Source organism: Streptomyces sp. SA15 (assembly GCF_002291145.1).
Classification (GTDB): Bacteria; Actinomycetota; Actinomycetes; order Streptomycetales; family Streptomycetaceae; genus Streptomyces.
The window spans coordinates 1-56,849 of the sequence record NZ_NTGE01000097.1; the positions used below are offsets into that span (position 1 = coordinate 1).

48 protein-coding genes, 1 rRNA gene, 4 pseudogenes and 1 riboswitch (1 of these 54 running past the window's edge) are annotated in these 56,849 nt (G+C 70.8%); of the genes and pseudogenes, 27 read left to right on the forward strand and 26 right to left on the reverse strand.

Annotated features, from left to right (window positions below; translation table 11 throughout):
- The first annotated feature begins 10 nt into the window (after positions 1-10).
- The 11 genes from rrf (at position 11) to CLM62_RS19695 (ending at position 10,354) form a co-directional block, all read left to right on the forward strand.
- Positions 11-127 (forward strand): 5S ribosomal RNA (rrf, locus tag CLM62_RS19645).
- 109 nt (positions 128-236) lie between these two features.
- Positions 237-845, forward strand: coding sequence for a CDP-alcohol phosphatidyltransferase family protein (locus CLM62_RS19650; RefSeq protein WP_095751205.1), 609 nt, complete (start codon positions 237-239; stop codon positions 843-845).
- A gap of 116 nt (positions 846-961) precedes the next feature.
- A complete protein-coding gene (locus tag CLM62_RS19655; RefSeq protein WP_095751206.1) occupies positions 962-3,457 on the forward strand; it encodes a mannose-1-phosphate guanyltransferase in 2,496 nt (831 codons plus the stop codon).
- Positions 3,458-3,553: 96 nt separating this feature from the next.
- Positions 3,554-4,459, forward strand: a complete 906-nt coding sequence (locus CLM62_RS19660; protein ID WP_095751207.1) for a DUF881 domain-containing protein — start codon at positions 3,554-3,556, stop codon at positions 4,457-4,459.
- The gene (locus CLM62_RS19665; RefSeq protein ID WP_019708255.1) at positions 4,456-4,788 is read left to right on the forward strand and encodes a small basic family protein; all 333 of its coding nucleotides are present in this window, start codon (positions 4,456-4,458) and stop codon (positions 4,786-4,788) included. The genes CLM62_RS19660 and CLM62_RS19665 overlap by 4 nt, the downstream gene beginning before the upstream one ends.
- Before the next feature lie 5 nt (positions 4,789-4,793).
- On the forward strand, positions 4,794-5,627 hold the full coding sequence (locus tag CLM62_RS19670; RefSeq protein WP_095751208.1) for a DUF881 domain-containing protein: 834 nt from the start codon (positions 4,794-4,796) through the stop codon (positions 5,625-5,627).
- A 61-nt stretch (positions 5,628-5,688) separates the two neighbouring features.
- Positions 5,689-6,648, forward strand: a complete 960-nt coding sequence (locus CLM62_RS19675) for an FHA domain-containing protein (RefSeq protein WP_095751209.1) — start codon at positions 5,689-5,691, stop codon at positions 6,646-6,648.
- 43 nt (positions 6,649-6,691) lie between these two features.
- Positions 6,692-7,429: a MerR family transcriptional regulator gene (locus CLM62_RS19680; RefSeq protein WP_095751210.1), complete on the forward strand. Its 738-nt coding sequence runs from the start codon at positions 6,692-6,694 to the stop codon at positions 7,427-7,429.
- Positions 7,430-7,514: 85 nt separating this feature from the next.
- A complete protein-coding gene (locus CLM62_RS19685) occupies positions 7,515-7,988 on the forward strand; it encodes a bifunctional nuclease family protein (RefSeq protein WP_004002801.1) in 474 nt (157 codons plus the stop codon).
- A gap of 256 nt (positions 7,989-8,244) precedes the next feature.
- Complete coding sequence (locus tag CLM62_RS19690; RefSeq protein ID WP_095751211.1) at positions 8,245-8,889, forward strand: MerR family transcriptional regulator; 645 nt, start codon at positions 8,245-8,247, stop codon at positions 8,887-8,889.
- 82 nt (positions 8,890-8,971) lie between these two features.
- Complete coding sequence (locus CLM62_RS19695; RefSeq protein ID WP_095751212.1) at positions 8,972-10,354, forward strand: DNA polymerase IV; 1,383 nt, start codon at positions 8,972-8,974, stop codon at positions 10,352-10,354.
- A 1,098-nt stretch (positions 10,355-11,452) separates the two neighbouring features.
- On the opposite strand, the gene CLM62_RS19700 is transcribed toward CLM62_RS19695, so the two are convergent.
- The gene (locus tag CLM62_RS19700) at positions 11,453-11,824 is read right to left on the reverse strand and encodes a PRC-barrel domain-containing protein (protein WP_179382152.1); all 372 of its coding nucleotides are present in this window, start codon (positions 11,822-11,824) and stop codon (positions 11,453-11,455) included.
- Positions 11,825-11,937: 113 nt separating this feature from the next.
- Positions 11,938-12,033: riboswitch (glycine riboswitch) on the forward strand.
- A 177-nt stretch (positions 12,034-12,210) separates the two neighbouring features.
- Between CLM62_RS19700 and gcvP the strand changes: the two genes are divergently transcribed.
- Positions 12,211-15,096, forward strand: a complete 2,886-nt coding sequence (gene gcvP / locus CLM62_RS19705; RefSeq protein WP_095751214.1) for an aminomethyl-transferring glycine dehydrogenase — start codon at positions 12,211-12,213, stop codon at positions 15,094-15,096.
- Between the two features lie 17 nt (positions 15,097-15,113).
- Here gcvP and CLM62_RS19710 read toward each other — a convergent pair whose 3' ends face one another.
- From CLM62_RS19710 to CLM62_RS19730, 5 genes are all read right to left on the reverse strand, one after another.
- The gene (locus CLM62_RS19710; protein ID WP_095751215.1) at positions 15,114-15,533 is read right to left on the reverse strand and encodes a molybdopterin-binding protein; all 420 of its coding nucleotides are present in this window, start codon (positions 15,531-15,533) and stop codon (positions 15,114-15,116) included.
- A gap of 65 nt (positions 15,534-15,598) precedes the next feature.
- Positions 15,599-16,687, reverse strand: a complete 1,089-nt coding sequence (locus tag CLM62_RS19715) for an ABC transporter ATP-binding protein (RefSeq protein WP_095751216.1) — start codon at positions 16,685-16,687, stop codon at positions 15,599-15,601.
- Between the two features lie 482 nt (positions 16,688-17,169).
- Entirely contained in the window at positions 17,170-18,021 is an 852-nt protein-coding gene (gene modB / locus CLM62_RS19720) for a molybdate ABC transporter permease subunit (protein ID WP_095751217.1), read from the reverse strand.
- Entirely contained in the window at positions 18,018-18,848 is an 831-nt protein-coding gene (modA, locus tag CLM62_RS19725) for a molybdate ABC transporter substrate-binding protein (RefSeq protein ID WP_095751218.1), read from the reverse strand. Before modA ends, modB begins: the two co-directional genes overlap by 4 nt.
- A 160-nt stretch (positions 18,849-19,008) precedes the next feature.
- Positions 19,009-19,404, reverse strand: coding sequence for a molybdopterin-binding protein (locus CLM62_RS19730; protein ID WP_095751264.1), 396 nt, complete (start codon positions 19,402-19,404; stop codon positions 19,009-19,011).
- A 132-nt stretch (positions 19,405-19,536) separates the two neighbouring features.
- Here CLM62_RS19730 and CLM62_RS19735 point away from each other — a divergent pair, with 132 nt between their 5' ends.
- Positions 19,537-20,145, forward strand: coding sequence for a DUF1707 domain-containing protein (locus tag CLM62_RS19735; RefSeq protein ID WP_095751219.1), 609 nt, complete (start codon positions 19,537-19,539; stop codon positions 20,143-20,145).
- Between the two features lie 41 nt (positions 20,146-20,186).
- Here CLM62_RS19735 and CLM62_RS19740 read toward each other — a convergent pair whose 3' ends face one another.
- Positions 20,187-22,139 (reverse strand): APC family permease, encoded by a 1,953-nt coding sequence (locus tag CLM62_RS19740; RefSeq protein ID WP_095751220.1) that lies wholly within the window; start codon positions 22,137-22,139, stop codon positions 20,187-20,189.
- A 480-nt stretch (positions 22,140-22,619) separates the two neighbouring features.
- Here CLM62_RS19740 and CLM62_RS19745 point away from each other — a divergent pair, with 480 nt between their 5' ends.
- The 4 genes from CLM62_RS19745 (at position 22,620) to CLM62_RS19760 (ending at position 26,900) form a co-directional block, all read left to right on the forward strand.
- Entirely contained in the window at positions 22,620-23,912 is a 1,293-nt protein-coding gene (locus tag CLM62_RS19745) for an extracellular solute-binding protein (protein WP_095751221.1), read from the forward strand.
- 110 nt (positions 23,913-24,022) lie between these two features.
- Positions 24,023-24,925 carry a carbohydrate ABC transporter permease gene (locus CLM62_RS19750; protein WP_257003942.1) on the forward strand — a complete coding sequence of 301 codons (903 nt, stop codon included), beginning with the start codon at positions 24,023-24,025 and terminating at the stop codon, positions 24,923-24,925.
- A 74-nt stretch (positions 24,926-24,999) separates the two neighbouring features.
- Positions 25,000-25,764, forward strand: coding sequence for a carbohydrate ABC transporter permease (locus tag CLM62_RS19755; protein ID WP_257003943.1), 765 nt, complete (start codon positions 25,000-25,002; stop codon positions 25,762-25,764).
- A 56-nt stretch (positions 25,765-25,820) separates the two neighbouring features.
- Positions 25,821-26,900: an endo-1,4-beta-xylanase gene (locus CLM62_RS19760; protein WP_095751224.1), complete on the forward strand. Its 1,080-nt coding sequence runs from the start codon at positions 25,821-25,823 to the stop codon at positions 26,898-26,900.
- A gap of 77 nt (positions 26,901-26,977) precedes the next feature.
- Here CLM62_RS19760 and CLM62_RS19765 read toward each other — a convergent pair whose 3' ends face one another.
- The 3 genes from CLM62_RS19765 to CLM62_RS19775 form a co-directional block, all read right to left on the reverse strand.
- Positions 26,978-28,027, reverse strand: a complete 1,050-nt coding sequence (locus tag CLM62_RS19765) for a LacI family DNA-binding transcriptional regulator (protein ID WP_095751225.1) — start codon at positions 28,025-28,027, stop codon at positions 26,978-26,980.
- A gap of 211 nt (positions 28,028-28,238) precedes the next feature.
- Positions 28,239-28,436, reverse strand: coding sequence for a DUF5999 family protein (locus tag CLM62_RS19770; protein ID WP_095751226.1), 198 nt, complete (start codon positions 28,434-28,436; stop codon positions 28,239-28,241).
- A gap of 417 nt (positions 28,437-28,853) precedes the next feature.
- Positions 28,854-29,438 (reverse strand): hypothetical protein, encoded by a 585-nt coding sequence (locus tag CLM62_RS19775; RefSeq protein ID WP_095751227.1) that lies wholly within the window; start codon positions 29,436-29,438, stop codon positions 28,854-28,856.
- A gap of 559 nt (positions 29,439-29,997) precedes the next feature.
- On the opposite strand from CLM62_RS19775, the gene CLM62_RS19780 reads away from it, so the two are divergent.
- Positions 29,998-31,515 (forward strand): glutamate-cysteine ligase family protein, encoded by a 1,518-nt coding sequence (locus CLM62_RS19780; RefSeq protein WP_095751228.1) that lies wholly within the window; start codon positions 29,998-30,000, stop codon positions 31,513-31,515.
- Positions 31,516-31,667: 152 nt separating this feature from the next.
- Positions 31,668-32,447, forward strand: coding sequence for a CPBP family intramembrane glutamic endopeptidase (locus tag CLM62_RS19785; RefSeq protein ID WP_095751229.1), 780 nt, complete (start codon positions 31,668-31,670; stop codon positions 32,445-32,447).
- 76 nt (positions 32,448-32,523) lie between these two features.
- On the opposite strand, the gene CLM62_RS19790 is transcribed toward CLM62_RS19785, so the two are convergent.
- Together CLM62_RS19790 and CLM62_RS19795 are read right to left on the reverse strand one after the other, a co-directional pair.
- Positions 32,524-33,333, reverse strand: a complete 810-nt coding sequence (locus CLM62_RS19790) for a PhzF family phenazine biosynthesis protein (protein WP_095751230.1) — start codon at positions 33,331-33,333, stop codon at positions 32,524-32,526.
- Between the two features lie 241 nt (positions 33,334-33,574).
- Positions 33,575-34,317: pseudogene (locus CLM62_RS19795) on the reverse strand (VOC family protein).
- A gap of 165 nt (positions 34,318-34,482) precedes the next feature.
- Between CLM62_RS19795 and CLM62_RS19800 the strand changes: the two are divergent.
- Complete coding sequence (locus CLM62_RS19800; RefSeq protein ID WP_095751231.1) at positions 34,483-35,097, forward strand: PadR family transcriptional regulator; 615 nt, start codon at positions 34,483-34,485, stop codon at positions 35,095-35,097.
- Positions 35,098-35,204: 107 nt separating this feature from the next.
- Here the strand turns inward: CLM62_RS19800 and CLM62_RS19805 are convergent, their stop codons facing one another.
- Positions 35,205-35,633, reverse strand: a complete 429-nt coding sequence (locus tag CLM62_RS19805; RefSeq protein WP_095751232.1) for an SRPBCC family protein — start codon at positions 35,631-35,633, stop codon at positions 35,205-35,207.
- 271 nt (positions 35,634-35,904) lie between these two features.
- Here CLM62_RS19805 and CLM62_RS19810 point away from each other — a divergent pair, with 271 nt between their 5' ends.
- The 3 genes from CLM62_RS19810 to CLM62_RS19820 all read left to right on the forward strand — a co-directional run bounded on the left by CLM62_RS19810 (position 35,905) and on the right by CLM62_RS19820 (position 38,697).
- On the forward strand, positions 35,905-36,447 hold the full coding sequence (locus CLM62_RS19810) for a Clp protease N-terminal domain-containing protein (protein ID WP_095751233.1): 543 nt from the start codon (positions 35,905-35,907) through the stop codon (positions 36,445-36,447).
- Between the two features lie 81 nt (positions 36,448-36,528).
- Positions 36,529-37,533 carry a DMT family transporter gene (locus CLM62_RS19815; RefSeq protein WP_095751234.1) on the forward strand — a complete coding sequence of 335 codons (1,005 nt, stop codon included), beginning with the start codon at positions 36,529-36,531 and terminating at the stop codon, positions 37,531-37,533.
- 210 nt (positions 37,534-37,743) lie between these two features.
- Positions 37,744-38,697 carry a DMT family transporter gene (locus CLM62_RS19820; protein ID WP_095751235.1) on the forward strand — a complete coding sequence of 318 codons (954 nt, stop codon included), beginning with the start codon at positions 37,744-37,746 and terminating at the stop codon, positions 38,695-38,697.
- Positions 38,698-38,746: 49 nt separating this feature from the next.
- Here the strand turns inward: CLM62_RS19820 and CLM62_RS19825 are convergent.
- A pseudogene (locus tag CLM62_RS19825) lies at positions 38,747-39,169 on the reverse strand (FMN-binding negative transcriptional regulator); the annotation flags it as partial.
- A 23-nt stretch (positions 39,170-39,192) separates the two neighbouring features.
- Positions 39,193-39,873: a pyridoxamine 5'-phosphate oxidase family protein gene (locus tag CLM62_RS19830; RefSeq protein ID WP_095751236.1), complete on the reverse strand. Its 681-nt coding sequence runs from the start codon at positions 39,871-39,873 to the stop codon at positions 39,193-39,195.
- 35 nt (positions 39,874-39,908) lie between these two features.
- Here CLM62_RS19830 and CLM62_RS19835 point away from each other — a divergent pair, with 35 nt between their 5' ends.
- Complete coding sequence (locus CLM62_RS19835) at positions 39,909-41,240, forward strand: aminotransferase class I/II-fold pyridoxal phosphate-dependent enzyme (protein ID WP_095751237.1); 1,332 nt, start codon at positions 39,909-39,911, stop codon at positions 41,238-41,240.
- A 337-nt stretch (positions 41,241-41,577) separates the two neighbouring features.
- Here CLM62_RS19835 and CLM62_RS19840 read toward each other — a convergent pair.
- The 3 genes and pseudogenes from CLM62_RS19840 to CLM62_RS19845 all read right to left on the reverse strand — a co-directional run.
- Positions 41,578-41,700: pseudogene (locus CLM62_RS19840) on the reverse strand (IS481 family transposase); the annotation flags it as partial.
- Positions 41,696-41,963 (reverse strand): annotated as a pseudogene (locus tag CLM62_RS51605) (IS5/IS1182 family transposase); the annotation flags it as partial. The pseudogenes CLM62_RS19840 and CLM62_RS51605, both read right to left, overlap by 5 nt.
- 95 nt (positions 41,964-42,058) lie before the next feature.
- Positions 42,059-43,411, reverse strand: a complete 1,353-nt coding sequence (locus CLM62_RS19845) for a class II 3-deoxy-7-phosphoheptulonate synthase (protein WP_095751238.1) — start codon at positions 43,409-43,411, stop codon at positions 42,059-42,061.
- 268 nt (positions 43,412-43,679) lie between these two features.
- On the opposite strand from CLM62_RS19845, the gene CLM62_RS19850 reads away from it, so the two are divergent.
- Positions 43,680-45,215 (forward strand): anthranilate synthase component I family protein, encoded by a 1,536-nt coding sequence (locus CLM62_RS19850; RefSeq protein WP_095751239.1) that lies wholly within the window; start codon positions 43,680-43,682, stop codon positions 45,213-45,215.
- Positions 45,212-45,799, forward strand: a complete 588-nt coding sequence (locus CLM62_RS19855; protein WP_095751240.1) for an aminodeoxychorismate/anthranilate synthase component II — start codon at positions 45,212-45,214, stop codon at positions 45,797-45,799. The genes CLM62_RS19850 and CLM62_RS19855 overlap by 4 nt, the downstream gene beginning before the upstream one ends.
- A 139-nt stretch (positions 45,800-45,938) precedes the next feature.
- On the opposite strand, the gene CLM62_RS19860 is transcribed toward CLM62_RS19855, so the two are convergent.
- Positions 45,939-47,333, reverse strand: a complete 1,395-nt coding sequence (locus CLM62_RS19860) for a PLP-dependent aminotransferase family protein (protein WP_095751241.1) — start codon at positions 47,331-47,333, stop codon at positions 45,939-45,941.
- A 146-nt stretch (positions 47,334-47,479) separates the two neighbouring features.
- Here CLM62_RS19860 and trpD point away from each other — a divergent pair, with 146 nt between their 5' ends.
- Positions 47,480-48,538, forward strand: a complete 1,059-nt coding sequence (gene trpD, locus CLM62_RS19865) for an anthranilate phosphoribosyltransferase (protein WP_095751242.1) — start codon at positions 47,480-47,482, stop codon at positions 48,536-48,538.
- A 239-nt stretch (positions 48,539-48,777) separates the two neighbouring features.
- Here trpD and trpC read toward each other — a convergent pair whose 3' ends face one another.
- From trpC to CLM62_RS19900, 7 genes are all read right to left on the reverse strand, one after another.
- The gene (trpC, locus tag CLM62_RS19870) at positions 48,778-49,617 is read right to left on the reverse strand and encodes an indole-3-glycerol phosphate synthase TrpC (protein ID WP_179382153.1); all 840 of its coding nucleotides are present in this window, start codon (positions 49,615-49,617) and stop codon (positions 48,778-48,780) included.
- Positions 49,614-51,242, reverse strand: coding sequence for an FAD-binding oxidoreductase (locus CLM62_RS19875; RefSeq protein WP_095751243.1), 1,629 nt, complete (start codon positions 51,240-51,242; stop codon positions 49,614-49,616). The genes trpC and CLM62_RS19875 overlap by 4 nt, the downstream gene beginning before the upstream one ends.
- Positions 51,239-51,898, reverse strand: coding sequence for a DsbA family oxidoreductase (locus tag CLM62_RS19880; protein ID WP_095751244.1), 660 nt, complete (start codon positions 51,896-51,898; stop codon positions 51,239-51,241). The genes CLM62_RS19875 and CLM62_RS19880 overlap by 4 nt, the downstream gene beginning before the upstream one ends.
- Positions 51,895-53,178: a flavin-dependent oxidoreductase gene (locus tag CLM62_RS19885; protein WP_095751245.1), complete on the reverse strand. Its 1,284-nt coding sequence runs from the start codon at positions 53,176-53,178 to the stop codon at positions 51,895-51,897. Before CLM62_RS19885 ends, CLM62_RS19880 begins: the two co-directional genes overlap by 4 nt.
- Complete coding sequence (locus tag CLM62_RS19890) at positions 53,175-54,296, reverse strand: monodechloroaminopyrrolnitrin synthase PrnB family protein (protein WP_257003939.1); 1,122 nt, start codon at positions 54,294-54,296, stop codon at positions 53,175-53,177. The genes CLM62_RS19885 and CLM62_RS19890 overlap by 4 nt, the downstream gene beginning before the upstream one ends.
- Positions 54,297-54,468: 172 nt before the next feature.
- Positions 54,469-55,905, reverse strand: a complete 1,437-nt coding sequence (locus CLM62_RS19895) for a polyketide synthase (protein ID WP_095751246.1) — start codon at positions 55,903-55,905, stop codon at positions 54,469-54,471.
- 88 nt (positions 55,906-55,993) lie between these two features.
- A protein-coding gene (locus tag CLM62_RS19900) for an SDR family oxidoreductase (protein WP_095751247.1) crosses the window boundary here: on the reverse strand, positions 55,994-56,849 show its 3' portion. 65 nt of this gene lie beyond the right edge of the window; the window shows 856 of its 921 coding nt (coding positions 66-921); the start codon falls outside the window, past its right edge; its stop codon occupies positions 55,994-55,996.

Genomic DNA, 56,849 nt, shown 5'->3' on the forward strand with positions numbered 1-56,849 from the left:
TTCATAGTGTTTCGGTGGTTATAGCGTGAGGGAAACGCCCGGTTACATTCCGAACCCGGAAGCTAAGCCTTACAGCGCCGATGGTACTGCAGGGGGGACCCTGTGGGAGAGTAGGACGCCGCCGAACTCCTTTTAGAGCTCTGGCTCTTGGGCACATAGCCCGAGAGCCAGAGCTTTTTTGCGTTGAGGTAAGGTCAGGGAGCATCGTTGGCACGTTTCCCACAGGAGGCTCCCGGGTGGAGGTCCAGGAGACCCGCGTCCAGACGGACCGGGTCCTCACCATCCCCAACATCCTCAGCATGGCGCGGCTCGTCGGCGTGCCGCTCTTCCTGTGGCTCATCCTCCGGCCCGAGTTCGGCGGTCCCAAGAGCGATGGTTGGGCGCTGCTGGTACTGGCTCTGAGCGGGATCAGTGACTACCTGGACGGCAAGCTGGCTCGGCGTTGGAACCAGATCAGCAGCCTCGGCCGGCTCTTGGATCCCGCAGCCGACCGCCTCTACATTCTCTCGACTTTGGTCGGTCTCACTTGGCGCGAGATTCTGCCAATCTGGTTGACTGCTGTACTTTTGGCGCGAGAGCTGGTTCTGCTGGTGATGGTGGGCATCCTCAGACGTCACGGCTATCCGCCGCCGCAGGTGAACTTCCTGGGCAAGGCAGCGACGTTCAACCTGATGTATGCCTTCCCGTTGCTGTTGCTCAGTGACGGAAGTGGATGGATCTCGTCACTCGCTGCTATTTTCGGATGGGCGTTCGCCGGATGGGGTACAACGCTGTACTGGTGGGCAGGAGTTCTCTACGTGGTACAAGTCCGCCGCCTGGTTCGTGCGGACGCCATGACCGACTGAACCCCGCCGGTTGAAGCAGCTGTAGCGGCGCGATGGCCCGCGGCGGAAAAGTGCGGGACAATCTGGACGGGTGAAGTCGGCTAGACCGTCGTCTCTTAGAGGAGGACGCTTCCGACATGAAGGCCGTCGTGATGGCCGGAGGCGAAGGCACGCGCCTTCGCCCCATGACCTCAAGCATGCCCAAGCCGCTCCTGCCGGTGGCCAACCGGCCGATCATGGAGCACGTTCTGCGGCTGCTCAAAAGGCATGGGCTCAACGAGACCGTCGTTACTGTCCAGTTCCTGGCGTCACTGGTCAAGAACTACTTCGGTGACGGGGAAGAGCTCGGCATGGAGCTCACCTATGCCAATGAGGAGAAGCCACTCGGTACCGCCGGAAGCGTCAAGAACGCCGAGGAGGCGTTGAAGGACGATGCCTTCCTTGTCATCTCCGGTGATGCCCTGACCGACTTCGATCTCACCGAGCTCATCAATTTCCACAAGGAAAAGGGTGCGCTGGTCACTGTCTGTCTGACGCGTGTGCCCAATCCGTTGGAGTTCGGTATCACGATCGTCGACGAGGAGGGCAAGGTCGAGCGTTTCCTGGAGAAGCCGACCTGGGGCCAGGTTTTCTCGGACACCGTGAACACGGGTATCTACGTGATGGAGCCCGAGGTCTTCGACTATGTCGAACCCGATGTGCCCGTGGACTGGTCCGGCGATGTCTTTCCGCAGTTGATGAAGGAGGGCAAGCCGGTTTACGGCTATGTGGCGGAGGGTTACTGGGAGGACGTCGGGACACATGAGAGCTATGTGAAGGCGCAGGCCGACGTCCTGGAGGGCAAGGTAGACGTCGATATCGACGGGTTCGAGATCTCCCCGGGCGTGTGGGTGGCCGAAGGCGCCGAGGTGCACCCTGATGCCGTTCTTCGTGGGCCCCTCTACATCGGGGACTACGCCAAGGTCGAGGCCGGCGCCGAAATCCGGGAGCACACGGTCGTCGGCTCGAACGTGGTAGTGAAGACCGGGGCCTTTCTACACAAGGCCGTTGTGCACGACAACGTGTACGTCGGCCAGCACAGCAATCTCCGGGGCTGTGTCGTCGGAAAGAACACCGACATCATGCGCGCGGCCCGGATCGAGGACGGCGCTGTCATCGGGGACGAGTGCTTGATCGGTGAAGAATCGATCGTCCAGGGAAACGTGCGGGTCTACCCGTTCAAGACCATCGAAGCGGGCGCGTTCGTCAACACGTCGGTCATCTGGGAATCAAGGGGTCAGGCGCATCTCTTCGGCGCCCGTGGCGTCTCCGGAATCCTGAACGTGGAGATCACCCCCGAACTCGCCGTGCGTCTCGCCGGCGCCTACGCGACGACTCTCAAGAAGGGCTCGACCGTCACGACGGCCCGTGACCACTCCCGTGGTGCCCGTGCGCTGAAGCGGGCGGTCATCTCCGCGCTGCAGGCCAGCGCCATCGACGTACGCGACCTGGAGAACGTACCGCTGCCCGTGGCCCGGCAGCAGACCGGTCGGGGCAGCGCCGGCGGGATCATGATCCGGACGACGCCAGGTGTGCCGGATTCCGTGGACATCATGTTCTTCGACGGCCGGGGTGCCGACCTCTCGCAGGCGAGTCAGCGGAAGCTGGACCGGGTGTTCGCGCGGCAGGAGTACCGGCGGGCGTTCCCGGGCGAGATCGGGGATCTGCACTTCCCGGCCAGCGTCTTCGATTCGTACACCGGCTCGTTGTTGAGGAACGTCGATACGACGGGGATCGCCGAGTCGGGGCTCAAGGTCGTCGTCGACGCCTCGAACGGCAGCGCCGGGCTCGTGCTTCCCAGCCTGCTCGGCAAGCTGGGGGTGGACTCGCTCACGATCAATCCCGGTCTGAACGAGTCCCGGCCGACGGAGACGGCCGACATGCGGCGGTCGGGGCTGGTGCGGCTCGGTGAGATCGTGGCGTCCTCGGGCGCCGCGTTCGGAGTGCGTTTCGACCCCGTCGGCGAGCGGCTGTCGCTGGTCGACGAGAAGGGCCGCATCATCGAGGACGACCGGGCGCTGCTCGTGATGCTCGACCTGGTCGCCGCGGAGCGGCGCAGCGGCCGGGTGGCTCTGCCGGTGACCACTACGAGGATCGCGGAGCAGGTGGCGGCGTATCACGGCACGCAGGTGGAATGGACGACGACGTCTCCCGACGATCTGACCCGGGTCGGGCGCGACGACACGACGATCTTCGGCGGTGACGGCAAGGGTGGCTTCATCGTCCCCGAGTTCAGCAGTGTCTTCGACGGTGCGGCGGCCTTCGTACGGCTGATCGGGCTGGTGGCGCGGACGCAGTTGACGCTCAGCCAGATCGATGCGCGGATTCCGCGGGCGCACGTCCTCAAGCGTGATCTGGCGACTCCCTGGGCCGTCAAGGGACTTGTGATGCGGCGGGTCGTGGAGGCGGCCGGAGACCGCTTCGTGGACACCACCGACGGCGTGCGGGTGGTGGAGACCGACGGGCGCTGGGTGATGGTGCTGCCCGACCCGGCCGAGGCGGTCACCCACCTGTGGGCGGAGGGGCCGGACGACGCCTCCGCGCAGGCGCTGCTCGACGAGTGGTCGGCGGTCGTGGACAGCGCCGGGCGCTGAATCACAGCACGCGCGCGTGCCGGACAAGTGTCCTCCAGGGGGCCTGTCCGGCACGTTGCCGGGGCCATTCGGAGGTAGTGGGCGCGACGTGCGACGATGTGCGGCATGCCGCAGCAGCCCCCCGTTCGGAGCACACCCACGCGCGCGTCGCGTCCGGACGCGTCCATGTCGCTGCTCACCAACGTCATGGACCACAGTCTCGACGACGGATACGCCGAGGCGGCCGCGCGGAAGAAGGCCAGTGGCGACGGCGGTATGCCCAAGACCCTCAGGGCGAAGCTCGGTCTCGCCGCCGGTCTGGTGCTCGCGGCTCTGGTGGTGACCGTCGGTGCGGCACAGGCGCGGGTCGCGGCGCCCGCCGTGGCCAAGGAGCGCGAGGAACTGATCGACCGCATCGACCGGGAGACCGAGAGCGCGGACAAACTCGAGGACTCCGTCGACGAGCTGCGCGACGACGTGGGCGCGCGGCAGCGTGAGGCCCTCAGGAAGACCGGCCACAGTGACCAGACGGCGCTCTTGGGGCTTCTGGCGGGTTCGACTGAGGTGCGCGGTCCCGGCGTGAAACTGGTCGTGGACGATGCCAAGGAAGCCACCACGGAAGGCGAAGGCGACCCGCGTGAGACCTCCGGGTTCTCCGACACCGGCAGGGTGCGCGACCGCGACATGCAGCGCGTGGTCAACGGTCTGTGGGAATCGGGCGCGGAGGCCGTCTCGATCAATGGGCAGCGGCTGACCACGCTGTCGGCGATCAGGGCCGCGGGTGACGCGATACTGGTCGACAACAAGCCGCTGGTTCCGCCGTATACGGTGCTTGCCGTGGGGGACGGCGACGGCATGAGCACCAGGTTCCAGAACAGCGCCGACGGGCTGTATCTGCACGCCCTGCAGGAGAACTTCGGCATCCGGACCGCCATCTCCGTGGAGGACGACCTCCGGCTGCCCGCCGCACCGAGTGTGACCGTACGTACAGCACAGCCGAAAACCGAGAAGGGCACATCGTGATCGCCGTACTGGGCCTCGTCGTGGGAGTCGTGGTCGGCCTGTTGGTCCGGCCTGAGGTTCCGGCGGTCGTCGAGCCTTATCTGCCGATCGCCGTCGTGGCGGCACTCGACGCCGTCTTCGGAGGTCTGCGGGCCATGCTCGACGGCATCTTCGACGACAAGGTCTTCGTCGTGTCATTCCTGTCCAACGTGGTCGTGGCCGCGCTGATCGTGTTCCTGGGCGACAAGCTGGGCGTGGGAGCCCAGCTGTCCACCGGTGTCGTCGTCGTCCTCGGGATCCGGATCTTCTCGAACGCCGCGGCGATCCGCCGGCACGTGTTCCGGGCGTGAGGCCGATGAGCAACCAGGACGAGACGCCCGACAACAGGCTGCGCAAGGAACTGCCCGAGGAGGTACCCGCGGCGGCCTCTCCTCCGGCCGAGAACGCCTCCGAGCGGGAGCCGCAGCTGACCGGTCGGCAACGTCTGGTGAAGGGGTTGTGGCCGCCGCGTGTCACGCGTGCCCAACTCATCGTCGCCGTGCTGTTGTTCGGCCTGGGATTCGGTCTCGCCATTCAGGTGGCGTCGAACAGTGACAGCGACAGTGCTCTACGGGGTGCGCGTCAGGAAGATCTTGTTCGCATCCTCGACGAACTGGACGACCGTACTCAGCGTCTTGAAGACGAGAAGCAGGGTCTCGAGAAGCAGCGGGACGAGCTGGAGAACAGCTCGGACCAGGCCGAGGAGGCCCGTAAGCAGACGGTCGAGAAGGAGAGGCAGCTCGGCATCCTCGCGGGCACGGTGGCCGCGCAGGGGCCCGGCATCACCATGACCATCGACGACACGAAGGGGACGGTCGAGGCGGACATGCTGCTCGACGCGGTCCAGGAGCTGCGCGCGGCCGGCGCGGAGGCGATCCAGGTGAACGGCGTGCGGGTCGTCGCGGGGACGTACCTGACCGACTCCGGCAAGAGCGTGAGCGTCGATGGGAACAAGATCAACGCTCCCTATCGTTTCAAGGTCATCGGCAGGCCGCAGGACCTCGAACCGGCGCTCAACATCCCTGGAGGCGTGGTGCAGACTCTTGAGAAGGAGCAGGCCACCGTGACCGTCGAGCGGTCGGACAAGATCGTCGTGGACGCCTTGCGAGCAGCGAAGCGGCCTGACTACGCTCGGTCGTCCTCCCAGTGAACCGGGGGTGCATGGGGGGCGTCCGGCCAGGGCATGAGGTTGCGGGGGGTCGGCGCACCGAATGGGTGGTGCGTGGTGGAAACTGTCTGGTGGATACGGACGTTGTGAGGATGTCCGGGTCGACCGGTGTGTTCAATCAGGGTTCGTCCTGCCCCACGGGCGGGTCTGTTTCGGTCAAGGGGAATCGCCCGTGAAGTTGTTTGCGAAGTTGTTCGGCAAGAGCGCGCGAGAGGGCAGCGACAACGCGACCGCTCGTCATCGCGCACAGCCTGACGCAGAAGGTCAGCGCCCGCTGTTCCGGGACCAGGTCGGTGGTCCGGGCGCTGACGTTTCCGGAGGTCAGGGCGCGCCGTCTGTTGACCCTGCCCAGTCCGGAGGCATAGGTTTCGGACAACCGTCAACCTCAAGTACGGGTGGAGGGTTTTCCGCCGACCCGTACGCGTCCAATGCCCCTGGGGGGCAGCCGCGGCAGGAGGATCCGTCCATGTCGGCCCTGGTGTGTACGAGGTGCGGTAACCGCAACGCGGAGAACAGCCGCTTCTGCTCCAATTGCGGCGCGCCGCTGCGGGCCGGAGCCGCGGCAGAGCGTCCGTCCGAGACGACGTCCACGATCTCCATCTCCGGACTCGAGGCCTACGACGCCGAGGCCACGGGCCAGACGCCGATTCCCATGCTCTCCCCGGAGGCGCAGGCGGCCGTCGACGCACTGCCGCTCGGTTCGGCGCTGCTGGTGGTGCGCCGTGGTCCGAACTCGGGCAGCCGCTTCCTGCTGGACGGCGACCTGACCACGGCAGGGCGTCATCCGCAGAGCGACATCTTCCTGGACGACGTGACGGTCTCCCGTCGGCATGTGGAGTTCCGCCGCGGTCCGGACGGCTCGTTCACGGTGGCCGACGTGGGCAGTCTGAACGGCACCTATGTCAACCGTGAGCGGATCGACCAGGTCGCCCTGAACAATGGTGACGAGGTGCAGATCGGCAAGTACCGGCTGGTCTTCTACGCGAGCCAGCGGGGCTACTGACCCTCCCCCGGACGCCGTCCGGGGGGACCCCCAGGGAAGGTCCATGGTTCAAACATCGAGCGGCGGTGCCGGGCACGGCATCGCCGCCGCGGACAGTGGGCTGATGAGCATCGGCACGGTGCTGAACGCGCTGCGTGAGGAGTTCCCCGAAGTCACCATCTCCAAGATCCGTTTCCTGGAGTCGGAGGGCCTCATCGAGCCGCAGCGGACCCCCTCGGGGTATCGCAAGTTCAGCGCCCAGGACGTCGAGCGCCTCGGCCATGTCCTGAGGATGCAGAGGGACCATTATCTGCCGCTCAAGGTGATCCGTGAGCACCTGGACGCCATGGAGCGCGGCGAGGCCGTACAACTGCCGGCACTGGGCCGTCAGCGGGACGGCGAGGCCGTTGCGGAGGCCGTCGAAGGGCCCACGGCGGTTCGGATCGGACGGGACGAGCTGATGGCCGCCGCCGAGATCGATGAGCAGGAACTTCAGGAATGGGAGTCGTACGGGCTCATCACCGCGCTGCCGGATGGGGCGTACGACGCGGAGGCGGCCACCGTGGCCTCGCTCGTCGCCGAGCTGGGGCGGTTCGGGATCGAACCGCGGCACCTGCGGGTGATGAAGGCCGCGGCCGACCGCGAGGCGGGGCTCGTGGACCAAGTGGTGGCCCCGCTCAAGCGCCACCGCAACCCGCAGACCAGGGCGCATGCCGAGGCACGTACGAAGGAACTCGCCGGGCTCACGGTGAAACTGCACGCCGCGCTGGTGCAGACCGCTCTCGGGGTGCGGCTGCCCTGAAGTGGGCGGGCGAACGGCGGCCGGAACGGCCACCCGTTTCCTGCTCGACTACCCAAACGTCCCGAGCACGGCCTAGGGTTGCTGTGTGAACGAGCTCGATGTCGTAGGTGTCCGGGTCGAAATGCCCTCCAACCAACCGATCGTGCTCCTGCGTGAAGTGGGAGGCGACCGCTACCTCCCCATCTGGATCGGGCCTGGGGAGGCCACGGCGATCGCTTTCGCCCAGCAGGGCATGGCTCCCGCCCGACCGCTGACCCACGACCTGTTCAAGGACGTGCTGGAGGCCGTCGGCCAGGAACTCACCGAAGTGCGCATCACGGACCTGCGTGAGGGCGTCTTCTACGCGGAGCTGGTGTTCGCCAGCGGGGTCGAGGTGAGCGCCCGGCCGTCCGACGCCATAGCGCTGGCGCTGCGCACCGGGACGCCGATCTACGGCAGTGACGGTGTGCTCGACGACGCGGGCATCGCGATTCCGGACGAGCAGGAGGACGAGGTGGAGAAGTTCCGCGAGTTCCTCGACCAGATCTCCCCGGAGGACTTCGGCACCAGCAGCCAGTGAGTCATGGGCCCGGCGGGCGCACGGAGCGTGTCGGGCCTGTCCTCGTCCGGTGACGCCTCAATTGACGGCATTTGCCAACGGCGCGTGAGAGCGTCTGCGGCCCCGTCCGAGCGCATTCGGCTAGCCTTTCCCCGCGGTGGGGCACGTGAAACCACTCTTAGGGTGATTATCACTCGGCGTGCCGAGTGTGGCGATCGTTGACGCACCCCTGGTGACTGCCTACCGTCGAGAAGGCAGGTCAAGGACGGAGGTCGGCGTGAGAAGCAGCGGCGACGGTACGGCTGGGGGTGTTCCCGGACGCAGTCTGGGGGAGAGCGGTCCGTACCCGCTTCATGGCAGCGCGGCCGATCACGCTCCGCAGCGACCGACGGCCGTGCCGAGCGGCGGAGGGGCGACGTCCATGGCGTCCGAGGAGATCGGCTACCGCGGTCCGACGGCCTGTGCGGCCGCCGGTATCACCTACCGGCAACTGGACTACTGGGCCCGCACCGGGCTCGTCGAACCGAGCGTACGGCCCGCCTACGGGTCCGGGACGCAGCGTCTGTACAGCTTCCGGGACGTCGTCGTCCTGAAGATCGTCAAGCGGTTCCTGGACACCGGTGTGTCGCTGCAGAACATCCGCACCACCGTGCAGCACCTCAGAGAGCGCGGCTTCCGTGACCTGGAGCGCATGACGCTGATGAGCGACGGCGCCACGGTCTACGAGTGCACCTCGCCCGACGAGGTCCACGCACTGCTCCAGGGCGGCCAGGGCATCTTCGGAATCGCCGTCGGGGTGGTGTGGCGGGACGTCGAGAGCGCTCTCTCGCAGCTGCACGGGGAGCGGGTCGACACCGGGGAGACCCTCGTCGGGCACAACCCCGCGGACGAGCTGGCGCGGCGGCGCAACCGGGCGGTCTGACAGCCAGGAGACGAGGGCGGCGGGTCGCACTCCCGCTCTTCGGACGGGGCCATTGTCAGTGGCGTAGGGCAGCATCGGAGATGTGAGAAGTGCGCCCACGATCCTGCATCTCGACATGGATGCCTTTTTCGCCTCGGCGGAGCAGGCGTCCAAGCCGAGCCTGCGCGGGAAGGCCGTCATCGTGGGAGGGCTGGGGCCGCGTGGGGTGGTGGCCACGGCTTCGTACGAGGCGCGAGTCTTTGGAGTCCACTCGGCGATGCCAATGGCTCAGGCACGCCGGCTCGCGCCGAACGCGGCGTATCTCGTGCCGCGCTTCGGCTTCTACCGGACGATCAGCGAGCAGGTTATGGGGCTGCTGCGGGCGCTGTCGCCGCTGGTCGAGCCGTTGAGCCTGGATGAGGCGTTCGTGGATCTGGAGGCCGGGGGAGCGGCCTGGGACGAGGAGTCGGCGCGGCTGGTGGGGGTGAAGTTGCGCGCCGACATACGGGCGGTCACCAGGCTGACCGGGTCGGTGGGGCTCGCCGCGTCCAAGATGCTCGCGAAGATCGCCTCGGAGCAGGCCAAGCCCGACGGGCTCGTGGTGATCGAGCCGGGGACCGAGCGGGCGCTGCTCGGGCCCATGTCCGTGCGGATCCTGCCGGGGGTGGGACCGGCGACGGGGGACCATCTGCGGCGGGCCGGGATCACCACGATCGAGGAGATCGTGGAGGCGGGCGAGGACGAGCTCGTACGGCTGCTGGGGAAGGCCCATGGGCACGGGCTGTACGCCATGGCGCTGGCGCGCGACGAGCGGGCCGTGGTGGCCGAGCGTGAGACGAAGTCGGTGTCCGTGGAGGACACGTACGACATCGACATCCACGACCGGGTCCGGGTGGGGCTGGAGGTGCAGCGGCTGGCCGACCGGTGCGTGCGGCGGCTGCGGGGTGCGGGGCTGTCCGGGCGGACGATCGTGCTGAAGGTGCGGAGGTACGACTTCTCCACGCTGACCCGGTCCGAGACGTTGCGTGGGCCCACGGACGATCCGGCGGTGGTGCGGGAGGCTGCCGCCAGGTTGCTGGACTCCGTGGACACGACGGGTGGCGTACGGCTGCTGGGGGTCGGGGTCAGTGGGCTCGCCGACTACACGCAGGAGGATCTGTTCGCGCAGGCGGCGGGGGAGCGGGCGGACGCGGCGGTGGAGGAGGCCGAGGATGCGCCTGCCGAGGAGCCGGAGGCGCCTGTCGAGCGACGGTGGTCTGCGGGACACGATGTGCGGCATGCCGAGTACGGGCATGGGTGGGTGCAGGGGAGTGGGCTCGGGCGGGTGACCGTGCGGTTCGAGACGCCGGAGTCGGAGCCGGGGCGGGTGCGGACGTTTCGTGTCGACGACCCTGATCTGGAGCCGGCGGAGCCGTTGCCGTTGGTGCGGGGGAGATCCGGGGAGGGTGGAGTTGTGGTGGACGGGGGTGGGGTGCGTGCGGGTTAGGCGGGGCGGGGTGGGTCGCGCAACCCGGCGCTGCGGGGTGCCGTCCGCGCCCACCCGTGCCGCCCCAGCGGCACGACTGCCCGCGGGCTCACGGCGTGGGCTGTGCGCGGACTGGGCGCGCGTTGGATGGGCCGGGGGAAGAGAGGACGGGCGTGGACTGCTTGGGCTGGCGGCGTGGGGCTGGGCGTGGAGGGAGGGGCGTAGAAGCTCCGCGCGGCCGCCGGGGGCGAGGGCGATCCTGCGGTGCGCTTCGCGTGGAGTGGCGGCGTGGGTTGGGAGCGGAGGGACGGCGTTGGCTGAGCGCGGCATGGAGGGATTGGGCTTGGCTGGGCACGGATGGGCGGGCGCTGGCGACTTGGGCTGGGAGCGAAGGGAAGGGCTTGGCTGCGCGCGGAGGGACGGGCGTGGGTCGCGCGTGAGCTGGCGACGTGGCTGAGAACTGCAGGGAGGGCGTTGGCTGGGCGTGGATGGGCGTGCGTGGGTCACGCCGGGCTGGCGGCGGGGCTGGGAGCGAAGGGACGGCGTTGGCGGGGCGGAGGGACGGGCGTGGGCCCGCGTGTGCTGGCTGCGATGCCTCTGGCGTCGGCCGCGTGGGGTGGCGGCATTGGCTGGGCACGGTCGGCTGAGTTGGAGGGCGCGGAGGGTCGGTCGGGCTATGCGCGCTTGGAGGACGGGGCGCGGCCTGGCAGTGTCGCTGGGTGCGCTACGGGGGGCGGGTGGGGTAGCTGGATCTGCAGCGAGCGTGTGGCCTGTGTGGCAATGGCTGGACAGGAGAACGTGTGTGGCCTGTGTGGCAATGGCTGGACAGGAGCGCCGGGCGGGTGGCAGTGGCTGGGCGATGGCTCGGGCCTGGCTGAGGGGGAAACGGGTTGGGCGGAGGCGCAGGGTGTCGCTGAGAGGGAGGGGTTGATCCAACAGCGCGGATGTGGCTGAGCCGGGTGCGCGGAGCTGGCGGGGAGAGGTGGGTGGGCCGGGTGCGCGGGGCTGGCGGGGAGGACGTGGCGGCTGGGCCGGGGTGCTGGGCTGGCGGGGAGGACGTGGCTGAGGCGGGGCGGGGTGGTGGAGGGGCTGCGGGCGGTTCACGGGTGGGGGTAGGTGTCAGGGCTCGTCCGTGCCTGCCAGGTTGCCGAAGTCGTGGTCCGGGAGTGCGGGGGGAGCGGCCACGTCGAGGCCGTAGTGGTGGTAGAGCTGGAGTTCCTGTTCCGGGGAGAGGTGGCGTCCGACGCCGAAGTCGGGGGCGTCCTTGATCAGGGCGCGGTCGAAGGGGACACGCAGGGTGCCCTCCCTCAGCTCGCTGGGCTCCAAGGGGACGAAGGCGTCCCTGCTGAACAGTCCGGTGCGTATGGCCGCCCACTCGGGTACGCCGGTCGCGTCGTCGAGGTAGACCTCGTCGATCGTGCCGATCTTGGTGCCATTGCGGTCGAACACCTTGCGGCCTATCAGGTTGCGCGGATCGAAGTCGGTCTGCACGGGCCCTCCTCTCGGTCGCAACTCATCCGTAAGCACTACGAAAGAGCACATTGAGGACAGCGGCCACTCGAGGACCGGACGTTGACCTCGCTGGTACGCTGGCTAGCGGCTGCTGACCCCGTGCGGGAGAGTCCTCCAGACACCATCGGAGGCGCCGAAGGAGCAAATCCTCCCCGGAATCTCTCAGGCCCACGTACCGCATGGACGAGGTCACTCTGGAAAGCAGGGCGGGTGTCGACGGCTTCCGCTCTCACCGACGGTGCAAGCCGGTCGCCCTCGCGGTGATCCGGTGAAGCTCTCAGGTTGAGATGACAGAGGGGGAGGCCGTCCGGGCACCCGCGCCGTGGTGCCCCTCGAAGGTCGCGTCAGACCAGGAGGCCTCCGCAATGACCGCCCACCGCATTCCGCTCTCCGAGCTCGAGCAGGGAATCCCCTTCGAACAGCGCCACATCGGGCCTGACCAGGAAGCACGGGCGAAGATGCTCGCCCAGGTCGGTTACGCCTCGCTCGACGAGCTCACCGCCGCCGCGGTGCCGGACGTGATCAAGAACGCCGATGCCCTGGACCTGCCGGGCGCGCGCACCGAGGCCGAGGTGCTGGCTGAGCTGCGCTCGCTGGCGGACCGGAATCAGGTCCTCGATTCCATGATCGGCCTCGGGTACTACGGGACCTTCACCCCGCCCGTCATCCTGCGCAATGTGATGGAGAATCCGGCCTGGTACACGGCTTACACGCCGTATCAGCCCGAGATTTCGCAGGGGCGGCTCGAAGCGCTGCTGAACTTCCAGACCATGGTCGCCGACCTCACCGGACTGCCGACCTCCGGTGCCTCGCTGCTCGACGAGGGGACAGCGGCGGCTGAGGCCATGGCCTTGTCCCGGCGCATGGGCAAGAACAAGCGGGGGCTCTTCCTGATCGACGCGGACGCACTGCCGCAGACCATCGCCGTGATCGAGACGCGTGCCGAGCCGACCGGAGTCGAGGTCGTCGTAGCCGACCTGAGCGAGGGCATTCCGGCCGAGATCGCCGGCCGTGAGATCAATGGCGTGCTGATCCAGTACCCGGGCGCCTCCGGTGCCGTACGCGACATCAAGCCCGTCATCGAGCAGGCCCATGAGCTCGGTGCCCTCGTCACCGTCGCCGCCGATCTGCTCGCGCTCACGCTGCTGAAGTCCCCGGGTGAGCTCGGTGCGGACATCGCCGTCGGGACGACCCAGCGGTTCGGCGTGCCGATGGGATTCGGCGGGCCGCACGCCGGATACATGGCCGTGCGGGAGAAGTTCGCGCGCAGCCTGCCCGGACGGCTCGTGGGCGTGTCCGTGGACGCCGACGGGCACAAGGCGTACCGACTCGCCCTGCAGACGCGTGAGCAGCACATCCGCCGGGAGAAGGCGACCAGCAACATCTGCACCGCGCAGGTGCTGCTCGCCGTGATGGCCGGCATGTACGCCGTCTACCACGGACCCGAGGGCCTGAAGACCATCGCGCGGCGCACCCACCGGTACGCCACGCTCCTCGCGGCGGGGCTGAGGGCCGGCGGGGTCGAGGTCGTGCACGGTTCCTACTTCGACACGCTGACCGTTCGGGTGCCTTCAAAGGCCGCCCAGATCGTCGCCGCCGCGCGCGAGAACGGCGTCAACGTGCGTCTCGTGGACGCCGATCACGTGTCCCTCGCCTGCGACGAGACCACCACGCGGGCCCAGCTGGGCGCCGTATGGACCGCGTTCGGGGTCGAGGGCGACATCGAGGCGCTCGACGAGGGGACGGAGGAGGCTCTTCCGGGCGCGCTGCTGCGCGCCGACGAGTACCTCGCGCACCCCGTGTTCCACCAGCACCGCTCCGAGACCGCGATGCTGCGCTACCTGCGTCGCCTCGCCGACCGCGACTACGCGCTCGACCGCGGCATGATCCCGCTGGGCTCCTGCACCATGAAGCTCAACGCGACCACGGAGATGGAGCCGGTCACCTGGCCCGAGTTCGGGCAGCTGCACCCCTTCGCCCCCGCCGAGCAGGCGCAGGGCTACCTCACGCTCATCCGCGAGCTGGAGGAACGTCTCGCCGAGGTCACCGGATACGACAAGGTCTCGCTGCAGCCCAACGCCGGGTCGCAGGGTGAGCTGGCCGGGCTGCTCGCCGTACGCGGATATCACCGTGCCAACGGGGACGAGCAGCGGACCGTGTGTCTGATTCCGTCCTCCGCGCACGGCACCAACGCCGCCAGCGCCGTGATGGCCGGGATGAAGGTCGTCGTCGTGAAGACCGCCGAGGACGGCGAGATCGACGTCGAGGATCTGCGGGCGAAGATCGAGCAGTACCGCGACGAGCTGTCGGTGCTGATGATCACGTACCCGTCGACGCACGGGGTGTTCGAGGAGCATGTCGCCGACATCTGCGCCCAGGTGCACGAGGCGGGCGGGCAGGTGTACGTCGACGGGGCCAACCTCAACGCCCTGGTGGGGCTGGCCAAGCCGGGGCACTTCGGCGGTGACGTCTCGCACCTGAACCTGCACAAGACCTTCTGCATCCCGCACGGCGGCGGCGGTCCGGGCGTCGGCCCGGTCGGGGTGCGCGCGCACCTGGCGCCGTATCTGCCGAACCACCCGTTGCAGCCCGCCGCCGGTCCCGAGACGGGGGTCGGGCCGATCTCGGCCGCGCCGTGGGGTTCCGCCGGGATCCTGCCGATCTCGTGGGCGTATATGCGGCTCATGGGCGGCGAGGGGCTCGAGCGGGCCACGCAGGTGGCGGTGCTCAGCGCGAACTACATCGCCAAGCGGCTGGAGCCGCACTACCCGGTGCTCTACACCGGTCCGGGCGGGCTGGTCGCACACGAGTGCATCATCGACCTGCGGCCGCTGACCAAGGCGACCGGCGTGAGCGTCGACGACGTCGCCAAGCGGCTCATCGACTACGGGTTCCACGCGCCGACGATGTCCTTCCCTGTGGCCGGCACGCTGATGATCGAGCCGACCGAGTCCGAGGACCTGACCGAGCTGGACCGGTTCTGCGAGGCGATGATCGCCATCCGAGCGGAGATCGAGAAGGTCGGCTCCGGCGCATGGCCCGCGGACGACAACCCGCTGCGGGGCGCCCCGCACACCGCCGCCGCGCTGGGCGGCGAGTGGGAGCACGCGTACACGCGCGAGGAGGCCGTCTTCCCGGCCGGTGTCTCGGCCGCGGACAAGTACTGGCCGCCGGTGCGCCGTATAGACCAGGCCTTCGGTGACCGGAACCTGGTCTGCTCCTGCCCGCCGCTGGACGCGTACGAGGACTGACGGACGACTGTTGGCCGTCAGGTGGTCGCCAGTGCGACCTCGGTCGACTTGATCAGGGCGACCACCGGGACGCCCGTCGAGAGGCCGAGGTCGGTGACCGCGTCGTTGGTGATCGCGGCGGTCAGTTCGCTGTCGTAGATGCCGATCCTGACGGTCGCCATGGCGCCGCCGGTGGCGATGTCGGTGACCGTGCCCGGAAGTTGGTTGCGGATCGACAGGCCCTCGACCGGGGCGGTGGCGAGGGAGACCTCCGTCGACTTCACCAGGGCGCGTACGACCGACCCCGTGCCGAGGCCGAGGTCCTCGGCGGCCTCCCGGGTGATGGCCGCGGTGAGGTCCTGGCCGCCGGTGAGGCGGACCTTGACCGTTGCCATGACCTCGCCCGGGGTGATGGCGGTGACGGTGCCGGGAAGTTGATTGCGGATGCTCAGGCTCATGGGGGCCTCGCTGAGGATGGGGGTGGTCCGGGGTTCCGGGGCCCCACCGTAGCCGTCGTCAGGGCTTATGCCGGGTATGCGTGTGTCTGCGTCGCCTTGACCGTCGCCCAGACCGGTGCGCCCGGACGCAGGTCGAGTTCGGCCGCGGCGACCGTGGTGAGGTCGGCGGCGAGGGGTAGTTCGCCGGCGAGGTCCGCGCGGATCTGGTCGCCGTGGGTCTGCAGGCCGGCGACCTCGCAGCGCCAGAGGTTGCGGGCGCTGGAGCCGGTCGGCCTGTCGCGGTAGAGGGTCACGGCTCCCGGGGGGAACGCGACGAAGACCGGGCCGGCGAGGTCCTCCGTGGTGGTGATGGCGGGGCCGGCGTCGAGCCGGACGGTGTGGCCGTCGGCCTGGCCCTTGTAGAGGTTCAGGCCGACCAGTTGCGCGATGTAGTCCGTGCGGGGGTGGCGGGCGATGTCGGCGGGCGTGCCCTCCTGGACGACCCGGCCGTTTTCGACGACCACCAGCCGGTCGGCCAGCACCATGGCGTCCAGCGGGTCGTGCGTGACCAGGACGGCGACGGCCTCGAACTCGGCCAGGTGGCGGCGGAGTTGGGCCCGTACCTCCAGGCGGGTGCGGGCGTCCAGGGCGGCGAGCGGTTCGTCGAGGAGGAGCAGGCGGGGGCGGGTGGCCAGGGCTCGGGCGAGGGCCACGCGCTGGGCCTGGCCGCCGGAGAGCCTGCGGGGCTTGGCGCCGGCGTGTTCGGCGAGGCCCATACGGTCCAGCCACTCGGCGGACTGGGCACGGGCCTCGGACTTGGTCGCGCCGTGACAGCGCGGGCCGAAGGCCACGTTGTCGAGGGCGGTGAGGTGGGGGAAGAGCAGGTAGTCCTGGAAGACCACGCCGACGGGGCGGGATTCGGGTGGCGTACGGTCCAATGCGGTGCCGTCGAGGCGCAGATGGCCGCCGGTGAGTGGGACCAGACCGGCGAGCGCGCGCAGGGCGGTCGTCTTGCCGGCGCCGTTCGGGCCGAGGAGGGCTACGACGTCGCCGGGGGCGGCGGCGAGACCGACGTCCAGACGGAAGGATCCGCGGTCTACGACGAGGCGGGCGTCGAGGCCTTCGCGGGTGTGCTCGCAGGGGGCGTTGGCTGCGGTGTCGTCGAGGTCGGTCATGGGGTGCGGGTCCTGGAGTGGAGTTGGTTGTGGCGGGGCGGGGTGCCGGGAGCGGGGGGGCTGGGAGGCGCCTCGTACGTGCGTTGCGTGGACGGTGTTGGTGCCGGGGGTTTCGGTGGGCCGTGTTCGTGCGTGAGTGGGGTGGGTGTGAGCCGGGAGTGGGTCGCGCGGCCCGGCGCCGGCGGGGTGCCGCCTGCGCCCACCCGTGACGGCCCAGCGGCACGACTGCCCGCAGCCTGGTGGGGGTTGTGCTGGGCGCAGCGTGGCGGGGTGGCTGGGCGTTGCGATTGGGCGGAGTCTGGCGGGGGTGGCTGGGGGGCGTGGCTGGGCGGAGCCTGATGGGGTCGCTGGTCGTTGGGGCTGGGCGCAGCCTGACGGCGTGGCTGGGCGGCACGGCTTCGCGTCGCCTGACGGCGTGTCGGGTGCGCGTGGGTGGCGGTGGCTTGCGGTGTCGGTTGTCGGTGGGGTCGTACGGCCGGCCCTCATGACGCTGTGACCCAGCGGTCCCGTAGCCCCGCCAGGACCGCGATCGACACGGCGAGCAGCACGAGGCTGAGGGCGATCGCGGCCGCCGGGTCGTTCTGCAGGGCCAGGTAGACCGCGAGGGGCATGGTCTGCGTACGGCCGGGGAAGTTGCCCGCGAAGGTGATCGTCGCCCCGAACTCGCCCAGCGCCCGCGCCCAGGCCAGTACCGAGCCCGCTGCGATACCCGGAGCGATCAGCGGCAGCGTGACACGTCGGAACGCGGTGAAGCGGGAGGCGCCCAGCGTGGTGGCGGCCTCCTCGTAGCGCGGGTCGGCGGCGCGCAGGGTGCCCTCCACGCTGATGATGAGGAATGGCATCGCCACGAAGGTCTCCGCCAGGACGACGCCCGTCGTGGTGAAGGGGAGCGTGATTCCGAACCAGGAGTCCAGCCACTGTCCGACGACGCCATTGCGGCCGAGGGCGAGGAGCAGGGCCACGCCGCCGACCACGGGCGGCAGGACGAGGGGCAGGGTCACCAGGGCGCGGACCAGACCGCGGCCGGGGAAGTCGGTGCGCGCCAGGATCCAGGCCAGCGGGACGCCGATGACCAGGCTCAGTGCGGTCGCCGCCGTGGCGCACACCAGGGACAGGCGCAGCGCCTCCCAGACCTCGGCGCTGGTCAGCTGCTCGGGGAGGCTGCGCCAGGGGGCCCGTACGAGCAGGGCGATCAGCGGCAGGAGGAGGAAGGCCAGGCCTGCGAGGGCGGGGACCAGGAGGGGCAACGGCACCCCTCGGCCACCGCCCGCCCGGAGACGCCGACGCGGCCCACCCTCCAGGGCGACGGTGTCGGTCTTGCCGGATCCGGTCACGGCTTGAGGAACCCCGCCTCGGTCAGGACCTTCTGGCCCTCGGCGGACTTCACCAACTCGATGAAGGCCTTCGCCGTGGTGGGGTTGGGGGCGTTCTTGAGGAGGGCGATCGGGTAGTCGTTGATGGCCTCGGCCGATTCGGGGAAGTCCACGCCCTCCACCTTGTCACCCGCCGCCTTCACGTCGGTCTTGTAGACGACGGCGGCGTCGGCCTCCTTCAGCTCGACCTTCGTCAGGGCGCTCTTGACGTCCTGCTCGTACGAGACCGGCGTGAGCTCGAGGCCACTGGCCTTCAGGGCCGTCTGGGCGGCGGAGCCGCACGGCACGGTCTTGTCGCACAGGACGACCTTCAAGCCCGACTTGGTGAGGTCCTTGAGCGAGGAGACCTTGTCGGGGTTGCCCGGCAGGGTGGCGATCTCCAGCTGGTTGCGGACGAAGGTGGCCGGCGTCTCGACCGTGTCCTTCTGGTCCGTCACGATCGCCATGGTCTTGGTGCTGGCCGCGGCGAAGACGTCGGCAGGGGCGCCGCCGGTGATGCTCGCGGCGAGCGTGTCGCTGCCGCCGAAGTTGAAGACCAGCTTCGTGCCCGGGTGCTTCTTCTCGAACTCCTTGCCCAGCTTGCTGAAGCTCTCCTGGAGCGAGGCGGCGGCGAAGACGGTCACCGTGCCGGACAGCTTCGCCGAGGAGCCGGCGGCGCCGGACCCCGCGTCGGGAGAGTCGGACGAATCGGTCGAGGAGGAGCAGGCGCTCAGGGCCAGGAGCGCGGCGGCTCCCGCACAGGCCGCCCGCAGGGTCCGGCGGGTCCGGTGCGCGGAACGGGTCGTCACGGGGCCACTCCCTTGGTCGGTGGGGGAGGAGGCCGTCGGACCCCTCCGGTGCACCGATCATACTTCCGCATATGCGAGGCGTAAGTCTGCTGTGGCATCGCATGAGCAGGTGTGAGCGGCAGTGGCGGTATGCATGTGCGTTTCTATGGAGGGCTGCTGTTCAGGCGCGGTCGATGTGCACGTTCGTCGACTTCACGCGCGCGGTGGCCTCCATGCCGACCTCCAGGCCGAGTTCCTCGACGGCCTCCCGCGTCAGGAGGGAGACCAGCCGGTGGGGGCCGGCCTGGATCTCGACCTGGGCGGCCACGTCGCCCAGCTTGATCGCCGTGACGATGCCGGGGAATGCGTTGCGGGCGGAGGTGTACGGCGTGTCCTCGTCGGAGCTCTGCGCCTTGGCGAGTTCCACCGAGAAGGCGGCCAGGTCCCGCCCGTCGATGAGCCGCCGCCCGCTGTCGTCGCGGTGGGTCACCACCCGGCCGGCGTCCGCCCAGCGGCGCGCGGTGTCGGGGCTCACGCCGAGCAGCCGTGCCGCCTGGCCGATTGTGTAGGACTGCATGCCGGTCACCATAGGCGCGCCGGAGGGGAACGGTCATGAGGGGGTGGCCGTTGTTGAGTATGACGCGATATAGCGTTAGTTTGTCGAGAGGAGGGGTGTCCGTACAGACGCCCGGGAGATCGGGGTGAAGCCATGGCCGGAGAATCCTTGAGCATCGGTGTTTCGCCGGAACCGGGCCTGCGGGCCTCGCATGCGGACCGCGACCGGGTCGTGGACGTGCTGCGTATTGCCGCGGGCGACGGCCGGCTGACCGCCGAGGAGCTCGACGAACGTCTGGAGGGCGCGCTGTCCGCGCGCACGATGGGTGAACTGGCCGCTCTGACGGTGGACCTGCCGTCGGTGGCGGACGGGGGTGCCGTCGAGGCCAAGGACGTCGTCCGGATCGAACAGAAGGGCGCTTCGGCGCGGCGCGGCGAGGGCTGGGTGGTGCCGCGGCGGATGGAGATCCACTCCGACTGGGGCGAGGTCACGCTGGACTTCACCGAGGCCGTGATCACGTACGACACCCTGCGCATCGACCTCGACATGCGCGGCGGCGCCCTGATGTTGGTGACCCGGCCGGGCGTCGTGGTGGACACCGATGCGCTGGTGACGAACTACGCCAAGATCAAGACGCGTCGAGCGGCCCTGTCCGATGCCCCTGTCGTGTTGCGTGTCGAGGTCACCGGGGAGCTGAGTTTCGGGCAGGTCCTGGTGCGTCCGCCGCGGCGCGGGTTCGGCAGGAGGGCGGTGCGTGGCTGAAAGGCTCGCCCCCGGCTCAAGGGCTTGGCGGGGTGCGTCGCTCAGCCCGTGTGGACGCGCGGGCGGCGGACCCGGTCCGATTCCGCCTCGCGGAGGACCTCTCGGGTGACCGGGGCGACCTCGCCCTGGCCGAAGAGGAAGAAGCGCAGGAAGTTGGCGAAGGGGTTGCCCTCGGTCCACTCGAAGTAGATGTGCGGGGTGCAGCCGGTCGTGTCGCGGACGTGCAGGAGCAGGGCGGCCAGGGCGTTCGGGATGGAGGAGGACTCCAGGGTCAGGACGCGGTAGCGGTTGTGCAGGACCTCGCCGCGCACGGTCAGGCCCGCCTCGAACTCGGAGGGGTCGAGGACCGTGACCTCGACGAAGACGAAGTCCTCCCCGGGGATGTCGTTGTCCTGCCGGATCTGCTCGATCTTGTCGCGGTACTCGGCCTTGTCCCGCTGGTCGGGTTCGTTGGCGATGAACCGTATCTTGCGGCTGGCCATGTCCCTGACGAAACGTTCCGCCATGTCATCCAGCGTCACGCTGGTCACGCGCAGCTCGAAGGCGCGGGCCAGCCGGGACAGCAGAGAGAGCAGGATGATGCCGGCGATGAAGCAGGCGCCGATCTTCACGCCGTCGGGGCGCTCGATGACGTTCACCACCGTCGTGTAGAGGAACACCGCCGAGATCACCGCGAACGCGATGGTCCAGTTCCGCTGGCCGGCCTTGCGGGCGGCGATGGTCACCGCGATCGCGGCGGAGCTGATCAGCACCAGGACGCCGGTGGCGTAGGCGCCGCCCTGGGCATCGACGTCAGCGTCGAAGATCCAGGTGACCAGGAAGGCGACGAGGGTGAAGACGATGACCATGGGGCGCACGGCGCGGGCCCAGTGCGGGGCCATGCCGTAGCGGGGCAGGTAGCGGGGCATCAGGTTGAGCAGCCCGGCCATCGCGGAGGCGCCGGCGAACCAGAGGATGGCGATCGTCGAGATGTCGTAGACCGTGCCGAAGGCGTTGCCGAGATAGTCGTGCGCCAGGTAGGCCAGCGCGCGGCCGTTGGCGTTGCCGCCCGGTTCGAACTCCTTCTCCGGTATCAGGAGGGTGGTGATGAAGCTGGTGGCGATCAGGAACACGCTCATGATCAGGGCAGCCGCGGTCAGCAGCTTCTTCGTGTCCCGGATACGGCCGAGCGGTCGCTCCTCCGTGTCGCCCGCGTCGCCCTTGACGTGCGGCATCACGGCGACGCCGGTCTCGAAGCCGGAGAGGCCGAGCGCCAGCTTGGGGAAGACGATCAGAGCCACGCCGATCATGACGAAGACGTTGCCGTGTTCGGCGGTCAGGGCGCTGGACCAGTCGGTGACGACATGGCCCGCGGTGACGATGTGCCACAGGCCGACGATCACGACGACGACGTTCAGCATGAGGTAGACGCCCACGAGCGCGACGGCGACGCCGATCGCCTCCAGGAAGCCCTTGAGGAACACCGCGCCGAGCAGCGCCACGAGGACGAGGGTGATCAGCAGCTTCTGGTCGTGCAGGACGCTGGTCAGATGCGGGTTCTCGACGAGGTGGGTCGAGGCGTCCGCCGCCGACAGCGTGATGGTGATCAGGAAGTCGGTCGCGGCGAAGCCGAGCAGGGTGAGGACGAACAGCTTGCCCTTCCAGAAGGACAGCAGCCGTTCCAGCATGGCGATCGAGCCCTCGCCGCGGGGGCTCTCCTCGGCCACGCGCCGGTACACGGGCAGGGCGCCCGCCAGGGTGACGATCACGAGGACGATGGTCGCGATGGGTGACAGCAGGCCGGCCGCGAGGGCCGCGATGCCCGGCTGGTAGCCGAGGGTGGAGAAGTAGTCGACGCCGGTCAGACACATGACCCGCCACCAGGGCTGGCCCTCGTGCGCGGGTTCCGGTGTGGCGTGCGGTCCCTGGTGGCCGCCGCCTTTGCCCATGTCGGACAGGCCCTCCAGCATCCAGGAGCGCAGGCGACTGGTCTCGGTTTGTTCGGTGGTGGCCATCGGGCGTGCTCCTGGGGTGCGGCTCAGCGTGTGGCTGCGGTCCCCACGCGTACGGCGCGACCAGCGTAAGCGGAGAGTGACACTCGGGCCTGTGGATGAAGGGGGTGAGCGCGTCAAGCTTGCGTTAAGACTGGCCGAGGGGTCCGGTTGTTCTCGGCGCAGCCGGCCTACGTGACTCCGTCGCGTCCAAGGTCCATCGGCGGGTGCAGTGTCGCTTCGTAACGTTCGCCCTGTCAGACGAAAGTTTCGCCAACCGCTCGCGTATGCATCGTCGGGTCCGTGAAGCAGGAACCGTCAAGCCGGGGCTCGCCGGAACAAGTTGGCGACGGACTCCCTCAACATTCCCCGCGTACAAGGGGTTGCCACCGTTTGGCAGCTGTCTCTAGGGTGCGGCAACAACGAACCTTTCTGGATCAATCCCGAAACTTTCGGTCCAGCGGACGGCCGCAGACGCGCCGTCCCGTACCCAAGGAGCGCAACATGGGCGACCCGGCACTGTCCCGCCGCGGCTTCCTGGCGGCGTCCGCCGCGGCCGGTCTGAGCATGACGGCATTGAGCGGCTGCGGCGGCGACTCGGACGGAGGGTCGTCGGGGACGACCACCGTCGAGTGGTGGAACATCTCCACCACCGAGCCCACGAAGGGCGTCTGGGCCGCACTGGCCAAGAAGTTCGAGGCTCAGAACCCCAAGGTGAAGATAAAGATCGTCCAGCTGGAGAACGACGCCTACAAGTCGAAGATGACAGCGCTGACCGCCTCCGGGAAGCTGCCGGACATCTTCCACACCTGGGGCGGCGGCGTCCTGAAGCAGCAGGTCGACGCAGGGCTCGTCGAGGACCTCACGGACCGGACGAAGGACTGGGCCGAGGGGCTGCTGCCGGTCGCGAGGGAGCCGTACCTGCTCGACGACAAGGTGTACGGCATCCCGTTCGACATCGGCATGATCGGCTTCTGGTACAACAAGGCGCTCTTCCAGCAGGCGGGCGTCAGCACGCCCCCGACCACCTGGAGCGGCTTCCTCGACGCCGTGAACAAGCTGAAGGCCAAGGGCATCACCCCCCTCGCCCTTGCGGGCAAGGAGAAGTGGCCCGGCATGTACTACTGGGCCTACCTCGCGATGCGCACGGCGGGTGCCGAGGCCCTGCAGAAGGCCAACGACGACAAGGACTTCACCGGCGACGACTTCGTCCAGGCCGGACAGCACCTGCAGGAACTCGTCGACCTCCAGCCGTTCCAGAAGGGCTTCCTCGGCGCCGCCTATTCCACCCCCAACGGCCAGGCCGCCACCGTCGGCAACGGCAAGGCGGCGATGGAACTCATGGGCCAGTGGGCCCCGGTCGTCCAGGCGGACCAGGGCAAGGGCCTCGGCGACGACCTCGGCTTCTTCCCGTTCCCCGCCGTCGAGGGCGGCAAGGGCGCCATCACCGAGGTGTTCGGCGGGGGCGGCGGGCACGCCCTGCGCCAGGGCGCTCCGCAGGCGGCCGTCGACTTCCTGAAGTTCTTCGCTTCCGAGGCGACCGACCTGGAACTGGTCAAGAAGACCGGCGTCCTCCCGGTCGTCCCGGCCGCCGAGAGCGCCCTCACCGACCCCAACCTCCAGGCCGTACAGAAGCAGTTGAAGGGTGCCACCGGCTTCCAGCTCTACCTCGACCAGGCCTACGCGCCCGCGCTCGGCCAGGAGGTCAACGACAGCGTGGCCGCGCTCATCGCCGGCTCCAAGTCCCCTGAGCAGGTCACCGAGTCGATCAGCAAGACCGCGAAGGAAGAGCAGTAACCGACGTGTCCTCCACGACCCCCACCTTCCTGCCGGACAAACGGACCGGCCCCGACCTCGACACCCCGCCCCCGGCCGCAGGCAGAGCCCGGGGGCGGGCCCGGCGGCGGATGCTGAACTGGCTCACCGCGGTCGGCTTCCAGCTGCCCGCCCTGGTGCTGTTCGGCGTCCTGGTGCTGCTGCCGATCCTGTTCGCCCTGTACGCCGCCTTCTTCCGCTGGGGCGGCTTCGGCATGCCCTCCGACTACATCGGCGGCGACAACTTCACCCGGCTCTTCCAGGACGAGGTCTTCCTGGGCGACCTGTGGCGCTGCCTGGTCCTGGTGCTGCTGTCGCTCGCCCTCCAGCTGCCGTTCGCTCTGGCCATGGCCGTCCTGCTCAACCAGAAGGTGCGCGGCCGGGCCGTCTACCGGATGCTGTTCTTCGCGCCGTACGTCCTGTCCGAGGCCATCACCGGTGTGCTGTTCAGCATGATCTTCGCCCCGGACGACGGCCTCGCCGACCGGATCCTGGGCGGCATCGGCCTGGACGGGCTGGGCGGTGAGTGGTTCGCCGATCCCTCCACCGTGATGGCGACCCTCTTCCTCGTCATGACCTGGAAGTACTTCGGCTTCCACATGATGCTCTACCTGGCCGGACTCCAGTCCATCCCGGCCGAGTTGACCGAGGCGGCGCTCATCGACGGTGCCAACGCATGGCAGCGCTTCCGCAATGTCACCCTGCCGCTGCTCGCACCCACCCTGCGCATCAGCGTCTTCCTGTCCGTCATCGGCTCCATCCAGCTCTTCGACCTGGTGTGGGTGACCACCGCGGGTGGCCCCGACCACCACTCCGAGACGATGGCCGTGACCATGTTCCAGTACGGCTTCAAGCGCTATCAGGTCGGCTACGCCAGCGCGATCAGCGTGGTCATGTTCGGCATCAGCCTCGTCTTCGCCCTCGCCTACCAGCGGTTCGTGCTCCGCCGCGACCTCGAAGGGGCCACCACGACCATGCGAGGAGGCGGCAAGTGACGACCAATTCCCCCAGCGGAAAGCGCGGGAAGACCTTCCCGGTCCACGTCGTCCTCGTCGCCGTCGGCGCCGTGATGGCCGTACCGCTGCTCTACGCGGTCTTCTCCGGCTTCAAGTCCACCGATCAGCTCTCCGGCAACCCGATCGGGCTGCCCGACCCGTGGGTGACCTCCAACTACACCGACATCCTCGGCTCCGGGTCCTTCTGGCAACTGCTCGGCAGCAGCACGCTGATCGCGGTGGCGACGACCGTCATCGTCGTCGCGGTATCCGCGCTCGCCGCCTTCTCCTTCGCGCGGTTCGCCTTCCGTGGGCGGGAGTTGCTGTTCACGCTGTTCACGATGGGGCTGATGTTCCCCTTCGCGGTGGCGGCCCTGCCGCTGTTCCTGCTGCTGCGCTCGATGGACCTGCTGGACAACCCCCTCGGCGTGATCCTCCCGCAGGCCGCCTTCGGACTGCCGATGACGATCATCATCCTGCGCGGCTTCTTCCGGCAGATCCCCGGTGAGCTGGAGGAGGCGGCCACGCTCGACGGCTGCGGTCCGTTCGGCTTCTTCTGGCGGGTCCTGCTGCCCATGGCGCGGCCCGCGCTCGGCACCGTCTCGGTCCTCGCCGTCGTCACCAGCTGGAACAACTTCTTCCTGCCGCTGCTGGTGTTCACCGATTCCACGTGGTGGACCATCCCCATCGGCGTCCAGCAGTTCCAGGGCCAGTACTCCGCGGACACCGCCCGCGTCTTCGCCTACCTGGTCCTGGCCATGGTCCCCGCCCTCGCCTTCTACTCGGTCGCCGAGCGCCAGCTCGTCGGCGGCCTCACCGCCGGCGCCACGAAGGGATGACCGCGCGCCTGCGGACGTACGGCTCACACCCCCATCCGACCGTGAGGAGTCGCACCATGCGCACCATCCGTACGACGATCCGCTCCCGCACCCGGCTCAGACTCGCCGGCGCCCTCGCCGCCGTCCTGGTCGCCGCCGGGGTCGCCACCGGCCCGCCGGCCCAGGCGGGCGAGGAGCACGGCAAGCAGCCCACCCTCGCCGACCTCGCCCAGCGCCACGGCCGCTACTTCGGCAGTGCCACCGACAACCCCGAGCTCGTCGACGAGCCGTACAAGGCCCTCCTCGGCAGCGAGTTCGACCAGATCACGCCGGGCAACGGCATGAAGTGGTACGCCACCGAACCCCAGCAGGGCGTCTTCGACTTCTCCCAGGGCGACGAGATCGTGAACCTCGCCCGGGCCAACCACCAGAAGGTGCGCGGCCACACCCTGGTCTGGCACAGCCAGCTGCCCGGCTGGCTGACGAGCCGCGCATGGACGGCCCCCGAGCTGAGGGCCGTACTGAAGAAGCACATCCAGGCGGAGGTACGGCACTACCGCGGCAAGGTCTTCGCCTGGGACGTCGTCAACGAGGCCTTCAACGAGGACGGCACCTACCGGGAGACCGTCTTCTACAAGACGCTCGGCCCCGGTTACATCGCGGACGCGCTGCGCTGGGCCCACCAGGCCGACCCGCGCGTCAAGCTCTACCTGAACGACTACAACATCGAGGCCATCGGCCCGAAGAGCGACGCCTACTACAAGCTGGCCAAGGAGCTCAAGGCACAGGGCGTCCCGCTGCACGGCATCGGCCTCCAGGCGCACCTGGCGCTCCAGTACGGCTATCCGACCACGTTGGAGGACAACCTCCGTCGCTTCTCGCGGCTCGGGCTGGACACCTCGCTCACCGAGGTCGACATCCGTATGTACGTGCCCGCGGACGAGGCCAAGCTGGCCACGCAGGCTCAGTGGTACCGCGACCTGACCGAGGCGTGCCTCGCGGTGCGCAGGTGTGTCGGAATCACGCTGTGGGACTACACGGACAAGTACTCCTGGATCCCGGCGTTCTTCGAGGGCGAGGGTGCGGCGCTGCCGTGGGACGAGCAACTGGCGCCGAAACCGGCGTACTTCGCGATCAGGGAGGCGCTGAAGAAGTAGGGCGCGCAACGCACAGCATGTGACGGCGGAAGGACCCGTTCCCGGGCGCCCGAGGGGGGTGCCCGGGAACGCCCGCGTCAGGCCTGGGCGACCGGTGCCGTACTCGCCCGCACCACCAGCTCCGTGCCCAGCTCCACCCGCGGCGAGTCCGGCTGTTCGTCGCGGGCCAGACGCAGCACCGTACGGACGGCCAGCTTGCCCATGTCGGCGAGCGGCTGGCGGACCGTGGTGAGGGGCGGAGCCGACCAGCGGACTTCCGGAAGGTCGTCGAAACCGACCACGCTCATGTCCTCCGGCACCCTCAGCCCGCGCCGTCGCAGCGCCTCGATCGCGCCGAGCGCCATCTGGTCGCTGGCCGCGAACACCGCGGTCGGCGGCTCGGGCAGGTCGAGGAGGGCGGTGCAGCCGGTGAACCCGGACTCGGGGTGGAAGTCGCCGGGCACGACGAGGGAGTCGTCCACCACGAGGCCGGCGCCCTCCAGGGCCGCGCGGTATCCGTCGAAGCGGGCCCGGGAGCACAGCAGCCGCGGCGGACCGGCGATCAGGCCGATCCTGCGGTGGCCCAGCGACAGCAGGTGTTCGGTGGCCGCCATGCCGCCCGACCAGTTGGCGGCCCCGACGGTGGGCACGTCGAGGGCGGGGGAGCCGGCGGGGTCGACGACCACCAGGGGGACGCCGAGGATGCGCAACTCCTCGTGCAGTACGGGCTCCAGTGCCGACGTGACGAGGATGACGCCGTCGGAGGCGCGGGCCCGCAGGTTGCGCAGCCATTCGCGGGCGTCGCCCGTGCGGCCGTGGATCGCCGACACCACCGTGCCGACCCCGGCCGCGTGGGCGACCTCCTCGACTCCCCGGATGATCTCCACCGCCCAGGGGCTGTCGAGGTTGTTGAAGACGAGGTCGAGCAGGGCGGCGCGGGTGCCGGGGGCGGCGGGGCGCTTGCGGTAGCCGTGCCGTTGCAGCAGGTCCTCGACCCGGGCCCGGGTCTGCGGCGAGACGTCGGACCGGCCGTTGACGACCCGGGACACGGTCGGCACCGAGACCCCGGCCTGCCGGGCGATCTCCGTGATCGTGACCTTGCCCCGGGCCTGCGGCCCGGTCTCGGCGTCGGCCTCGTGTGCTGCCACTTCCCCACCTCCGTCGACACGCTGTCGAAACTTCCAGGAGTCTTCCGGAAAGAGGGCGACCGTGGGAAGAGGCCGCGCCGCGAAGGCACCACACACGGGGGACTACGGGGAGTGACCGACCCCGGACACGCGTCGGGGCCGGTGCGCAGTCGATGGCTGCGAGCCGGCCCCACATGTTCTACGGGCGATCTTGTGGACCGCCCGCTGCCGCTCAGGCGGCGGTCATCACCTGGCTCGGGCGGCGCGGGGCGATGACCCGGCCGTCCGGCAGGAGCTCACCGGTGTCCTCGAAGAGCAGAACGCCGTTGCACAGCAGGCTCCACCCCTGCTCCGGGTGGTGCGCCACGAGTCGGGCGGACTTCCGGTCGGCGGATTCGGCTGTCGGACACGGTGGCTGGTGCTGGCACATTGGTGGGATCTTTCGCTCTGTCGTGACGGATGAGATGGCTGTCGTGTCTGTCCCGCGGCTTGAAACGTCGTCCATGGCCGCCCCCCGTTGTGATCGGTCGGTCCGAACCCAGTGTTGCCCCACGGGCGTCAATCCGCAGGGATTTAGCAGCACCGCTTCTTCACAGTTTGAAGACGCACCACCCGCGCGGACGGTTCATTCCAACTGCACTGTCACTTCGGGTGGTTCGCGGTGGCCGGATGGGGCTAGTCCGGACGGGTCGGAGGCCTGTTCGGCTCGTACGAGCCGCAAAGCGCTCGTACGAGCGAAATGGCCACCGGGAAACTCCCTATGAGCCTAAGGGCACCCGAAACAGCGGCGTACCCCGCCACCCTGAATTCGGGAACGGGGTACGCGAATCGTCGCGGTAGGGGAATCTCAGGCGGGCGAACCCAGCAGAGGCGCCGGGGCCACCCGATGAGTCAGCACCGGCAGCAGCTCGGCGACCCGGTGCGGACGGTGGGCGGCGATGCCGGGCGGCGCGGGTGCCAGCGGGACGAGCAGGTCCGTGGCCGCGGGGTGGCCGGTGGCGCCGTCCGCGGTGCGGTCGCCGTGCAGCCAGAGCGCGAGCATGTAGAGGCCGGGGATCGACAGCAGGCGCGGCTGGTAGGGCTGCGCGATGGTCTCGGCCTGGCGCAGCGCGCGCTCGGTCGAGGCGACGTACGGGCCCTCGAAGAACCGGGAGAACGCCCAGCCGTCGGGGGTCAGCATGGTCTCCGCCGCGGCCACGGCGCGGTCGCCGCAGCGGATCAGGAAGCGCCAGCCGGCCAGCCGGGTGGCGGGGACGCCCGCGGCGTCGACCCCGTCCAGGACGTGCACGGGCAGCGGCAGCTCGGGCGTGGCAGGTCCCTGGGCGTGCAGCAAGGAGGGAGTTCGGGCCTCGCGGACCGCGGTGGGGGAACCGAGGGCGGTGAGGACGGAGCGAAGTGCGGGCGCGGGAGCCGGGGGGACATGCAGGGGCATGGTGGGTCGCCTCTCTCGTTCGACAGGCACGGTGGCGCGAGGGCGGGGCTGGGGCGGACGACGCTGTCAGCTCACGGGGTCAGAGAGGCGGGGGCCGTGGTCCGATGGCGAGGGATGCGGGAGAGGTCTGCCGTAGGTCACCTGACGGCAGCACCGAGGGCCGCGGGCGCCAGCCTTCTGCCTTCTTCGCGGAGTTTATACGACATATGTTCAGACGGTGTTTCGTCTAGCCGTTTCCGACGGGTAGAGCAAGGGCTCATTCGGTCGGCGATTCGCGGGAATCATCCCGATTCCGGAGCGACCGCGCGGCGGTGACCTCGGAAAATGCGCGACGAGCGGTCGGCCCATTCTCGTCGGCGTTTTTCACGAGTTCCATCGGGCACTCGAAACTGCGTAGTGCACCATGCCCGGTGAATGTGCCTCCGGTCACCTCGACAGCGTAGCGGGCGCCGACCCAGCGCGTGACGTTATCGATCGTCCCGGCTGGGCATCATCCCACCTGCACCCCGACACCGGCGGCCGGCACATCGGCCTGCCCATCGCGAGGAGGGACGCTTCGATGGGGGAGAAGGTCGTGGCGGCGCCGTTCGACCTGTCCGACCGCCAGCACTACCGCGACAAGCTGCGGCGGTGCCTGACGGGTCTGGAGCGACTCCTGGCGGAGAAGCGGTTCGATCGCCCGAAGAACCTCATGGGCCTGGAGATCGAATTGAATCTCACCGGTACCGACGGCATGCCGAAAATGCTGAATGCGCAAGTGCTGGAGCGGATCGCGAGCCGAGATTTTCAAACAGAACTCGCCATGTTCAACCTGGAAGTCAACATAGCCCCACATCGGCTGGGTGGCCGCGTATTCGACCGACTTGAAGAGGAACTCCGCACCTCCCTGGCATATGCCGACCGGAAAGCGGGTGAGCTCGACGCGGGAATCGTGATGATCGGCATCCTGCCGACGCTCGACCGCGACGACCTGGTCTCCTCCAACCTCTCCGACGTCGACCGTTACGCGTTGCTCAACGAGCAGATCGTGGCCGCCCGCGGCGAGGACTTCGTCCTGGAGATCGACGGCGTGGAGCGACTCAGCTGCACCTCGAAGTCGATCGCGCCCGAAGCCGCCTGCACGTCGGTGCAACTCCACCTGCAGGTCACGCCGGGCCGTTTCGCCGACGTGTGGAACGCCGCGCAGGCCGTGGCCGCCGCCCAGGTCGCCGTCGGCGCCAACTCGCCGTTCCTGTTCGGCCGCGAGCTGTGGCGCGAGTCCCGCCCGCCGCTGTTCCAGCAGTCCACCGACACCCGCCCGCCGGAACTCCAGGCCCAGGGAGTACGGCCGCGCACCTGGTTCGGGGAGCGGTGGATCTCCTCCGCGTACGACCTGTTCGAGGAGAACCTGCGCTACTACCCGGCCCTGCTGCCCATCTGCGACGAGGAGGAGCCGCTGGACGTCCTCGACGCGGGCGGCGTCCCCAAACTCGCCGAGCTCGTCCTGCACAACGGCACCGTCTACCGCTGGAACCGCCCGGTCTACGGCATCGCCGACGGCGTCCCGCACCTGCGCGTGGAGAACCGCGTGCTGCCGGCGGGCCCCACCATCACGGACGTCATCGCCAACGCGGCCTTCTACTACGGCGTCGTCCGCGCCCTCGCCGAGGAGTCGCGGCCGGTATGGAACAGGCTGCCGTTCGAGGCGGCCGCCGCCAACTTCGACTCCGCGTGCCGGTACGGCATCGACGCCCGCCTCACCTGGCCCCGGCGCGGACGATACGGCGGCACGGCCGAGGTCGACGCGGTCAGCCTCGTACGCGACGAACTGCTCCCTCTCGCCGAGGCCGGCCTCGACGCGTGGGGCGTGGAACCCGCCGACCGGGATCTGTACCTCGGCGTGATCGAGGAGCGGTGCCGGCGCCGGGTCAACGGCGCGTCCTGGCAGGCGGCGACCTTCCACCGGGCGCTGGAGACGGGGCTCTCGCGGGAAGCCGCGCTGGCCGCCACGACCCGGCGGTACCGCGAGCTGATGCATAAGGGGGATCCGGTGCACACGTGGCCGGTGGGGCTGCTGGAGCCGGTGCCGCTGGGCTGAGGGCCGCATGGGCTGCCCGAGGGCCGTTGCCCTTGCCACCGTACGGCGGCGTACTTGGGGGTCGCTGTCGCCTGCCCCCTGCCGATCGGGCAAGCTGTGACGTCCCAAGACGGTGATGCTGGAGGCAGGTGTGCAGTCGGAGGCGGGGCCCGGTGGCTGAATCGTTTCCTCATGAGCCGCCCTCTCGACGGATCCTCCGGGACGAGACGCTGCTCGTCCTGGGGGTTTCACTCGGTGCGAGCGGTGTGTCCGCCCTGATCAGCTTCATCGGATCGGTCACCAAACCGGGCGGCCTCAAGGACCAGGCGGCCACCCTCAACGCCTCGGCCGCGCCGGGCCGTCCCTGGCTCGATCTCGCCTGGCAGCTGTTCGGGATCGCCTCGGCGCTCGTGCCCGTCGCCCTCGTCGCACACTTCCTGCTGCGCGAAGGGCGGGGCCTGCGGACCCTCGGCTTCGACCGCACCCGGCCCTGGCCGGACCTCGGCCGCGGGGCCGCGATCGCGGCGGTGATCGGCAGCACCGGAATCGCCTTCTACCTGGCCGCACGCGGCCTCGGCTTCAACCTCACGGTGGTGCCGGAGGCGCTGCCCGACGTGTGGTGGAAGTACCCCGTGCTGATCCTCTCGGCCGTGCAGAACGCCGTCCTCGAAGAGGTCATCGTCGTCGGCTATCTGCTGCGCCGGCTGGGCCAGCTGGGCTGGACGCCGGGCACCGCGCTCATGGCCAGTTCCGTACTGCGCGGTTCCTACCACCTCTACCAGGGCATCGGCGGCTTCATCGGCAACATGGTGATGGGCGTGGTGTTCGTGTACCTGTACCGCCGGTGGGGCCGAGTCGGACCGCTGGTGGTCGCGCACTCCCTGCTCGACATCGGGGCGTTCGTGGGATACGCGCTGCTGGCCGGGAAGGTGGACTGGCTGCCGACGGCTTGAGGACCTGCGAGGACTTCCGGGAGGAGCGTACGACGATCTCGTACGCCCCTCTGTTCGTACGCCCCTTCCGCGCTGCTCAGACGAGCAGGTCGCCCTCGATCACGGTGACCGCACGCCCGCTCAGCAGCGTCCGGTCGCCGCGCAGCTCGGTGCGGACACGGCCGGAGCGGGGGGAGGCCTGCAGGCCGGTGAGGACGGGGCGGCCCAGGCGCTCGGACCAGTAGGGGGCGAGGGCCGTGTGCGCGCTGCCGGTGACCGGGTCCTCGTCGATGCCGATGTTCGGGAAGAAGCAGCGGGAGACGAAGTCGTAGCCGTGTGAGGGGTCCTCGGCGCGGGCTGTGGCGATGATGCCGCGCGCGGAGTAGGCGCCCAGGGCCTTGAGGTCCGGGGTCAGGGCGTGGACCGTCTTCTCGTCGGCGAGTTCGAGCAGCAGGTCGCCGACGCTCGGACCGGTGTCGAGGACGGCGCGCGGCTCGGCTCCGAGGGCCTCGGCGACTCCGTTCGGGACGTCGACCGCAGTGAGCGGGGCCGTCGGGAAGTCCAGGGTGATCGAGCCGTCCTCGCCGGGCGCGGCCATGAGGACACCGCTGCGGGTGGCGAACCGCACCGGGCCCTGGTGGGCGCCGGTGCTGTGCAGGACGTGGGCCGTGGCCAGCGTCGCGTGGCCGCACATCGCGACCTCGGCGGCGGGCGTGAACCAGCGCAGCGCCCAGTCGGCCTCGCCGCCCTCGGGCAGACGGTGGGCGAACGCGGTCTCGGCGTGGTTGACCTCCAGGGCCACCTGCTGGAGCCAGCCGTCGTCCGGGAAGGCGTCGAGGAGCAGGACTCCGGCCGGGTTGCCGGCGAAGGGGCGGTCGGTGAAGGCGTCGACGATTCGGATGCGCATGCACTGACGCTAGAAGGGCCGTGGAGGGGCGGGCCAAGGCCAATTCCGGAGTGCTGGACCGATTTCGGGGATGTCACCGCCGAGCGGCTGACCTGTTGGTTGAGCACCTGGGCGAGGACCTCTCGGAACTGGATGATGTCCTCGGCCGGTGGCGGAGCGTGTGTCACCAGCCCAACCCACCCGGGGTCATGGCGCATGAGCACACAAGGCTCATATGTCGGGGTGTCGTTGAGGCTCCCCGTCAGGGCAGGGCGAGGACGCAGAGCTCGTGGCCCTCCGGGTCGGACAGGCACGTCCACGGGACGTCGCCCTGGCCGAGGTCGAGGTCGGTGGCGCCGAGGGCCCGCAGCCGGGCCACCTCCGCTGCTTTGTCGTCACCGGGGTACGGCAGCAGGTCAAGATGGACGCGGTCCGGCACGGTCCTCACGTCGGGCGTGCGGAGGAACTCCAGATACGGGCCGACACCCTTGGCTGAGCGCAACACCGCATGATCGTCGGTCACCTCGTGCAGGGTCCAGTCCAGCGCCTCGTCCCAGAACCGGGCCATGGCCCGCGGATCCGCACAGTCGACCACCACCCGGGCGATCGGCCCGGTGTCCCGGTAGATCTCCCGAGGCTCCAGCAAGCAGAACTCGTTGCCCTCCGGGTCGGCGAGGACCGTCCACGGCACTTCGCCCTGGCCCACGTGGGCGGGCGTCGCACCGAGAGCCTTAAGGCGTGCGACCAACTCCGCCTGATGGGCCGCAGAGGTGGTGGCGAGATCGAGGTGCACACGGTTCTTTGTTGTTGTCTCTTGGGTTCCGGGACGGGAACGACATCGACGCAGACGGCGACCGGGTCCGGCCAAACGCGGCCGCCGACGGGTCCCACGTAGGTGGTCACGCCGGGGCTGTAAGCACTCCAGCCGAGCGCCTCCGCCCAGAACCGGCCGACCGCCGAGGCATCAAGAGCCTTTACGTTCACCTGAACAGGTCGCAGTGCCATGTCGGCGATCCTATGCGCCCGCTCTCATCGGTACTGCTTCGGTGAGATCTGAGCCACCTTCCTCGAACAGGTCAGCGGCCGTCGTGTCCGGGCCTTGCCATGCGAGCGGTTCCGATATATCGTTGAGCCATCGCGACAGATCAACGATGGAATGGAGTGATTGCGATGCGTTCCCATGGATTCGAGCGTGGACACGGTGGTGGCGGTCGTCAGGACCGAGGCGGTTTCGACGGTCGGCGTGGTGCCTTCGGCCCCTTCGGGCCGGGTGGTCCCGGCTTCGGCGGACCGGGCTTCGGTCCGGGGCCCTGGGGTCACAGGGGCCGTGGCGGACCACGAGGGAGGGCGCGGCGCGGGGACGTGCGCGCGTCGATCCTGGCCCTGCTGAAGGACCGGCCCATGCACGGGTACGAGATGATCCAGGAGATCGCCGAGCGCAGTGGCGGGGCGTGGAAGCCCAGCCCGGGTTCGGTGTACCCCACCCTCCAACTGCTGGAGGACGAGGGGCTGATCGCCAGTGAGAGCGAGGGCGGCAAGAAGCTGTTCTCGCTCACCGACGCCGGCCGTACGGCGGCCGACGAGGGGCCCGACGCACCGTGGGAGGAAGCCTCGCGCGGCGTCGACTGGGAGGTCCTGGGCGAGATCCGGCAGGCCGGTTTCGGTCTGATGGAGGCCTTCGGGCAGGTCTGGAAGACCGGCAGCAAGGAGCAGCGCGAGAAGGCGCTCGGTGTCATCAACGACGCCCGCAAGAAGCTGTATCTGATCCTCGCCGACGAGGACTGACGGCCGGGCGGCCGGACAGTCGGTCGTACGGCCGGATGGTCGGACGGTCGATCCTGCGGCAGGCGCCCCGTGGAGCGATCCGCGGGGCGCCTTCCTGCGTGCGGCCGTCAGGTCACCAGCGCGGCCAGTTTGCGCAGCGACTCGTTCAGGGCGGCCGTCGCCGAGTCCTTGAGCTTGCCCGCCATCAGTGAGACGGCGGCGCCGGTGAACTCGCCGCAGACGCGGACCGACGTAGCGTCGCCGTCGGGAGCGAGGGTGTAGCGCGTGGCGACGGTCACGGCCATCGGGCCCTTGCCGCGGATCGCGAACACCCGGGCCGGCTCGAGTTCCTCGATGGTCCACTCGACCTCGGCCGGGAACCCCATCAGCTTCATGTTCTCCTGAAACGTCCCGCCCACGGCGAGGATCTCGGGACCGCCCTTGGGGAAGCTGGTGTGGGTCGCGTTCCACTCGCCGTACGAGGACCAGTCGGTGAGCCGGTCCCAGACCTTCTCCGCGGGCGCCCCGATCCGTGCCTCCGCGCTGACTTCGGCCATGCGACCACCTCTTCGTGTCGGGCTACAGTGTCGCGGAACGTAGCCGCAGGGTCTGAAACATTCAATACTGATGAACCGTCAGATTACCGTGTCCGTGCGAGATGTAGATGAGGGAGCGCGGGACAAGGCGGCGCGCGCCCGTCGGGGTAAAACAGCGTGATCTCATCCGTAAGGAGGAGATTCCGGCGCCCCGCGTCCGCTTCCCGTGGGACGCCAAAATGCTTCCTCCCGTGGATGACCGTAGGCCGGAGGGACTGATGGGGTAGGGGATGTGCAACCCCGTATCCCCCGGCAGTCGGCCCACGAGGCCGGCAGCCGGCGCCCGGCCCACACGGACGACGATGCCCGGCTCAGTGCCGAACTGGCAGCGGTGGTCTCCGGTGCCCGGCGACGGGCGGTCAGGGACGGGGACCGGCAGGTCGACACGGCCCATCTGCTGCACTCGCTGCTGGAGTCCGACCCCGAGGCGCGGGCCGTGTTCGACGGCGAACCGCAGTTCGCCCGACTGCTCGGCTACCTCGTCCAGCGCAGCATCGGCTACGGCCTGCGCTGGCAGGGCAGCGTCGAGGACTCCGGCGCCGTACCCGTGGTGACGCAGGCCGAGGGCTACTCGCCGCTGGCGGCGGGCGCGATGGAGTACGCCCGTGCGCGGGCCGCGCGACGCGGCGGCGGTCCGGCCCGTGGCATCGACCTGCTCGCGGCGATCGTCGTGGACCCGGAGGCACGGGCTGTCGAGGTGCTGGACCGGGCGGGGATCGACGCGCGTGAGGTGTTCGCGCGGGTCGACAGCCGTTTGGAGACGGATCGCGCCTGACGAGCGCCGTCGGGGGAGGCCCGTCCAGCCGCTGAGACAGGTGTCAACGGGGGTGACGCTCATGTCATCGCCTGTCATCATGTGCCGGTGCATACGTCTGAGAGCAGTCAGGGCAGCCGGGGAAGGGGCGTCGGGCTCGGTCTCGCGCTGGCGTCCGCGCTCGCCTTCGGCGGATCCGGGGTCGCGGCCAAGCCGCTGATCGAGGCAGGGCTCGACCCGCTCCACGTGGTGTGGCTGCGCGTCGCGGGCGCGGCCCTGGTGATGCTGCCGGTCGCCTGGCGCCACCGCGCGCTGCTGCGTCGCCGCCCCGCCCTGCTCGCCGGGTTCGGGCTGCTCGCCGTGGCCGGCGTCCAGGCCTGCTACTTCGCGGCGATATCCCGGATTCCCGTCGGGGTCGCCCTGCTCGTCGAGTACCTCGCGCCCGCCCTGGTGCTCGGCTGGGTGCGGTTCGTGCAGCGGCGGCCGGTGACGCGGGCCGCCGCGCTCGGCGTGGTCCTCGCGGTCGCGGGTCTCGCCTGCGTCGTCGAGGTCTGGTCGGGCCTGAGCTTCGACGCCCTCGGCCTGCTCCTCGCGCTCGGCGCAGCCTGCTGCCAGGTCGGCTACTTCGTCCTGTCCGACCAGGGCAGCGACTCCGGGGACCAGGCACCCGACCCGCTCGGGGTCATCGCGTACGGTCTCCTCGTCGGCACGGCCGTACTGACCGTCGTCGCCCGCCCCTGGACCATGGACTGGGCCGTACTCGCCCGCGCCGCGGACATGGACGGCACCCCGGTCGCGGCAGGCCTGCTGCTGGCCTGGATCGTGCTCGTCGCCACGGTCCTCGCCTACGTCACCGGCGTCCTCGCGGTGCGCCGGCTCTCCCCGCAGGTGGCCGGTGTCGTCGCGTGCCTCGAAGCGGTCATCGCGACCGTCCTCGCCTGGGTCCTGCTCGGCGAGCACCTCTCGGCACCGCAGATCATCGGCGGAGCGGTCGTCCTGGCCGGAGCGTTCATCGCGCAGTCGTCGGCGCCCGCCAAGGGCTCCCCGGAGCCGGTCGCGAGCGGCGGCACCGAAAGGGAGTTGTCGGCGCGCGGGACCGCCCCATAGGCTGCCGAATCATGCATACGAACGCACTCGTTCTTCCGCCTCCGGCCGCCTGAGGCGGGCCCTCCGGACACCAGGGGCGTTGTGGGACACCCCTGAGCCCTGCACGCCGCCGGGCGGAACGGTGCTGCCCGCAGAAGAAGTCCGTGGACCCCGCCGAGCGGGCGTCCTCCCTGAACTTCAGCGCATCTTGCGCATCTGCGGAGAGAACGCGTGTCGAATACTGCTTCCGGCCTGCCCATCGGGCGAGGCTTCCTCTACCTGATCGTCGCCGGTGTCGCCTGGGGCACCGCGGGCGCGGCCGCCTCCCTGGCCTACCGGGCCAGTGACATCGGGCCCGTCGCCCTGTCCTTCTGGCGCTGCGCGGCCGGGCTCGTACTGCTGCTCGCCGTCCGCCTCCTGCGTCCGGGCGGCGCCCGGACCGCCGTATCGGAACCGCTGCGTCGCAAGGCGCTGCGGGTCGGCGTCACGGGTGTCGGCCTGGCCGTGTTCCAGACGGCCTACTTCGCGGCCGTGGAGTCCACCGGACTCGCCGTGGCCACCGTCGTCACGCTCGGCGCCGGGCCCGTTCTCATCGCGCTCGGCGCGCGGCTGACCCTGGGGGAGCGGCTCCGCAGCGGCGGGGCCGTCGCCGTCGCCGGTGCGCTCGCCGGACTCGGGGTGCTGACGCTCGGCGGCGAGGACGCGGCCGTACGCCCGTGGGGCGTCCTGCTCGCGCTGCTGTCCGCGGCCGGGTACAGCGTGATGACCCTGCTCACCCGACGGTGGGGCCGCGGCGGCGAGGTCGACGCCGCCAGTACGTCCGTGGGGGCGTTCGCGGTCACCAGCCTGTGCCTGCTGCCGTTCGCCCTGGCCGAGGGATTGGTGCCGCACACCGCCGAACCGGTCCGTCTCCTGTGGCTGTTGGCGTACATCGCGGCCGTCCCCACAGCCCTCGCCTACGGCCTCTACTTCGCGGGCGCGGCCGTCGTCCGGTCGGCCACGGTGTCCGTGATCATGCTGCTGGAGCCGGTGAGCGCGGCGGTGCTGGCCGTCGCCCTGCTCGGCGAGCGGCTCACCCTGGCCACGGTGGCCGGCACCTTGCTCCTCCTCGGCTCGGTCGCGGGGCTCGCGGTCGCGGAGACGCGGGGCGCGGTGGAGCCGGAGGAGGAACCGGCGCTCGTGTGACGGAGAGGGGCCCTTCTCGAGGTCCTTTTCGGGGGAAGGGCCCCTTCGCTCAGGCTCCGCGCCGGCGCAGCAGGTGCTCGCGTGCCGCCGCGTCGCGCGACCCGCTCCGGTCGGCCGACCCGCTCCGGTAGGCCGGCCCGGCCGCGATCCGGTCCTGGACCTCCTCGGTCCGGTGACCGGCGTACTTGAACTTCCCCCGGACGGCGACCACTTCGAGCCGCAGCCCGCGGATCCCGGACAGCATCCGCCCGTACGGCGCCTCGCCCACCGCCACCCGCGTGGAGCCGCCCTCCGGCTGGAAGTGGCCGATCTGCCGGTTGAGGAGCGCGGCCTTCTCGGTCGGGGCGTCCACGAGGCGGGCGCGGCAGCGGAGTTGGACGGCGGCGTAGAAGCTCGTGGGCGTGATGGCGTGTTCGGACGGGCCGTCGGGCGGGGCCTGTCAGGGGCCGGGGACGTACACGTAGTCGTCGAGCTCGTCGCGGGGATGGATCAGCGTCACGGGACCGGCAGGTAGTCCGGGAGCTCGGTGCCGGGGGCCAAGCCGGCGTCCGCTACAGGGGTTTCGTAGCCCTTGCGCAGGGGGACGACGCCGGCCCAGTGCGGGAGGGCCAGGTCCTCGGGTTCGTCGTTGACGCCGCCGGTGCGGGCCTTGGCGGACACCTCGTCGAGGTCGAGGCGGATCACGGCGGTGGCGGCCAGCTCCTTCTTGTTGGCCGGCCGGGAGTCGCGGGCACGGCCCGGTACGACATGGTCGACCAGCGCGTCCAGGGCCGCCAGTTTCTCCTCGGGGTCGGTCACGTCGTGGGCGACGCCGTGCACCACCACGGACCGGTAGTTGATCGAGTGGTGGAAGGCCGAGCGGGCCAGGATCAGCGCGTCGACGTGCGTGACCGTCAGGCAGACCGGGAGCCCCGGGTCGGCCTGCCCCGTCATCCGCAGCGGGCGGGAACCCGTCGAGCCGTGCACGTAGAGCCGCTCGCCGACCCGGCCGTACAGCGTGGGCAGCACGACCGGCGCGCCGTCGCGGACGAAGCCGAGGTGGCAGACGTAGCCCTCGTCGAGTATCGCGTGCACCAGTTCCTTGTCGTACGAGGCACGATTCGGGGAGCGGGTGGGGACGGTGCGGTCGGTGGGGGTGTAGGCGGCGGGCGTCGTCGACTGCTGGGTCCCCTGCATGGCGCTCTCCATTGCACTAGTGCATAATTGTCTTTGTGCTAGGAGAGTATCGGATCGCAGGTCGGCGCGCAGCGGAGATTTCGGCGAGCATCGAGCGGGCGGTGGCGGCCGGGGAACTGCTTCCCGGTCAAGTGCTGCCGCCCATGCGGGAGTTGGCCGCCGAGTTGGGCGTGAATCCCAATACCGTCGCGGCCGCCTATCGCACGCTGCGCGAGCGCGGGGTCATCGAGACCGCCGGGCGCCGGGGCAGCAGGGTGCGGCCCAAGCCGGCCACCACCGGGCGCGAGCACATCCGGGTGGACGTGCCGGACGGAGTGCGCGACATGTCGAACGGCAATCCGGATCCCGCGCTGCTGCCGTCCCTGGCGAAGGCGTTCGCGGAGGCGGCCGAGCAGGCCGACCGAGAGCCGGTCCTGTATGGAGACGCGCCCATGGAGCCGGAGTTGGCGCGAATCGCGCGGGCGGAGCTGAATGCCGACGGCGTGCCGGACGGGCCCCTGGCCGTCGCCTCCGGGTCGCTCGACGCGATCGAGCGGGTGCTGGCCGCCCATCTGAAGCCTGGGGACAGTGTCGCGCTCGAGGACCCCGGCTGGGGCAGTCTTCTCGACCTCGTCCCGGCGCTCGGGCTGCGCACGGTTCCGGTGGGTGTCGACGACGAGGGGCCGCTCCCCGACGACGTACGGCGGGCTCTGGCGGCCGGGGCCCGCGCCCTGATCGTCACCGACCGGGCGCAGAACCCGACCGGCGCGGCGGTGAGCGCCACGCGCGCGCGTGCCCTGCGGTCCGTGCTGCGGGAGCACCCGGAGACCCTGCTGATCGAGGACGACCACGGCCACGGGATCGTCGACCTGCCCCTGCGCCCCCTGGCCGGCGAGGCCCGCACCTGGGCCTTCGTGCGCTCGGTCGCCAAGGGGTACGGGCCTGACCTGCGGCTGGGCGTGCTCACCGGGGACGCCGTCACCGTCGACCGGGTGCGCGGACGGCAACGGCTCGGGCCCGGCTGGGTCAGCCGGATCACCCAGCGGGCCGTGCTACGGCTGTGGGCCGACGGCACGCTGGACTCGCCGGCGGTGGCTGCCGCATACCGCGAGCGCCGGGACCTGCTGATCGAGGCGCTCGCGGAGCGGGGCGTCGAGGCCCACGGGCGCTCCGGCCTGAACGTGTGGATCCCGGTGCCCGACGAGACCGGAGCCGTCGCACGGCTGCTCCACGCCGGCTGGGCCGTCGCACCCGGCGCCCGCTTCAGGATGAGCGCACCGCCCGGGATCCGCGTCACGGTCTCGACGCTGACGGTGGAGGAGGCGGGGCCACTGGCCGACGCGATCGCCTCCGCGGTGGGGCCGGCGCCGGTTCGCAGCTACGTCTAGGGCTAGGTCCGGGAACCGTGTCCAGAAGTCGTGTCCGGGAACCGGCCACGGTGTGGGGCGGAGCGGGGTGGCTCAGGCAGTTGGCGTCGGAGACGGGCGTGGACTGGGATCCGGCCTTGGCTCGCGTTCCGGGCCCGATGTGGGCGTGGAGTCGGCCTCGGCCCTGGGCGGGGGCCCGGTGCGGATGTGGAGCCAGGCCCGGGCTCGTGATCAATACACCGCCGGCTTCAGGCCCGGCCGGCCTCGGCGGTGAGTGTGGGTGTGGTCGTGTCGGGGCCCGCTCTCGGTTCGGCGGCGGGGCTCGAGGTGGTTTCGGGTCCAGGTGTGTTGCCCGGAACAGGTTGGTGACGCGGCTGGCTGGGGGTTGGCCGTCGATTGCGGTGTGGGATCGGTGGTGGTCGTACCAGTCCAGCCAGTCGGGAAACGCTGCCTGGCGTTCGGCTTCTGAGGTGTAGGGCCGGTGGCCTGCCGCCCTGGCTTCCCCGACGCAGTCGGTGACGTTGCTGGTCCGCCGTAACGTGGATCACCGCGCGGATGCCACGCTTGCGCAAGTGGCTGCGGATTGCGCGGGAGGGGAACGCCTTGTGTGGGCATCGGAGGCAAGGTGGATCTTCGGGGTTGGTCCGCCGCGGGACCGCCCGATGGGATGGTCAGCCGGTTCGTCGGCCGGGGCCCTTTCTTGCGGGCCCCGGCGGCGTGCTGGTGTGCACGCACGATCGTGGTCGGTGTCCGATCCGGGAGTAACGGCTCGATCCGCGCCCACTGCGCGTCAGTCAACGGCACACAGGACGAACGACCGACTGATCCAAACGAGACGCCTAGCGATTCCGGTACCACTCGGCGAGCAGGAACGCCAGGTCGAGGGCCTGGGAGTGGTTCAGGCGCGGGTCGCACGCCGTTTCGTAGCGCTGCGGCAGCGTTTCCCTGGCCACGGCACTGCTCCCGCCCAGGCACTCCGTGACGTCGTCGCCGGTGAGCTCCAGGTGGACGCCCCCGGGGTGCGTGCCCAGGGCGCGGTGCACCTCCACGAAGCCCCGCAGTTCGTCGGCGACGGCGTCGAAGTGCCGGGTCTTGTGGCCGCTCTCGGTGACGAAGGTGTTCCCGTGCATCGGGTCGCTGACCCAGCAGACGGGCGCCTCCTCCGAAGCGACCTTCTCCACCAGCAGGGGCAGCAGGTCGCGGACCCGCTCCGCTCCCATCCGCACGACGAACGTGAGCCGCCCGGGCTCGCGGTCGGGGTCGAGGAGGTCCACGTACCGCAGCACGGTGTCCGCGGTCGCACCGGGCCCCAGCTTGACGGCGAGGGGGTTGCTGATCCCGGCGAAGTACTCGACGTGCGGCCCGTCCGGCCGACGGGTCCGCTCGCCGATCCACAGCAGATGGCCGCTGGTGGCGTACGTCCTCCCGGTCGTGGGATCGGTGCGCGTCAACGCCCGCTCGTAGTCGAGCAGCAGCCCCTCGTGGCTGACGAAGAACTCGGCGGTGGCCAGCCCTCCGGCCCGGCCCCCGCACGCGCGCAGAAAGGCCAGCGCCCGCTCGATCTCGTCGGCCAGCCGCTCGTAGCGCCGGCCGCCGGGCGAGGCGGCGACAAAGGCCCGGTTCCACTCGTGCACCCGAGCCAGGTCGGCGAAGCCCCCCGCGGTCAGCGCGCGCACCAGGTTCAGCGTCCTTGCCGACGCCTCGTACATGCGCAGTAGCCGGTCCGGATCGGGGGTGCGCTCCCGCACGGTGAATGCCGGGCCGTTCACCGCGTCCCCCCGGTATACGGGCAGCGTCGTGTCGCCCCGCCGCTCGAACGGCTGGGAGCGTGGCTTGGCGAACTGACCCGCCATACGGCCCACCTTGATGACCGGCATCGACGCCCCGTGCGTCAGGACGACCGCCATCTGCAACAGCGTGCGCAGCTTGCCGTCGACGGACTCCTGCGTGGCACCGGCGAACGTCTCCGCGCAGTCGCCGCCCTGCAGCAGCAGCGCCTCCCCCTTCGCCACCGCGGCGAGCCGGGAGCGCAGCGCGTCGCACTCCGCGGCGAACACCAGGGGTGCCGCCTGCGCCAGTTGGTCGGTGACGTCGCGCAGCCGGACCGGGTCGGGCCAGTCCGGCTGCTGGTCGGCCGGCGCCGGGCCGCCCCCTTGCGTTTTGTGCGAACGGGGTGCGCTTTCCGACGTCATTCCGGCTCCTCCGACGGTGCTTCGGTCAATTCCGGAGCGTTCCACATCGCCCTCCCTCAGCCATGGCATCTCACTCCAATTCCTCGCCCCTTTTGCCGTCAAGCTCTTACGGAATTGGACCGGCTCCACGCACCCGAATTGGTCTGGCCGCCCTCGTGTCGCCTCTGATTCGCTGTCCATCGGTACCTCCCCGGCACCGCCGCCGAACCCAATTCGGCGGAGCCGGCGGGAAATTGTGAACAGTGCGATAACCGAGGGGAATCACACGATGGGGCGCAGCGCACCGATCCACGTACGCGTCACGGCGTCCGGGCTGCCGGCGCACGACCCGCTCGACCTCTACGAAGAGCTGCGCCGCACCCATCCGGCCGACGACGTCTTCCTCCTCGAGAACGCCTCCGGCACCGGACGGGACCCCGACCGGGCGGTCGTCGGCTGCGGGCGCCTGGTGGACATCCGGGTCATCCGCGGAGGCACGCGCGAGGTGACCGTCCGCCTCACGGGCGAGCCGACGCTCGGCCGAGCGCTGCTGGAACACGCCGAGGACCTCGGACTGCGCCGGGCGGCCACCCCCGCGGCGGCCGGGAGCCGAGGGCTCCTCGCCGAGCTGAGCGCCGAGCGGCCGGAGCAGCTGTGGGCGCTCCTGGAAGCAGCCCGGAGCGAACTGTTCGAGGTGCGGACGGACCTGTCCCCCCAGAGCTGGTCCTTCGGGTTCCTGACCAGCCTGGCCTACGAGTCGACCTGGTACATGGAGGACCTGGGCGAGCGGACCAAGCCGCCGCGGGGCCCGGACATCACGCTCACCGTCTTCCGGCACACCGTGTGGTACGACCGCACCGACGGCACGGTCAGCGAACTACGCGCCGACAGTGCGGAGTTCGTCGCACGGCACGATCCCGGACTGCTGGAGATCGCCCGGCGGGCGGCCGGGCGGGAGGGCGTGGCACCCGTGCCCGAGGCGCCCCGGCCGCGGTCGGTGCACGACAGCGTGGACCGGGCGACGTTCCTGCGCTGGGCGGACCGCTGCCTGGAGCACATCCGGGTCGGGGACATCTACCAGATCCAGATCGGTCACCGCGTCGACGTCCGCACCGAGCTGGCGCCCGAGGCCGTGTACCGGCGGCTGCGGGCCCGCAACCCCTCGCCGTACATGTACCTGGCGCCGCGCGGCGACACCTTGCTGATCGGAGCGAGCCCCGAGCTGTTCTTCCGCATCGAGGACGGCGAGATCACCATGCGCCCCATCGCGGGCACCGCCCCGCGCGGCGCGGACGACGAGGAGAACCAGCAGCGCGTCAAGCAGATGCGGGAGAGCACCAAGGAACAGGCCGAGCACATCATGCTGGTGGACCTGTGCCGCAACGACATCGGCCGGGTCTGCCGGCCCGGCACACTGCCGGTGGACCGGCTGATGGACGTGGAGACCTACTCCCACGTCTTCCACCTCGTGTCCACGGTCAAGGGCCGCCTCGCCGACGGCGTCAGCGCGTGGGAGGCGGTCCGGGCGACCTTCCCCGCGGGCACGATGACCGGCGCGCCGAAGATCCGCGCCATGGAGATCATCGACGAACTGGAGAGCGAGCCCCGGGGCGGCTACGCGGGCGCGGTCGGCCTGCTGGACGTGCGCGGCTGGAGCGAACTGGCCCTGTGCATCCGCACGATCGAGTACGACGGCGCCACGTACTCCACACAGAGTTCCGCCGGTCTCGTGGCCCAGTCCGAGCCCGAGGCCGAGTGGCGGGAGACGCTGGCGAAGATGGGGGCCGCCCACTGGGCGCTCACCGGAGAGGAGTTGCTGCCGTGAAGGTGCTGCTGATCGACGCGTACGACAGCTTCGTGCACATCATCGACCAGTATCTGGGCACGTTGGGCGCCCGGACGGAGGTCGTACGGTCGCGGACGCGTACCCCGGAGGAGCTGGCCGCCCTGGCCCCCGACGCGGTGGTCCTCGGGCCCGGCCCCGGCCACCCGGCCGACTCGGGCCACGTCGAACTCGTCCACCGGTTCGCCGGAAGCGTTCCCCTGCTGGGCGTCTGCCTGGGGCACCAGGCGATCGCTCTGGCGTACGGAGGACGGATCGAGGTGGCGCAGCAGGTGATGCACGGCCGGACCAGCGTCGTACGGCATGACGGCGCCGGCCTCTTCGAGGGACTCGGCAACACGCTGGAGGCCACGCGCTACCACTCGCTCGTCGTCGCCGAGCCACTGCCCGAGCCGCTGCTGACGACCGCGGTCTGTGTCGACCACGGCTACGTCATGGGCCTGCGCCACTGCTCGCTCCCCGTGGCCGGCGTGCAGTTCCATCCCGAGAGCATCATGACCACGGGTGGCCTGCGCATCCTCGAGAACTTCCTCGACATGACCAAGGCGCCTGTCGCCGTGGGGTGAGCAGGGTGCCTGTGGCCGTGGAGCAGGGCACCGGTTGCCGCGGGCTGAGCGGGGTGTCGGTCGCTGTGGGCTGACTCCACGCCGGTCACGACCGGCTGCCCCCGTGCCGGTCACCGTCGGCCGGCACCACCCGCGCAGATCACCCCCGGCCGGCCACGGCGCCGAGTTCCTGGAACGCCTCGCTCACCCCGGACAGCGGCAGATGGGCGTGCCCGACGACCAGTGCGGGCGTCTCCCGGCGGGGAACGGCGCCGAAGGCCGCGCCGCCGCGCACCAGGACACCGCGGCGCAGCGCACCGGCCACCAGCGCCGCCTCGTCGGTGTGCGCCGGGAGACGGACGTAGGCGTGCAGGCCCGCGGCGGGCCCGAGCACCGTCGCGCCGGGCAACCGGGCGCGCACCGCCTGATCGAGAGCCTCGCGCCGGGCGGCGCACCGCTCGGTGAGCCTGCGCAGGTGCCGGTCGAACAGTCCCCCGCGCAGCAGGTCCGCAAGGGCGAGCTGGGTGAACGACTCGGTGCCGAGGTCGTGCCGGCCACGGACGTGCAGCAGCCGGTGCAGCAGTTCCTCGGGAGCGGTGAGCCAGCCGAGCCGAAGGCCGGGGTCGAGGAGCTTGCTGGCGGTGCCGGCGTAGATCACCCGTTCCGGCTCCAGTCGTTGCAGGGCCAGGGGCCGGGGGTGCTGGTCGTCGTACCAGAGCCCGCCATCGTAGTCGTCCTCGATCACCCAGCCGTCGACGGCCCGCGCCCACCGCACGAGCGCTTCGCGGCGGCGGTCGGAGAGCACGGCTCCGGTCGGGAACTGGTGGGCCGGGGTGACGAGGACGGCGCGTGCCCGGGTCGCCGCGAGCGCGTCGACGTCTATGCCCTCGTCGTCCACCGGCACCGGCACCCCGCGCATGCCGCTGTCCTGGACGAAGCGGCGTTGTCCCGGGTGGCAGGGGTCCTCCACCGCCAGCTCCGTGATGCCCGTCGCGGGCAGCGCGGCGCACAGCAGGGCCAGCGTCTGCGCGAATCCGCCCACCACCAGCACGGTGCTCGGCGTCGCCCGCACCCCGCGGAGCCGCCCGAGGTGGCGGGCGAGTTCGACGCGCAGCTCAGGCTCACCCGCGAGCGACGGATAGGAGGTGCCGCGCGACTTCGGGGAGAGCAGGACGCGCTGATACGCCGTCAGCCACTCCTTGTGCGGCACGCCGGGGGCGTTGTGGCCGCCCGGACGCAGGTCCCAGCGCACCGCGGGCACCGGGCCCTCGTCCAGCAGCGCCGGTACCACCGCGTCACGGGACAGATGGCCCGTCACCCGGGTGCCCGCTCCCCGCGCCGCCTCCAGATACCCCTCCGCGGCGAGTTGCGCGTACGCCTCGACGACCACGCTGCGGGAGATGCGGAGGTCCTCGGCGAGCCGCCGGGTGGCCGGCAGCCGGGTGCCGGGGTGCAGGGTTCCTTGCTGGATTTCCTTTTTGATGAACTTCTGTATCTGAGAGGTGAGGGATTCATCGGAATCCCGGGAGATGTTCACCGCCAAATGCAGGGGCATTCATCCTCCTTCCCAACGCGTTTGCCGCTCCTCTCGTGGTCCGGCTCTTGGACCGTTGTTACGCCGGGGAATTGGTCTGGCCGACCCGGCTCGGCACGCACACACTGGGCGGCGACATTCATCCGGTGCCGACGAGGAGAATTCCCGTGACCGCACGGCCGAAGGTTCGAGACTGGCCCGCCCTGCTCGAGACGCTGCTGGAGGGCGGCGGCCTGACGTCCGACGACACCGACTGGGCCATGGAACAGATCATGGCGGGGGAGGTCGGCGCCGCCGCGCTGTCCGGCCTGCTGATCGCGCTGCGGGCCAAGGGTGAGACCGTCGACGAGGTCGAGGGGCTGACCCGAGCCATGCTCCGGCACGCGCTGCCCCTGCGGGTGCCGGGCCGGACCCTGGACATCGTGGGCACCGGCGGCGACGGATCGCACAGCGTCAACATCTCCACCATGTCGGTGATCGTCGCGGCCGGCGCCGGGGCACGCGTGGTCAAGCACGGCAATCGCTCGGCGTCGTCGAAGTGCGGCTCCGCGGACGTGCTGGAGGAGCTGGGCGTGGTGCTCGACCTGCCGGCGCACGAGGTGGAGGAGGTCGCCGAGGAAGCCGGCATCACCTTCTGCTTCGCTCCCGTCTTCCACCCGGCACTGCGGCACGCCGCCGCGACACGCCGGGAGTTGGGAGTGCGCACGGTGTTCAACCTCCTCGGCCCGCTGTGCAACCCCGCCGCCCCCGCGGCGCAGGCCGTCGGGGTGGCCGCCGCCGACGCCCTGCCGCTGGTGGCCGGAGTGCTGGCTCGGCGCGGCGTGTCGGCCCTGGTCTTCCGCGGTGACGACGGGATGGACGAGCTGACGGTGACGACGACGTCCCGGGTGTGGACCGTGCACGGCGGACAGGCGAGGGAAGAGCTGTTCGACCCCCGTGCCCTCGGGTTCCCTCCGGCGCGCCCCGAGGACCTGCGCGGCGGCGACCGCGCTCACAACGCCCGTATCGCCCGCGACGTCCTCGACGGAGCGCGGGGACCGGTCCGTGACGCGGTTCTCCTGTCGGCAGCGGCCGGCCTGGCCGCCCTGCACCCCTCGCCGGCGCCCCTGACCGACCGCCTCGCCGACGGAGTACGCCAGGCCTCCGAGTCCATCGACTCCGGCGCGGCCGCCGCCGTACTCGAACGCTGGGCGGCCATCACCGGCAAGCGGGCCGGGGCGCGATGAGTCGGGTCGGCCGGGATGCGGCGGGACGTGGCTGCACCGCCCGGTGGCCGGGCGCGTGGCGGGGCCCGGTGAATCGTGTCGCCCGGGACACGGCGGAGTCAGGACCGGCCGCCGGGTGTTCGTGAGCCTGGTGAGGCACGCTGAGCCGGGCCGGCCTGGACCCGGCGGGACGTGAGGCCACCACCCGGTGTCCGGGAGCCATGTGGGGCTCCCGGACACCGGGGTTTCGGCACGGCTTCTCATGCGGGGGTAGGAGCCGTGCCGGGTGGTTCCGGCGCGCTGGGCATCGGGGCGCGCCGGCCGGCGTCGACCAGTGCGGCGACCGCCGCGCCCGGATCGTCGCCGGTGACCAGTGAGGTGCCGACCAGGATCGCGTCGGCACCGAGGGCGGCGTAGCGTGCCGCGTCCCGCGGGCCGCGCACCCCGGACTCGGCGATCCGTACGACACCGTCCGGAAGCCGGGGTGCGATCCGCCCGAAGACGTCCGGATCGATGCGCAGGGTGCGCAGATCCCGGGAGTTGACGCCGATCACGCCCGCCCCGGCGGCGACGGCCCGCTCCGCCTCCGACTCGTCGTGGACCTCCACCAGCGCGGTGAGCCCGGCCTCCCGCGCCACGGCCAGCAGATCGGCCAGCTGCGGATCGTCGAGAGCGGCCACGATGAGCAGTACCAGGTCCGCCCCGTGGGCCCGTGCCTCCCACACCTGGTAGGCATCGACGACGAAGTCCTTGCGCAGCACGGGCAGTCGCACCGCGGACCGCACACGTTCCAGGTCACCCAGCGAGCCGGCGAACCGACGGCCCTCCGTCAGCACACTGATCGCCGCGGCGCCCCCGCCCTCGTACGCGGCGGCCAGAGCCCCGGGGTCGTCGATCGTGGCGAGCCGGCCACGCGCCGGGCTGGACCGCTTGACCTCCGCGATCACCCGCAGCCCGGCGGGGGAGCGCAGCAGCGCCGCGGCGTCGAGGGCGGGCCCGGCGGCCAGGGCCCGCTCCCGCACCTCGGCCGGGGAGACCGCCCTGAGCCGCTCGGCGAGGTCCTCGCGCACGCCCTCCAGGATCTCGTCGAGCACCGTCATCGCACACCTCGCCGCTGTCGCGCCGGCTCGACCGACAGGGCGTGCCGGAACACGTTGCGCGGGTCCCAGCGCCGCTTCACCTCGCGCAGCCTGGCGTGGTTGGAGCCGAAGTACAGCTCCTGCCAGGAGACTCCCGACCGGTTGCGCCGGGGGTCCTTGAGGTCGGTGTCGGCGTAGTTGACATAGGCGCCCGCCGTGCTGCGGCCGGGGGCCGGGGCACCGCCGGTGCCGGCGTAGACGTCTTCGTACAGCTCGCGCAGGAAGCCCACGTGGCGGTCGTCGTCTGCCGCGGCGGCCCACTCGCTGACGTACATCAGCATCAGCGCGCTGTCCCGGTGGGCCAGCGCCGTCTCGTGCGGGGCGACGGCGTTGACCCGTCCGCCGTACGGGGCGATCAGTAGTCCGCTGCCGGTGTGGTCGTAGTCGGAACGGGTCAGGTGCCGGTGCAGGGCCGTGGCCTGCGCGTCGTCGAAGGTCGTGCGGTGGTAGGCGGACTTGCCCTTGATGCGCTTGCCGGTGGGGCGGTCCGCGAAGCCGGACCACTGCGTCGACATCAGCCACGGCAGCCGGTGCCGCTCGACGGTCCGCGCCCGGGCGCCGACACCGCGGCCGACGGCGGCGAGGAAGGCGTCCAGCCGCCGCTCCGGGTCGCCGGCGAGGGCGGAGAGCTGGACGTTGAGCGCCACTGCCCCGCCGGAGCGGTGGAAGACGGCCAGATGGCTGTAGAGGTCGGCCTCCGGATCGCCCGGGGTGTTGTGGGCGACGTGCCAGGCGCCGTAGTTCTGCAGCAGCCGGACGAAGGACTCCTGGTCCAGGTCCTGCCACGGCCACACCACCGTGCCCACGAGCAGCTCGGACGGCGGAGCGGGCAGGGCCCGCTGCGGTACGGCGCCCTCCGCGCCGGGACTGCGGAAGAAGTAACGCGTGACCACTCCGAAGGTGCCGCCGCCCCCGCCGGTGTGCGCCCACCACAGCTCGCGAAGCGCGCCCCTGTCGTCCCGGGAGGCCACGACGGCGTGTGCGGTGCCGGAGGAGTCGACGACAACCACCTCCACGGCGTACAGATGGTCCACGGTGAGTCCGAGAGTCCGGTTCAGCGGACCGTAGCCGCCTCCGCTGACGTGGCCACCCACCCCGACGGTGGGGCACGCGCCGCCTGGCAGGGCCACGCCCCACCGCTTGAACAACTGCTCGTTGACCTCGCCGAGCCGTGCGCCCGCGCCCACGGCGACGGCCCGGCGCCGGGCGTCGTAGTGGATGGTGTTCATGGCCGACAGGTCGATCACCGCGCGGACGTCGCCGTTGCCGACGAAGTCCTCGAAGCAGTGCCCGCCGCCCCTGACCGCGACCCGCTTGCCGGCGTCGAGCGCCTGCTGCACCACGGCGACCACCTGGTCCGTGGAGCGGGGCAGCGCGATCCAGTCCGGGGTGCCGACCCAGCGCTGGTTGACGCCCCGGGCCAGGTCGGCGTACTGGGCGTTGCCGGGCCGCACGGTGGTGGCGGCCTCCACGGAGGCCGCCACCACCCGGGCCGCGGCCGGGGCCGCGACGGCACCGGTGGTCGCCGTGGCCGCGCCGATCAGTGCCGTCGCTCCGACGAAGCCACGGCGGGTGAGAGTGCTCACTGGTGTTCTCCCTGAGTACTGGTGGGGACCGCCGCCTGGCCGGTCAGGGCCCGCAGGAAGACCTCCGGGTCCTCCTGGGGGCCCTCGACCACGTGACCGCCTGCGAACTCGAAGCGGGGGACGACGGTGATGCCCCGGGCCCGCGCCTCGCGGACCTCCGCGCGCACCTCGGCCACCGCCTCGTCGGAGGCCAGCAGCCGGGCGGCCCGGCCTCGGTCCAGGCCGGCCTCTTCGACGCGCGAGAGCAGCACGTCGTGGTCGGAGATGTCGGCGCTCTGCGTGAAGTACGCCGCGAACAGCAACTCCTCGAGCCGGCTCTGCACCGGCCGCCCGTGGCTACGGCCCGCCCACCACAGCAGTCGATGTGCGTCCAGGGTGTTGACCGCGAAGCCCGTGGCGTTGCGGAAGGCGATGCCGTGGCGGGGGCCGGCCGCGGTGACCTCCTTGTCCATCTCCGCGGCACGCTCGGCGCCGTACTTTCCCGCCAGCCACTCGAGCATCGGGACGGGCCGGGCGGGCTGCTCCCCGTCGATCTGGTACGGGTGCAGCACCACCTGTGCGTCACTGCGCCCGGACGCCGACAGCGTCAGTTCGAAGGTCCGCTTGGTGATGTAGCACCAGGGGCAGGAGACGTCGGACCAGATGTCGATCCTCATCGCGGGCCTCCCGCACGGGTCGGGACGGCCAGCGAGGCGCGTGTGTTGACCGTCTCGGGGTCGAAGCCGCCCAGCCGGGCGAACTCAGCGGAGATGGACTGGAGTTCGTCTCCGGGGAAGACCTCGGCCACGTCCGTGAACCCACCGGGCGCCCGCTCGTGGGCCAGGTCGATGACCACCTCGGGGCCGCGGCGCCGGGCGCTGGCCTGGATCCGCGTCAGCACCGGGAGGCGCTCGGCCTCGTAGGCGGCCAGGGCGGCGGCGGGGGAGTCCCGCAGCGCCAGTTCACGGGCCAGCACCCGGGCGTCGACGATCGACTGGGTGGCACCGTTGGACCCCATCGGGTACATGGCGTGGGCGGCGTCACCGAGCAGGGTGACCGCCCCGTGCGTCCACCGGGGCAGGGGGTCCCGGTCCACCATGGGGTAGACGTAGGCCTCCCGGGCCGTGCGGATCAGCGCGGGCACGTCGAGCCAGTCGAAGGCCAGGTCGGCGAAGTGGTGCAGGAACGTTTCGGGCGCTACGGCGCGGTTCCAGTCGGCGTCCTCGAAGACGGCCTCCGGGTCGGCCGCACGGGCGACGGCCCAGTTCATCAGCACCGCACCGTCCGGCCCGTCGGGGGCGGACATCGGGTAGACGACGGCACGCCGCCGGTCGTCCCCGGCGATGATCATCGACCGGCCGTCCAGGAACGGCGGGGCGAAGGTGGTGCCACGCCAGACCACGAGCCCGTTCCAGGGCGGCGGCCCCTCCTTGGGGTAAAGACAGGCGCGGACCTTCGAGTGGATGCCGTCCGCTCCGATCAGCGCGCCCGCCGTCGTCTCGGAGCGCCGACCGGCGGCCGGGTGGTGCACCCGCACGTCGACCCCGCCGTCCTCGCGCGGGGCGAACCCCTCGACCCTGGCGTCGGTCACGATGGCGTCGGGTCCCAGCCGGCGGCGCACCGCGTCCGCCAGCACGGTCTGGAGCCGGCCGCGGTGGACGGACAGCTGCGGCCAGCGGTAACCGGCCGCCACACCGCGCGGCTCCCGCCAGATGAGCTGTCCGTGACGGCTGTAGTAGCCGAGGCTCCCGGTCGGGAGCGCGACCTCCAGCAGCTCGTCCAGCAGGTCGAGTTCGGCGAGTTCCCGGACCGCGTTGGGCAGGATGTTCAGCCCCACCCCGAGCGGCTTCATCACCGCCACCGACTCCAGGACGCGTACGTCGCCCACGCCCGCAGCGTGCAGGCTCAGTGCCGTGGTCAGGCCGCCGATGCCGGCGCCCGCGATCAGGATGCTCACGCCGGCCTCCGCTCGGCACGCGCGGCGGCGGACGGAGCCGGGCGCCGGGTCAGCTGGGCGGTGGCCCGCGTGAGGTCGACGATCTGCCGCAGCAGATCCACGCTGGCACCACCGCTGCCCACCGGGTAGAGGCGCAGATCGGCGTCGTAGGCCTTGCGGGCGATGCCCAGGTGGCGACCGCGGAAGACGATGATCACCCGCAGCAGTCGGGCGAGCGCCTCGGCGGACGGCCGCAGGCCCGGCATACGGCGCTCGGCGCCGTCCGGGTCGTCGCCGTACGCCTCCACCAGCCGGGTCACCACCGACGGGATGCCCGTCCAGTTGTCGTACAGCTCACGCCAGCGCGGCAGGCTGTAGGGCACCGAGTCGCGCAGGAACTCCTCATATTCGGGCTCGCTGTTGTCCGCGGCCCAGATCGCCTGGTCGATCAGCCACAGCGGAACCTGCGCGGCGGCCGGACCGAGCAGCACACGGCCCCCGACGGTGATCTCCTCGAAGTAGGCCCGCAGGTCCCGGGCGAAGAACTCCGGGCTGACGTTGGCCACGACCATGTCGATCGACGAGACCATCGTCTCCACGTGGGCGGTCAACTCGTCGGTGAGCACGGCGAACTTGGGATCGGCGACGTCGGAGTCGCTGAGTCGCTCGGCCAGTTCCAGACCCTCGCGCAGGTGCGGGAAGACCATCCGCACGGACTCCTGCAGATAGGCCTCCTGGATGTCTCCCGTGTACATCCGCTGGCGGCCGCCGGTCGGGTTCCAGGTGGTGTAGTGGTGCACGGTGTCACGGGGCACCATGTCGGTGCGCCGTCCCAGTTCCAGCAGGACGGGCAGCACCTCCGGGACCAGGGGCACCGGCTCCGGGCCGTGCCGCTTGATCGAGCCGAGGAACATGCCGAGGTCGCGCATCGCGGCCACACAGGCCTCCACGGAGTACCCGGCGACCTCGTCGAGTGAGGGCACCAGGCCGCGCACCGCCGTCACGAGGGCGGGAACGTCGGCGTGCTCGTTGTGGCGGCGCATGCCCAAGCAGAGTGCGTCGGCGGCGAGCGGGTCCAGTTCCCGGATCACCGCCGTGCGTATGGAACTGCCGAGTTCGATTTCAAGCGTGCGGGTCAACGTGTCTCCAAACAGAATCGTCACTTACGGACATCGGCGGCCGGCCGTCCCGGGCCTGCCAGGGCACACCGCGTCCCCGCACGCGCGCGGCGGCGACGACGGTGTGGCGGTGGCCGAAGGAACGGAAGGTGGCCGGCAAATGAACAGGTGGCGCGGAGTGCTGAGGGCCGGATCAGTCCCCGTGCGGCGACGGTGCGGCGCCGGCCAGGGGATAGGAGCGCAGGTGCCACTCGTGAGGCGGCGGAGCTCCGAGTCCGTCCGGGAACGTCTCCGGCACGTCATGGGACGGCCGGGTGGCGGAGCCGGCCCACCGGCCGAGGACCACATGAACGTTCGTTCCGGACATGCCCTGCCCGTTGACCGCCGCGATCGCGGGCCGGCCGGGGACGGAGGGCAGAGGCTGCGGGGACGTCGGCACCACCAGGGGCAGCCGGTCCCAGTCGACCAGCGGTGAGGGTGCGCGGAAGTGCAGGCTGGGCGGCACCTGTCCGTACTCCAGGCACAGCACCGCCTTGATGAGCCCCGCGACGCCGGCGGCTGCCTCGCAGTGCCCGACGTTGGTCTTCACGGAGCCGACCCGACACGGTCGGCCGGGCGGGCGTCCCTCGGCCAGCACCTCGGTGAGGGCACCGAGTTCCACCGCGTCGATACGGGTGCCGGTGCCGTGCGCCTCGACGTACCCGACGTCGCCCGGCGCGATCCCGGCGTCCTGATAGGCCCAGCGCATCGCCAGGGCCTGGCCGTCGGCGGAGGGGTCTGTGACGCGCTTCTTGGTCGCGCCGTCGTGGCTCATGGCGCTGCCCAGGATCACCGCGCGGATCGGGTCGCCGTCGGCGACGGCGCGGTCGAGCGCCTTGAGGACGACGACACCGACGCCGTCGGACCGGACGAAACCGTCCGCGTCGGCGTCCCCGAAGCGGCAGCGCCCTTCGCCGGAGAGCACACCGGCGCCGTCGAACACGTCGGTGGCCGTGGTCCCGAGCAGCAGGTTCGCGCCGCCGGCCAGGGCGAGTTCCGACTCGCCCGCCCGCAGACTCAGACAGGCCAGGTGGACCGCGGCCAGCGACGAGGCCTGCGCGCAGTCCAGGGTGACGCTGGGCCCGTGCAGGCCGAGGTGGAAGGAGAGCCGGCCGGCGAGCAGCGAGCGCTGGTGGCCTCCGACCAGACAGTCCAGGTCGAGCGCGCCGGCCCGGGCCTCGCGCAGCCGCTCCCAGTGGTCGGCGTGGGACTGGCCGACGAAGATGGCGCTGCGGCTGCCCCTGAGCCGCCGCGGGTCGGCTCCCGCGTCCTCGAGCGCTTCCCACGCCGTGAGCAGCAGCAGACGCTGCTGGGGATCCATCACGGCGGCCTCGTCGTCCAGGATGCCGAAGAACCCGGCGTCGAACTCCTCGACCCCGTCCAGGAACCCACCGCGCCTTCCCCCGGCCGGCACCACCGTCCCGGCCGGGAACCGGTCCTCAGGAGCGGAACGGGTCGCGTCCCGGCCCGAGCGGAGCAGTTCCCAGAGCTGCCCGGGGCCGTGCGCCCCCGGCAGGCGGCACCCGACACCGATCACGGCGACGGGGGCCGGCGTGCGCCCCTCAACGATCCGACTGCTGTGGCGTGACATTTCTCTTCCCCCCCGTACGTTGTCCGACCGACGTGCCGTCTGCCGGGGCGCGGCCCGCTCGGGCGCGCGCCCCGGTCACGGCCGTGGGTCACCCGGCGGACCGGGCCCAGTGTTCCCAGGGCTGTGCCTTGACCCACTCGATCACCGGCGTGAGCCGCACACCCAGCGCGGCCTCCACGGCAGCGGGCGACGGAGCGAGCAGGTCGCCCGCCCGGCCCGTACCGGCGTAGTGGTAGATCCCCGCGACCCCCGCCGCGGCCTCGGGGCCGAGCAACTGGGCGAGCCCCTGCTCGAACTGTGTGACCTCCAGCGGGACATACCGGATCTCACGGCCCAGGGCCTGCCCGAACGCGGCCGCCAGCTCCGGACCGGTGAGCACGTCGGCGCCGCCGACGTGCAGCACCTGCCCGGCCGGCACGTCGTCGTCCAGGGCCCGGGCCACCACACGCGCGAGGTCGTCGTGCGACATCCACGCCACGCGCTGCTCGGCGGGCAGCGGGTAGGCGAGGACACCGTCGTTGACGATCGCGGGTCCGTTCCAGGGGCTGAAGAGGTTCTCCAGGTAGACCGGCGGCCTGACCACGACCACGGGCACCTCACCGGCCCGCAGCACCTCCTCCGCCAGGCGGCGCGTCTCGAAACCGGCGTACGGCGTGGTCTCGTCGGGCACCGGGGTGTTGACGTTGTAGACCAGCCGTCGCACCCCGGCCTCGCGGGCCGCCTCGGCGATGTTGCGGGCGTAGCCGGCCACCGTCTCGGGGTCGTACTCCAGAGGCATCACGACGACCGCGTGCGTGACGCCCCGGAAGGCGGCGCGCAGGTCCTCGATGCTGCCCAGGTCGCCGCGCACCGGCGTGACCCCGGCGGCCGAGGCCGCCGCGGCCTTCGCCTCGTCCCGGACGAGGCCGCGGACCTCGTGCCCCTGGTCGGCCAGCAGCCGGGCC

What these genes read in the sequence shown, in the direction of transcription:
- CLM62_RS19655 (WP_095751206.1), top strand. Translation starts at nt 962, where the DNA reads ATGAAGGCCGTCGTGATGGCCGGAGGCGAAGGCACGCGCCTTCGCCCC.
- CLM62_RS19660 (WP_095751207.1), top strand. Translation starts at nt 3,554, where the DNA reads ATGTGCGGCATGCCGCAGCAGCCCCCCGTTCGGAGCACACCCACGCGC.
- CLM62_RS19670 (WP_095751208.1), top strand. Translation starts at nt 4,794, where the DNA reads ATGAGCAACCAGGACGAGACGCCCGACAACAGGCTGCGCAAGGAACTG.
- CLM62_RS19675 (WP_095751209.1), top strand. Translation starts at nt 5,689, where the DNA reads ATGGGTGGTGCGTGGTGGAAACTGTCTGGTGGATACGGACGTTGTGAG.
- CLM62_RS19680 (WP_095751210.1), top strand. Translation starts at nt 6,692, where the DNA reads ATGGTTCAAACATCGAGCGGCGGTGCCGGGCACGGCATCGCCGCCGCG.
- gcvP (WP_095751214.1), top strand. Translation starts at nt 12,211, where the DNA reads ATGACCGCCCACCGCATTCCGCTCTCCGAGCTCGAGCAGGGAATCCCC.
- CLM62_RS19710 (WP_095751215.1), bottom strand. Translation starts at nt 15,533, where the DNA reads ATGAGCCTGAGCATCCGCAATCAACTTCCCGGCACCGTCACCGCCATC.
- CLM62_RS19715 (WP_095751216.1), bottom strand. Translation starts at nt 16,687, where the DNA reads ATGACCGACCTCGACGACACCGCAGCCAACGCCCCCTGCGAGCACACC.
- CLM62_RS19730 (WP_095751264.1), bottom strand. Translation starts at nt 19,404, where the DNA reads ATGCAGTCCTACACAATCGGCCAGGCGGCACGGCTGCTCGGCGTGAGC.
- CLM62_RS19735 (WP_095751219.1), top strand. Translation starts at nt 19,537, where the DNA reads ATGGCCGGAGAATCCTTGAGCATCGGTGTTTCGCCGGAACCGGGCCTG.
- CLM62_RS19740 (WP_095751220.1), bottom strand. Translation starts at nt 22,139, where the DNA reads ATGGCCACCACCGAACAAACCGAGACCAGTCGCCTGCGCTCCTGGATG.
- CLM62_RS19745 (WP_095751221.1), top strand. Translation starts at nt 22,620, where the DNA reads ATGGGCGACCCGGCACTGTCCCGCCGCGGCTTCCTGGCGGCGTCCGCC.
- CLM62_RS19750 (WP_257003942.1), top strand. Translation starts at nt 24,023, where the DNA reads ATGCTGAACTGGCTCACCGCGGTCGGCTTCCAGCTGCCCGCCCTGGTG.
- CLM62_RS19755 (WP_257003943.1), top strand. Translation starts at nt 25,000, where the DNA reads ATGGCCGTACCGCTGCTCTACGCGGTCTTCTCCGGCTTCAAGTCCACC.
- CLM62_RS19760 (WP_095751224.1), top strand. Translation starts at nt 25,821, where the DNA reads ATGCGCACCATCCGTACGACGATCCGCTCCCGCACCCGGCTCAGACTC.
- CLM62_RS19770 (WP_095751226.1), bottom strand. Translation starts at nt 28,436, where the DNA reads ATGTGCCAGCACCAGCCACCGTGTCCGACAGCCGAATCCGCCGACCGG.
- CLM62_RS19775 (WP_095751227.1), bottom strand. Translation starts at nt 29,438, where the DNA reads ATGCCCCTGCATGTCCCCCCGGCTCCCGCGCCCGCACTTCGCTCCGTC.
- CLM62_RS19780 (WP_095751228.1), top strand. Translation starts at nt 29,998, where the DNA reads ATGGGGGAGAAGGTCGTGGCGGCGCCGTTCGACCTGTCCGACCGCCAG.
- CLM62_RS19790 (WP_095751230.1), bottom strand. Translation starts at nt 33,333, where the DNA reads ATGCGCATCCGAATCGTCGACGCCTTCACCGACCGCCCCTTCGCCGGC.
- CLM62_RS19800 (WP_095751231.1), top strand. Translation starts at nt 34,483, where the DNA reads ATGCGTTCCCATGGATTCGAGCGTGGACACGGTGGTGGCGGTCGTCAG.
- CLM62_RS19805 (WP_095751232.1), bottom strand. Translation starts at nt 35,633, where the DNA reads ATGGCCGAAGTCAGCGCGGAGGCACGGATCGGGGCGCCCGCGGAGAAG.
- CLM62_RS19830 (WP_095751236.1), bottom strand. Translation starts at nt 39,873, where the DNA reads ATGCAGGGGACCCAGCAGTCGACGACGCCCGCCGCCTACACCCCCACC.
- CLM62_RS19845 (WP_095751238.1), bottom strand. Translation starts at nt 43,411, where the DNA reads ATGACGTCGGAAAGCGCACCCCGTTCGCACAAAACGCAAGGGGGCGGC.
- CLM62_RS19850 (WP_095751239.1), top strand. Translation starts at nt 43,680, where the DNA reads ATGGGGCGCAGCGCACCGATCCACGTACGCGTCACGGCGTCCGGGCTG.
- CLM62_RS19860 (WP_095751241.1), bottom strand. Translation starts at nt 47,333, where the DNA reads ATGCCCCTGCATTTGGCGGTGAACATCTCCCGGGATTCCGATGAATCC.
- trpC (WP_179382153.1), bottom strand. Translation starts at nt 49,617, where the DNA reads ATGACGGTGCTCGACGAGATCCTGGAGGGCGTGCGCGAGGACCTCGCC.
- CLM62_RS19880 (WP_095751244.1), bottom strand. Translation starts at nt 51,898, where the DNA reads ATGAGGATCGACATCTGGTCCGACGTCTCCTGCCCCTGGTGCTACATC.
- CLM62_RS19895 (WP_095751246.1), bottom strand. Translation starts at nt 55,905, where the DNA reads ATGTCACGCCACAGCAGTCGGATCGTTGAGGGGCGCACGCCGGCCCCC.